We start from the raw sequence: 57671 nt of genomic DNA on the forward strand, positions 1-57671 counted from the left end.
CCTTCCGGATCGAACGTTATTTTTAACCTCTTCATTACGTTCAAACTTATCTCGTCGTAATATACTCCGAGATACTTAACCTTCTCGATCCCTATTCCGTGTTCACCTGAAGGCACACCACCGTTATTTATCACTAGCTTTTCTATTTCATCACTCGCCCTGACTGCCCTATAAAAGCTATCGGAGTCCTCCGGATTATAGGAAATTAGAGGGTGTAGATTACCGTCCCCTGCATGAAACACATTAGCAATATAGACATTATATTTCCTGGATATCTCCCTGATTTTTTCTAATGTTTCAGCCAAATTGCTTCTCAACACGTTACAGTCCAGAGTTATATATGCGGGGGATATAGTTCCCATAGCAGGAAAAGCACCTTTCCTCGCATTCCAATACTTCGACTCTTCCTTAGTGCTTATTATTTCTCCTCCGTTATTATTTATCACATATTTCACTCTGCTCTCTTCCTCGGATACTTGCGAACCGTCAAGCTCTATTAATAGCAGTGCTTCACTCTCTGGCAGTCCTGCCTTATATCTGCTCTTTTCTATAGCTATAATCGAGTATCTGTCCATCATCTCTAAAGCTGAAGGTATTACACCGCTTCTGAATATCTCCACTATCGTATTCGCCGCATCCCTTAATGAGTTAAATGAAGCTATTACACTTTTTTTCTCCTTAGGTCGCACAAATAATCTAAGTCTAGCTCTAAGTATAGCTCCGAGCGTGCCCTCTGCCCCTATAAATATACTACTAGGGTTGAGAAACGGTGAAGGCTTAAATTCCTCAATCTCACCGTTCGGCAAAATTACCTTTAATCTTATTACACTGTTGTAAGTAGGGCCGTACTTAACAACATGAATACCTCCCGAGTCATGCGATATATTACCTCCTATACTTGAAACTTGGTAACTTGCAGGGTCTGGTGCGTAAAATAAGTGAGAAGGAGCGTTTTTAGTAACTATGGCGTTAACTATACCCGGACCTACTTCTATTTCTAAGCCTTGTATACTGTATACTTTGTTAATCCTGCTTAAGCCTACAACTACTTCATCACCATTAAGCGGAACTGTAGCTCCACTAAGACTTGTACCTGAACCTCTGACTATCACTTTCTTTCTCCGTGAAGTTAACAACCTTATTACCTTAACGACCTCATCTTCACTTCCCGGTAGAATAACAAGTTCTGGTTCTCCCTTAACAGCGGATAGACCGTCAAAACCGTATAGCCTTTTTTCATCAGAAGAAATCACCCATTCCTCTCCTACGATCTGCTTTAGCTCGTCAATTAATTGCACAAGCTTAAATTGTTATTATGGTTTAAAATGTTTATACACAATCATGAAATGTAAGGAATTGTTTGAACCTACAAGTTATGAAGAGATCTTAGAAATCGTAAGAAACGCTAATAATAGCGGTAAGAAAGTTCACGTTCTGGGACTGGGAACTCACCACGTAGTCGAAAAACCATTCGAAATTTGTATATCCACTATAAGGTTAAACAAGATCTTGGAAAGCTCCACTTCTGACCTCTACGTGTCTGTTCAAAGCGGGGTTAGATTCAACGATTTTCAAGAACATCTGTCCAGTAACAACTTGTTCTTTCCCGCGTTTTACGAAGGTACTATCGGCGGTCTGATATCAACTAATTTACCCTCACCGTTCTCCCTATGGTACCCTTATCCTAGAGACTTGATATTAGGGGCGAAAATAGTCACCGGTGACGGTAAATTAATAAAGAGCGGAGGAAAGACTACCAAGTTCTCCAGCGGTTACAAGATTTGGAAAGCTCTCTCGGGAGCCTTAGGAACCTTGGGTATTTACCTAGAACTTTATATCAAAGTTTTACCTAAACCCGAGAAAATAATATCAATAAAAGTCGACAGACCGGAAGATATTATACGAGAAAACCCATGGGGAATAGTGTCCTTTCTAGACTCTTCGAAGATCTCCACCTATGCAATTTTTGCAGGATTTTCAAGTTATATTGAAAAGATCTCAAAAAACTCAGAAGTAATAGAAGGCATTTTACCAACGGGTATGAATTGCGAGAGGATCTACGGGGTAGTTACAGCCAGAGGTGAAGAATTACAACTTTTAAAAAAATTCTCCTCTGGGATAGCGTTTTACGGAAGTGGATATGTTAGAACGTGTGACGAAAAAGCTCTTTCATTACGCAGTGAGGATTACACTGTAGTGATCGAAAAGGGGTGTAGAGATGGTGAGGATTGTTTGGGTTATTCTTATACCTCTCTAAGGTTACTGAAAAATTCATTAGATCCAAATCACGTTTTATGCTCGGGTATAGCTTTTGACTGTTGAAGAGTACTTCTTAAATTATAACGGCGAGAAGATTTTTGTAGTCCTACTAGGTTTTGCATCTAACAAGTACTACTTCTATTATCCGAAAGGCGATACGCTAGTAATTATTGATAGTGAAGGAAAAGTTGAAATGAAAGAAATATTAGAAGTAGTAGGCACAGCTCCAGCAGGGTTTAAGGTCGGAGAAGTAGTTGAACCTTGGGAGAAAGTCAAGGCAAGACCGGTAGTATGGAGAGTATTAGACAAAGAAATACAAGCTGATAACATTTACGCTGTTTATTCAACCTTTCAAGACTATAAGATTCTTGAAAGCTCCGTTCCAGATAGGTTAAAGTCGTTTTTCCTTAGAGATCAAGATCCATGGGAATATAAGGACTGGTGCTGTGTCATGATCGCCTCACAGAAAGACTTAACAAACTTGCCGCCTACTTTCAAAAAAATCTATTTAAAAAACGGAAAACTTGAGATCTAATTCTCTACTTTCTTCTCTTTCAGGATCTCGTCTATAAGGGTATTTAATTTACCGTCTATATCAATTGGTTGAGAGGAGGGGTAATACTGATAGTAAGAAGGTGCAGTTTGGCTAATTCTTTCCTCAAAAGATGGGATTGTTTCATTCTTATAGAATACTCCAATGGGTATCCTATCTCCCCACTCTAGACTCTTCTCTAATGCTTTCTTTAGCTTATCCTTGACCTCGTTCTCATTCCTCGCTACTGGATCCCAGTCAGACTGTTCCTCGAGTTTATACACCCTTTTGTCGTACCATTCCTTAGTGTTTATATCATTATATGTTGGACAAGGTTGAAGTACATCTATTACTGCTAAACCCTTGTGCTTTATAGCCATCTTTATCAATTCTTTGAGGTGTTTAACGTCATAGGCGTATCCCCTAGCCACGAAGGTGTACCCAGAGGATAATGCCAGGGATAGAGGGTTAATTGCATCGTTAATATTGGGCTTAGGTAACGACTTAGTCTTTATTCCTCTCAGAAGTGTAGGAGAGGCTTGCCCTTTTGTGAGACCATAAACGCCGTTATCGTGAATTATTACCGTAATATCGATATTTCTTCTTCCTGCTGAAACAAAATGACCGACTCCTATTCCCAGTAAGTCCCCGTCTCCGCCATTCACTATTACTTCCAGCGAAGGATTAGCAAGCTTGATTCCAGTTGCAAATGCTATTGCTCTACCATGTAGAGTATGGACTCCAGAGATTGGTAACCTCATGAAGTGCGGTAGTTTACCAGAACATCCGATTCCAGATACGATTACAACCCTTTCTAAATTTAGTCCTAGCTCCATTATTGCTTGCTGTTCAGCACTAAGTATGCCAAAATTACCGCAACCTGGACACCAGTCACTCCACTCAGGTTTGAACTGTTTAAGCGCCTCCATTTAAAACCACCTTTTTAACGTCCTCTTTAATGGTTTGCCTTAACGCACTTTCTAACTCGTCCTTCAGGAACGGCCTTCCATTCCACTTCAAAATATAGTTAGTAGGCATAATTCCAGTAAACATTGTTATGAGTTTTGAGGCTTGAGCTAAGTAATTTCCTTCAACAGCAATTATTTTTTCCTTATTACTGAGCATATTTGATACAAGCTTTGTAGGGAAAGGAGAGAACATTCTGAGTTGTAATATCAGAGCGTCAATGCTACTCTCGTTGATTACGTCTTCAAGGACTGAACCCGCAAATCCCCATGTAACTATGACGTTCTTGGAATCAGTATCTCCGAATACCTTAACTCTAGACTCTTCTGGAATTTCCCGGTCTGCTGTCTCGAGTTTTTTCATCCTTTTCTCATACATGAATAATCTGTTCTCAGGGTCTTCAGATATGTGACCCATCTCGTTATGTTCGTCTCCTGTATAATACATGAGAGCTCCTCCTAAAGGCGCTCTCGTTGATATTCCGTCAGATGTCAACACAAACCTACGATATGTGGGGTCTGCTCTATATACTATCTTACCCCTATCTGCTTTTAGCTCTTCTAACTTAAGTTCCTCCCTAGGTATTGTAGAATAGGAGTTAGCTAGAGTTTTCTCTATAAGGTGTATAACGGGAGTTTGATACCTTTCTGCCAGATTTAAAGCCCATATCGCGTCCCTAAACGCTTCCGCGTGGTCTCCAGAAGCTATTATTATTTTTGGGAATTCGCCGTGTCCCGCAAACATTGGGAATAGGAGATCCGATTGACCGGTTCTTGTAGGCAATCCCGTAGAGGGACCACCTCTTATATAATAGGTGATAACAACGGGCACTTCATTCATCCCTGCCCATCCTAAACCCTCAATCATTAATGAGAATCCTGGCCCAGACGTTGCAGTTGCTGATCTTACACCTGCTAATGCAGCCCCTATTGCCATGTTAACCGCGGATATTTCGTCTTCAGCCTGGACAACTACTACAGTACCTTTAATTTTATCGCCAGTCTTTGGATCTGTCATCAGAACCTCTTGATGAGCTTCTATAAACGTGCTTTCATCCGAGGCAGGGGTAATAGGATAATATGACTGGAATCTGAGGCCACCGTATATTTTTCCTATTGCCACTGCTGTGTTCCCATCCAACCAATATCTCTCACTATTGGTCTTCAACGTTCTAAGGTTATAGACCGAGTCTGTTAGCGAAGAACCTTCCTCTATAGCTCTTGCGTTTAATTTCCTAAAAAGCTCCTGCTTAAACGTTCTATCACTCGCTTTGATTAAAATCTCTTGTTCTAATCCCAAGAGCTTGTAAGAAACAGCTATTCCTATAGTGTTTTTGACCCTCTCTACAACAGATAAGGGAAGCTTAAACTCGTCGGCGATTTTCTTAGTTATCTCTTCATAATTCACTGGTATTAACTTAACTCCTTTTTCTTGGGCTACCTTAAGAACAGAATATACTGTCACTTCTTGAGAGTCTATGCGAAGAGACCTTCTTATTCTATCCTTAGTTTCTTCCTCCATTGCCTGAATAGAATCTAACTTAACATTTTCTACGGACTTATTGTATATCAAATAAGATGTAACGTCTGTAAAGTGATGAAATATTGTTTCCGCGTCAAAGGATACAAGGATATCTACCTTTTGTGTATTGCTCTTTACTCTCTTATCTGAAATCGTTAGCGTGAAGTAACTATGCCTACCTTTTATGTTAGAATAATACTCTCTGTTTCCGAATACATAATACCCAGCTGAGGCTATGGCATTACCGAAAACAGTAGCAGATGTATCAATCCCAGTACCTTGTGCTCCTCCAATCATCCATGTTAATCTCATACCATCTTATAGTATCGATATTCCAGAATATAAATAATTTTGTAAATCAAACTAAACAATTGTTGAAAAATAAAAATTCTTTAAATAATTCTATTTATCTCGTGTGGAATAGATCGATTAAAACAATGCTTTAAATACATTAGCACATTTACTTACACATGAGACGAAACGACGTATTAGATTTGCTTACAGGAAAAGGAAATTACGTAGACGATATACCGTATAAAGGTTATTTCGGTGTTTTCGTAAGGAGTCCATATCCCCATGCCAGAATTCTCAAGATAGATACAGAGGAAGTGATAAGGAAAGGAGGGCTCGTATTTACTGCAAAAGATCTCTATTTTAGTAAAGGCGAAAAAGGAGAGAATGAAGGCTCTGCACTCTTGACTCTACCCTTGGCTTTCAACAAAGTAAGATACGAAGGAGAGCCTATAGCACTTATCATAGCCGAAGATCCCTATAAAGCACAAGACCTTGCGGACTTGGTTAACATTGACTATGAAGTTTTACAACCGGTTTCTAATGTAGAGGAAGCGTTAAAGAATGAAGTACTGGTTTTCGAGGAGCTCAAGACTAATGTGGTATACGAAAAGACTTTGGAATACGGCACTATTCCTTTTGGCGACAAGGAGTTAGATTTAGACCTTTATTGGTCTAGGTCTTCGGGAAACCCTATAGAGACCTTTGGTGCAATAGTGTACCCAGACGGAACTGTTTACTCTAATGCTCAAGCTCCAAAATTTTTGGCTGAAGAAATTAGCAAAACAAGCGGAAGAAAAGTCAAACTAGTACCTCTCAGGGCCGGAGGTAGTTTTGGCTCAAAGTTTTCATTAGCACCTTACATTTCCGTACTAGTCCAGGCTTCGGCTAAATTTAACGTACCTATAAAATGGATAGAGACCAGAACTGAGCACTTAAAGGCATCTAACAGTTCAGGACCAGAAAGGACTTTCAAAATAAAAGTATACTATGAAGAGAACGGGTTAATAACGGGGTTAGACTTTACCGTGTTTGAAGACATAGGTGCTAGCTTGTATAACGGACAAGCTTTCAAGCCTTCTGGTATTTTAGCTGGGCCTTACAAAATAAGAAACATCAGATACAGTGCTAAACTTATAGCAACTAACAAAAATCCGCCAGGAGCATTTAGAGGAGCTGGCACCCCACCCCACACTTGGGCTTTAGAAAGGATAATGGACACATTAGCGGAAGAGCTTGGAATAAGCAAGAGCGACATCAGAAAGAAGAACTTCATCGACAGTTTCCCATATGAGGCTCCTTACACCCTATATGACTCAGGAGATCCGAATAGACTGTTATCTTTAGCCCTCGAAAGAACTGACTTATGGAACTTAAGAGAGAAGGGTTACGGTATTGGGTTGGCTTGTTCTACCGATCCTAGCACTCCATCAGGAACAGAAGGTGTTAAGATGGAGGTCAGAAACGGTAAAGTAGTCGTAAAAGTCGGTTACAGTCCGGAAGGACAAGGGAACGAACATACGGCTGTAAAGCTAGTCTCACAGTTTTTAGGTATACCAGCAGAACTAGTTACCGTAGAAACGATTGACAGCGACTCCTCTCCCCCTTCATTTGGCCCCGGAGGAAGCAGGATGGCAGTCTTTATGGCTGGTGCAATAAAGGGCGCTGTTGAGGAGCTGGTAAAGGTGATTTCCCAAAGGATAAGGAAGGAGTACGGAGAGGAAGTCGAGTTCTCAAATGGTTACTTCATCACTAAAAACGGAGATAGGCTACACATTTCCAAGTTTGATGGAACAGAGGTAACGTACACATTTAACCACCAAGGGAAGTACAGATTTACAGCTTATCCGTTCGCATGTGATATAGCAGTTGTTAAAGTGGATAGGGAAACTGGGCTAATTAAACCAGTAAAATTGATAGTATATATAGACCCGGGTACCCCTATTGACGAAGAGTTAGTTAAAGAGCAAGTAATAGGAGGTTCGGCTATTGGGGTTTCGCTTGCGTTATATGAGGCATACAAGTACGGGAAACAAGGTGAATTACTCACTACTTCATTAATAGATTACGGACTTCCGTCAGCGTTAGATTTGCCAGAATTTGAGATTAATATAGTTCCAACACCATCACCTTATACTCCGTTAGGTGCAAAAGGTATAGGAGAGATCCCAGTGGGAGTAGCAGCTGCTGCAATTACGAGTGCAGTTGAAGACCTAACAAGTAAGAAAATAAGAAGTGTACCTATTGACAAGGAAATACTATATACCGGGTAATTTGTAAATGATACCGTTTATTATAGACTCTGCGTCAAGTTTTTTATCGACCTTATAATCGTAGAATAGTTCAGCCTTACTCTGAGGATCGATTGTATTCCCGTTAATCACTTCTTCCTTACTTGCCTTCCCTGATATGATCTCGTATTCTAGGTTTTCTCCATTACGTGTAATTTTCACTCTATTAATCCACGGATATACGTTGTTTGCAATTACTGCTGCGAGAAGATATGTATCTAAGGTTGGGGCTAGATTGACAATCACTTGCTCCTTAGACTGAAGAACTTCAGAAGTGTTACGAAAATCGGTAAATATGTTTCTCTTCCTTTCATAGTTAATCACTACTCCATTTTCGAATTCAACTATTGTGTCGTCCTCATTCTGAGTGTTTATTTTCTGTTCAAGTTCACTAAAGGTAGTATGGGGCATAAAGGTGAATCTAACTTTACCTCTGAGGATTATAGCTCTAGGTGGAACCCAATTATTTCTCACAATTGTGACTTCCACATTATCTATTGGAACTGCATAATAAATATATTGAATATATTTTTTGTTTATTATTTTATCTTTTACACTTGTTAGCTTTTGTTCGTCTTCAACTAGAATTTTAACTGCTTCTTGAATAAACTTTTCTCTATTGAATTTATTTTCCTGAAATAATTTACCGAGTTTATTATCTAATTTTTTGATTAAATTTCGTAACAATCTATCCTCAAGATAAAATGTAATAATTGGCTGTAAATCTAATTTATTTGAAAATTCAATAGTTTTCTCAACTAAATTTTTAATTTCATTTTTTGAGCTTAAAACACTTAATGATTTCACACCAAACTCTCATAGCGGAAAAATATATTATTTCTGTATCTGAAACACTATGAAACAGTTTTTAACCTATGACATCCTAATAAGGGTGAAACACGAAGTATGTTATGACCAAAAATGAAACCACTACTCCTCTTACTACTAATAGTGACAAGTGCCGCAGCGACTGGTGTAATGCTAGCTGGAATGCATGGCTACGGACCGCTATCATATATATCATATAACGTAATACAAACTAATAATAATAGTAATAATAATACTGAAATAATTCCTGCATACATAAATCTAGGCAATATAACAGCTGGTGAAACGGGAACAGTATCTGCAAACGCTACTCTTGTAATTTCATCTAATGGAACTTATGAAATAGAGCTATTACACACAGAAAAACTGTCTAAAGTGTTCTCCTCGTTCAATGTCACGATAAACATCGGAAACACTACATTAACTTTAACTTTACATCATGACGATCAGGAACTCAACTTAACAGCCGGTAAGTATAATGTAATAATAACGATACATTACAAAGTGGCTGATAACCCACACGGAGACTTGCGTGTAAATAACGAGCCTCTACTATTAATTCATCCTCATGGAGACCACGACCATGGACACGACCATTCACAGGATAATTCGCCATCAACTGATAATTCGCCAGACACATTCACTGAAGATAGTTGAAAATTCAATTAAATCCTAAATAGTTTTTATTTTTTAATGATTATATCTCTAGAGAATTCAAATTTCGTTTATTTCAAAATTAGAGTACTCCTTTAGTCTGTTTACTCTTAAATCCATATAATGAAGCGGGTTTATGTCAACTAACAGGAAGTTTTCAGAAGACCCCATTTCTGCAACTTTTTCAGCGTATACATATTTACCTCTTTTCACGGGAACATATACCACACTTTCGCCTGGGTATTCTGGTAACTGTAAAGCGTTAGCGTTGACAATTGCTAATCTATTTTCGAGTACTCTAACTCTAAGATAATCCCTCCAAAGTTCCAACCCATCCTGAGGAATCTTCGATGGAACTAGCACTACTTCGACGCCCTTTACGAACATCTGCCTTATTACTTCAGGAAAGTCAACGTCGTAGCATATGACTATACCTATTTTTACACCTCTATATGTAAATATAATCGTCGAAGACCCGGGAAAAAGTCTGTTTTTTTCGTCTTCATAAAGATGTATCTTTTTAGCTATTCCTTTTACTTCACCGTTAGGGTCTATGACAGGTGAAATAATTGAGACACCGTCTTCTACGGCTCCAGGTATCACATAAGACGTGTACTTTTTAGCAAGTCGTTGGAAATCCACTAAAGGTACATCGTCTAAGTGCTTAGTCCATTTCTCAGGCAACAACACTATTTCTGCTCCCGCCTTCAGTGCTTCCTCAGTAAGTTGTACTGCTGAGAAAGTACTAGTAGGCTGAACTATTGCAAATTTCAACTCTCCTCTGCCTTTGGTTTCCTTCTAGTGGTCTCCATTTTTCTTAATTCCTTCTGAACTCTTTCTTCTAACCTTTCAACTGCTTTTCTTACGGCAGTTACCGGATCCCAATCACTGTCCTTAGTTACGAAGTCGCCTACTTTTGTTACAGCTCTAGCTGTTACTTGATATAGCTTCTTACCTTCACTCTTGGACTCCTCTTTAAACGTCACTTTAAAGTTTATAATGTCCGTGAGTTTCTCTAATCTCGAAAGGTACCTCTCTAATATACCATCTATGAGAGCTTTCATATTCCCTTGTTTTAATTCACTTGTCAATCTTGCCTCAATAGGTATCTCCATCTGATACTTTTTAGCGATGATGGCTATTGCGTCAATACCACTAAACATACCTACTAAATATTCCCCTTCTAGAACCGGCATTCCAGATATCTTCTTAGACAACATTGTCTCTATAGCCTTTTCTACAATATCGTCACCTTTTGCGGTTATAACTGGGTAATTCATTATCTCCTTTACGGGTAATGCCATCAACCTCTCTTCCTCTGTGAGGATTGAGGATTTTTTCTTACCCCCACTACTGTAAAGCCTATCTACAATATCCTTAGCGGAAATGATTCCAGAAACTTTCTTTTCTTCCACTACTGGTAACTTAGTCACGTTGTTATTACTCATAAGCCATCTAGCTCTTGCTACCGAATCTTCAGCATTAACAGTTATAACTGGTGAGTTCATGTATTCTCTAACCTTTGCTTTCGCAAAGTCACCACTACCTAAGAAATATGAGAGTAATCTCTCCCTAGTGATTATACCCACTAATCTTTTCTTATCATCAACAACTGGAATAGCCCTAGCCTTAGCCGTGTAGAACTTAGCCACTACTTTCTGAATATCGTCTTTTTCGCTTACCGAAAGTAAAGGACTCATAAGGTTTATTACTTTAGACTCGGGACTGATCCTTTTTCTTAGGAGATCATTATAACTTAAAATCCCCACGACTTCTTTCTCTCTAATTACGGGTACTACCCACTGATTATTTTCCCTCATCTTACTTACTATTTCCCTTATCCTATCGTTGTAAGTTGCTACTACCTTCGGTTCCTCGATTAATTCTTTTATACTCATCATGGAAAAATCCAGTTCTACACTTATATAGTTTTTCAACGTAGATAATTGTAATGCACAAGACGGCATTCGTATGGGATGATCGTTATTTGGACTATTCTTTCCCTGGGATTCATCCTTTCAAATCACTCCGTGAATCAATGACGAAAAAAATACTTGAAGAAAGAGGTGCATTTCACTATATAGATCTCGTAAAACCGGACATTATACCCGAGGAATTGTTGTACAAAGTTCACTCAAAGGAATATGTTGAGTTTGTGAAGAAAAAGAGTGAAGAAGGAAGAGGATATTTAGATGACGGTGATACACCGGCATTTAAAGGTATATTTGAATCCGCTTTGGTTAGGGTTAGTGGTACTGTGACCGCCGTAAAATTACTTGATAGATATGATCACACGATAAATATAGGCGGAGGATTCCACCACGCGAAATACACTTCAGCTTCCGGATTTTGTGTATTTAATGATGTAGCCTTAGGGATAAAAATAGCCGAGGAAAAATTCAACAGAATAGCTCTAGTAGATATAGACGGTCATCATGGTGATGGGACACAGATACTTCTTGCAAATGATCCTAAAGTCCTTAAAATATCCCTTCACATGTACCATAAGGGCTTCTTCCCCGGTTCTGGAGACGTTGACGAAATAGGAGAAGGAGATGCAAAAGGGTTGACTATGAATATTCCTCTACCACCCGGGACTGCAGACGATATGTATTTATATGCATTCAACCAAGTTGTGGTACCTAAGCTAAATGGGTATAAACCGGATCTAATTGTAATCCTGAACGGGGGAGACTCGCACTTTACTGATCCTTTAGTTGAGTTAAAACTATCTAACAAAGGTTATTTAGACTTGATTAGAACTCTCCACAAGCTTGCTCATGATTATGATGCTAAGATTGTTATGACCGGAGGTGGAGGTTATAATTACGAGTCAACGGCAAAAATATGGGCATTATCTACAGCGGAGTTAGCAAATTTAGACTTCACGGAGTTCTTGGAACTTGAGGATTGTTGTTACTTAGCCTCATCAGAATTCGTGAAGAAAAGAGTAGAGGAGATAGTAGAAAAAATAAAGAAAATTCATGGATTATGATACTAGTATAAGTGACGAAGCCTTTCTAACTTTCTCTTTAGCCTCCTCTACATCCTTACCAGTAGCTAGGACAACGCCCATTCTCCTCTTATAGTAAGTAGAGGGTTTTCCGAAGAGTCTTATTTGAACACCAGGAATTTCTAGAGCTTTCTCCACATTAATGAATTTAGGGTCCCACTTTTCATTATTAGCCAAAATAACGTGAGCTGCTGCAGGTGTTACTAACTTGACCTCTGGAGTTGGAAGTCCTATTGCACTTCTCACGTGGATTTGAAACTCGTTAATATCTAGGCTTGCCATCGTCACTAGCCCAGTATCATGGGGTCTTGGAGATACTTCACTGAAGAGAACTCTATTACCGCTAATAAGTATCTCTACACCGAATATACCGAAACCGCCTAGCTCGTCAACAACTCTCATTGCATATTCTCTAGCTCTGGCTGCTACGTCCTCTGGAACAGTTGAGGGATGCCATGATTCAACGTAGTAATATACGTCTTTAGGTCTCTGATGTTCTATCGGAGGTAAAGTCTTCGTCTGAACTCCACCGTCAATCAATGGGTACCTATATGTAAGTACTGTAAGCTCTCTATCAATGTTTATGAACTCCTCGACTATAACTTTACTACTTTTTCCTCTGGCATGAGTTAATGCCTCCTTAAACTTTTCCTCGACTTCAGATTCACTATATATTACTTCATGACCATGCCCGCTTGAGCTCATCTCAGGTTTTATTATACATGGATAGCCTATGTCCTTACAGGCTTTTTTAACCTCCTCTGACGTCTCGGCAAAGGCATAAGCAGTAGTAGGCACTTTTACCTTCTCAGCAGCCAACATTCTAAGGTCTAGTCTGTTCATACAGATCTTCACGGCTCTAGCGTTAGGAATTACTCTAAAACCCTCTTGTTCTAGATCCAGCAATGCGTCAGTATTAATTGCCTCTATTTCAGTAATTATAGCGTCTGGATGTTCTTTTTTAATTATACTCCTTATTGCATTACCATCTAACATGTTCACTACATACTTTCTGTGAGCCACATGCATCGCAGGTGCCATATCATATCTGTCCACTACTACGGTCTCTAAACCCATCCTCTGGGCTTCTATCACCATTTCTTTACCCAGTTCTCCTCCGCCAAGCCAGAGGAGTTTTTTTGCACCTTCGAGAAGAGGCGTACCTATTTCCATACCCTCTCTTTACTTACTGAATTTAAAAATTCACCTATTAGCATAGGTAGATATTTACTTAACTAATTAAACCCCTTATATATCTCACTACCCTCTCATAGTCCTTTAAAAAGTAGTTAAAACAAACCCACCTTGAGGTCTTGCATTTGCCAGCCCAAGGGAAAACTATAACACCTTTCGAATATCTTCTCTCGTAGTCCCTAATTTGTTCTAACTCGTAAAGTCCCACCTTTGCTTCTACCACTACCTTATCTTCAACTAACATGTCCGGGGTATTATGGAATGTTAAACCCAGTTTGGGTAATGACATAATTCCCGAGTTTTTGTACCTCTTAACGTTAAAGTAAGAGGATAAGACGGAATATACATATTCCTCAAATACGTAACCGGCAAGTTGATTCAGTTTTAGTATTCTTATCTTAGGATCAGGAAAAGCTAAGGCATAATTTTCGTCAACATCGAATCCCGTAGCTTTCTCGAGTTCTTTTAATTTATTCAGGTGGGGTATTTCGTTTCCAAATAACTTGAACTTCACATCTTTTAGTTCTAAACCGCTATTACGATCGTAAACCTTGATAAGAAAGTTACTTACTATTACTATGACGTCTCCTTCTTGGGAAGGTAATAGGTAATCTCCAATCCTCTTATACAAAAAGACTTGCACAAGTAAGAATAGCTGAACTTATAATTTAATGTAACAGCTTTCATTATTGATGTTATTAACGATAAGAGACGTTGAATGGGGTATTGCATTAACAATATGGGTAGCTACTGTCACTCTTTACATATCAAAACTCATTAGCAAAATTACAACGACCTATGTTGCTAGAAAAGTAATACACATGTTAGGAGGAGGTGTTGTAGCCGTACTTGCACCTTTTGTTTTCACCTCTCCACTTGTCCCTATTATAGCATCTTACGTTCTGATGGCATACTTAATATTTCACAGAGCGAAGAAAAACTACCTTAACTGGTTTCAGGATGAAGGAAATAGAGGCGAAGTTTACTATACTCTCTCTTTCGGAACATTACTCTTGATTATGGAATTTCTCGATCACGATTACTGGTTAACTAAAGACGTATTCATTCCCTTGTTACCAATTTATTACATGTCTTTCGGAGACGGTGTAACTGGAATTATCCGCAATTACGTGTACAAGAGGAGAGTGAAGGGACTTTGGGGAAGTGTAGGAATGGCTATCGTGTGTGTTCCTCTGGGTTATTACTTTTTCGGTATATACGGTGCAATATCTGGAGTAATAGCTACGCTAGTTGAGATCGCGCCTTTTTTGGACGATAACATAGGAGTGCCTTTTATATCCTTTGCCTTCTTATACTTGGCTATAAAAGTGTTTTAACGTGGAGAAATTCTTTATATCAATCACTTTTACGTCTAATGATTTAGTGTTTATAGTTATTATACCGTTAATCTTACTCGTCTTAACGTCGTCAAGAGTTACATCAGGAGATTTACTGTATTTCCTTATTAAGAACATTACTTTCCTGATATCGTCCTCCTTCCTTTCTTCTGGAGGGATTAATAGTGGCTCTGGAATTGGGGGTATGTAAAAGGAAGGAACGGCTATATAAAACTCGTGACCAACATTGCTATACCTAGCTGTTTTCAATGCTAATCTACCCATAAGAAATTCCTCAGCTGAAATAGCGTTGGTGGGAGGTACGTAACCTGTTTCGACTTCAATTGAAATATCTATTCCCTTTATTGCATATATATCTACTATACCACCCGCTACTTCTACTTCCGCATAAACTTTAAACCCTTGATTTAAGAGGTGGGCGGCCAATATGATCTCTAAAACGGAGTGATTTATATTCAATACTCCAGTCCTATGAAGACCAATAATTTTCTTCACAATATCGTCAAGACCATAAAGAGTACCATACTTATCAATTACCTTCTTCTGAACTGAGGTAATATCCCTAACGTAATCCATTTTCATATCCAACCCTCTCTCAGTCAGGGAAGCGGTCTTCATCAGCTCTGTAAACCGTCACATCATCATTATTTAGAATCAAATTTATCACACTGGGTATATAAAGAGTTATTATGTTAAGCTGGATATTAGGCTCTCCTGCACCTCCTTGGCATTACCTAAGGGACATGTTTGAAGATTACAGAAACGTAGCCGTTTATCTAGATACCAAGGGAAAAGTAGAGTTAGTAAAAGTTAGTGATCTCGATGAGTTTCACACTCCTACTTCTGTATTAGTAAACGGGTACTATTTGTTGACGCTGAAGCCCTACTACATCAAAATGAAGAAATTTGTAGCTTTTCCTACAACGAGATTAAAAGTAGTTAAAGAACTCTTAAAAAACTACGGTTGGAGAGCTATGGAATTTTATTACGGGGAGCAGTTCTTAAACGCGTGGGTAGTATATGACTGTGAAGGCTGTGAAGAAAGACAAAGGCTCCATTTAGAAGTAAACGAAGAAGAACTAAAGGATGAGGAGTTGATAAAAAAACACCTTGACATATATAGAAGTTAGAATTCATGAGGCTCTTTACTTATCTTAAATTCTGTTACTCCGTTAAATCTGGACGCGGAATAATCCTTGTCTTCCTCCCCCTGTATAATGAAACGGAAGAGGAGCCTCGCCAGCCCTGGACCTACCTCTGCTCCGTATCCGTTAAGGCCCCCTATGTAATATATCTTATCGGTGAGTTGACCGTAAACTGGTCTCATATCTGGAGTTCCCTCACAGTAACCTTCCCCTTTATAGAACGGTACAAGGGGTCCTAACCTTTTACCCGCAGCTTCTACGGCCCTTTTGTCACCAGCTTGTGGTGTAAATGGAGAACACTCAATGGTATCGCCGTCTCCTATTATGGTAAGGAAAGAACCAATTCCTAGTACCGGTCTCGAATAAAACCCGAGTTCGTAGTCGTATATGAATACTTTATCTAACTCTCTTTTTGGAGTAAGAACAGCCCAAGCCCAACAATAGTAGCTCTTAAGAGGAAGTTTAAAACTTGTAGATACCGAGTTCCATGCACCAGAAGATAATATTATGATGTCAAATTTCCCACTAACCTCTTTCTCTTTGTTAACGAAAATCCTACCCTTAGCGTCCACATATGCATTACCATAAGAATAAGGGACAGAGTCTACGAAGTTTTTGACACCAACAAGTCTGTCAGTCTTCTTACCCTCTATGGCTGAGGTATTCAACCAGTCCACGTATAATTCTCTAACTTCAAAGCCCCTCGTTAACCAATCGTCGAATACCTCTGAAGGTATTTTCCCTATAGTATAAGAGGGATACGAAAACAAAGGTACGTTATGAGATCGATAGAAATCCAGTGAATCTAAAGCTAAATCTATGTCCTTCCCACGAAGTAATAAAGAATGAATCAGGGTAGGATAAAATTTCCTAAAGCCCGACTCTATTACGTAGACTTGGTGTCCTTTTTCCCTGAATAGATAATATAATGTGCTACCAGTTATTCCTCTTCCTATGATTAATATTTTCACAAGATTTAAAGACTGGACGAACTCCTTTAAAGCTGATGATTACTGAGGGATATTTTCTCGTTTATGACAACGTGATTTGGGCAGTTAAAGGCTGTTTTCACCCTGATGGTTATGCTGTAGCTATTCCTCGATTGTATAAGGGTAGAAAAATCAAGAAGTTAAACGAAGCGTTAGTCATCGTTAAGCAGAAATTTCAGCATCTCTTAAAATACCTAGATGAGATCGGTTTCGAAGTTCCTCTAGTTCCCTTAGAAGAAAGTGTTATCCTCGATCCCTTCGATCCAAAGAAAGAAAGACCCGAAATCATTAAAAGATTTCTTAGCTATTTCGACGGATCAGTAGGAATAACAGGTAGCTTACTCTACGCTAATAAGTACAATGATATGGATTTTCTCTCATTCAATCCGGATCATTATTACACCCTACTGGAACTAAGAAGAAGAGGAGTTACGATCCCACTAAATGCTTTAAATGAAGAGGAAGTTGAAGTGCTTAGTAAAAGGGATTTTGAAACCCTAAAAAGAGATAGAGTACTTGAGGGAATATTTAATGACACACCTTACACTTTCAAGATTGTAAAATGTGTAGACTTTGGATTGGTAATAAGACAGAGAGAATTCAGGGGAATAATAGAGATCATTAAGGCGAAAAAATCTTATACTCTCCCTGTCATTTATGAAACGACACAAGGTCTAACTCTGACCTCTTTTAGGACTAGATTCACCGAAATTAAAGAAGGCACAAGACTGTATGTAGACGGAATATTACTCGAAAGAAATAAATTCCTCGACCTTGACTTAGACTTAGCCAAGGAGGTTAGGATTATATGACTCATGCTCACGAAAAACACAGAGAACATGCCCCTAAACAGATAAACTTTTACATAATAACGGTAAGCACGTCAAGATACGAGAAACTATCTAAAAAAGAACCCGTTGTTGATGAGTCTGGTGATGTTATAAAACAATTAGTTATTGAAGCCGGCTACACAGTCGTAGGCTACTCCTTAGTCCCTGACGACAAGGTTAAGATACTTAGAGCATTTGCGGAAGCACTAGACGATCCAAGGGTGGACGTAATAATCTCCACTGGAGGGACTGGATATGCACCTTCAGACCAGACTGTAGAGACCATAAGACCTATTTTTGATAAAGAGATCGAAGGTTTTTCTGACGTATTTAGAAATATCAGTTTTGATGACCCTAAGGTGAGGGCTGCAGCGTATTTAACCAAAGCAAGCGCAGGGATAATTGGGAAAAAAGTCGTCTACTTATTACCAGGGTCTCCAGACGCTGTTAGGTTAGCAACAAAAGAATTGATTTTGCCAGAAGTAGGACATTTACTTTATTTAGTTAGAGCCTAAAATTTTGTTTACCTCTTTAATAACAACTTCTTTATCCTTCTCATCTATTTCGGCAAATTTGTCCATAAAGAAGTAAAGGAACAATAACTCTTCTTTGGTTAACCGATTGAGCTGAGTTGAGATTATCTTGTCAGCAACTTTTTTGAAAAGCTCCTCAGCTATATCCTCGTACCACTTTGAGTCATCCATTAACAAATCACCGTCCTCTACTCCTTGGTGGAGTTTTGATATTATGTTCTTTAACGCCTCTAAGTTTAGAGTGGGAAAGACTGTGTCTAGTGGGGTCTTTATATTAAGTTTCCTAGCAGTTATGGGGCATAACGTATATTTAACTGGTAACTTACTTTCAACAGTTTTACCGGATATTTCCTCTAAGAAAGCCAGACTGCATTTGTTTAATTCTTTCTTTTTTGTCTTTATTCCAAGCATACATGGGATATGAAGATTTTCCCCCTCTATATCTGTATCTGGTAATATCAATTCTTCAACGAGGATAATATCGATTATTTTAAATCTCTTTATAGGTTGTAAATAGTGGTATTCTTCTGGAGTTATAGTCAATATTTCATTTACTCCCTCTAATTTCTTAGATATATTCTCCCAATCAACCTTATCAAGCAACAAGTCTAAGACGTTAATATCCAGTTTTATTAGACCAACTTTTTTCCCCTTAGAGTGAAGATAAAGCAAAGCCCTGATTGCTCTATCTTCAAAGCCCTTACTTATAGGAGTAAGTACTATTACCGAAGTAGCAGGTAGTTCCCTCACTTCTGGTAATGAAGTGTCTATTTTATTATACCTTGCATACTTCCTTAAGTCAGAAAGTATATCAAGCTTAGAGGGACATACATCAACACACTTTCCGCACATATGACAGTTTATTAATCCTTCCGCAAATCCTAATGGTTGTAGCACGTAAAGCCCTAATGGAGTATAAATTGGAGAGCCCATCATTTCCCCGTAAGGACATACATCAACGCATCTGCCGCAAAGTACACACCCGTTTAAATTGTTCTGTGCATCCGAGTCCGAATAAGATGTTAATGGGATTGTGTCAATGAATTTTAACGGAGTATTGGAGTAAATGACAAAGTAGACTTTTGTTCCCCTGAACCGAAGTATTGTTCTCTCGCTTCGTTTCAAGTTTTCCTTTATCTGAAAAATACCGTTAAGGTCAGTAGTACCGTAATATCTATACTTATGTCTGGGAGACAAATCTTCATACACCGGATCTACTTTCTGTAAGTCAGAAACGTACTTTAACAAGAGTTGCTCTCTAGTGGACGGATAAGCGACGATTAACTTAGCTACTCCCCCTTGAATGTTAATTGTAATATCTCTAAACGCTGGAAAACCGGAGGAAAACCAACTCTTTAATTTGTATAATATTGCGTCTATGTCATCTGTAGTATAACCTTTGTTAATTAATTGTTTTAGCTCTTTCTTAATGTATACAGCGTATATTATACCTCCATTATATTTCCCTGTATATTTAATTCCGTTAAGATACCCTTCGACCTCTACACGATCTTTAATCAGTCCAAATTCATTAAATCCGAACCCAGCATCACCAAAGAATACACTACCGCCTACTGAGAAATCAAGATTACCGAATAGTTCAGGGCGATACCTAATTACATCCCTCCAAGGAGTACCAGCTAATACTCTTAGTCTATCACCTAAATCCTCAACGCCCTTCAGTCCGGTCATATCTAGTACTTCATTACCCTCTATACCTCTAGAAAACTCATATCTAGGGACACCTCTTAATTTAGATAAATCGGAATAAGGATCAACTCTAATAATCTTTGGTAAAGATGAACTTCTTCTTGTTAATGATAACTGTGAATATAGTAAAGGCTCGTCCATCAACGTATATATGTGATGAAAGTATAAATTTTTTCTTTTTAGAATTCAATTTAGAATTGAATATATCAAATCATATTCTGATATTAAGCATACAACGAGAACTTTAATCTACTAATAAAAAATCTAGATGATCGTTACAATTCTAGCTTAAACATTGTTAACTACCGCAATAACAATGAAAGATAATATATTTTTAATACTTGGAGCAACCATGTTATTGAATGTTAATGAAAATAAAGTTTTTATTAACAATACCTATTCTAAGGGTATATGGCTACAAGTACATATAAGGTTATTCATCCCGATGCTAGAGTTGCAGATTTGTTAGGTTTGCTTACTACTTTACATAATACCTTTAATGATAAAGTGGATATATACATACTTGAGAAAGAGTTAGAAGTAGATATGGACGAACTAATGCCGATCCTTTATGCTGCAAATACGATGGGCTTTATAAATTTAGCTGAAGGTGATGTAATAATTACAGATAAAGGACTGGATTTTCTTAAGGCAAATCTCAAGAAGAGAAAGGAGTTGCTGAGAGAGTCAATAGATAGGCTAGAGCCTTTTTCGACGGCTAAGGAACTTAGATCTTTCACTGTAAAAGAGTTGCTAGAAAAACTTGAGGATAAGGGGATCACAATTTATAGCAGCCCTACTGGATACAATGATTTAGAGATCATTTTAGTTGAGTGGGGTATATACTCAGGATTTCTAGCAAGAGAAGGAGATCACTACATAGTTAAGGTATAAATTACATTACGATTTTTCGTAATCCAAGAAGGGTTTAAAGATTTTTTAACAAACAAATTAAACATGGAAGAGCCGGTAATACACTATACTAACGAGGCAGACACTTTTAGGACTAGAGTTTTCGGAATCCAAGACGGGCTTATAGGTGTTGGTTCAATTGCTATAGGTGCTGCAGGTTATTCTCAAGACCCGTTACTAGTCCTTGTTACGGGGTTAATTGCATCTATAGGTCAAGCTTTTTCCATGGGTATAGGAGAATACATCTCTACGAGAGTCAGGATGCAAATCATAGAAAATGAAATTAAAAAAGAAAGCTTTGAAATAGAACATTACCCTGAAAAAGAGAAGGAGGAATTGAAGCAATTTTACATCCAAAAAGGTCTGCCAGAAGAGGAAGCTGAAGAAATCTCAAATAGATTAATGAAAAACAAGAACATAGTACTAAACGAAATGTTAATCCATGAGCTTAGACTGTTCCCAGAAGGATACGAGAGTCCAGTGAAATTAGGACTATTAATGTCTCTATATTTGGTAATAGGCTCAATAATCCCACTATTTCCTTTTATTCTGTCACTATTCTTCAAGATTCCCTTCATCTATGACGTAGTCAGTTCTGTAGTGTTAATAGCAATAACCTTGGGCATTTTCGGTTCTATGTCTTCAAAATATACTGGACTCAGTAAATATAGGGGAGCTTTTGAGCAAATAGCAACGGGTATGTTAGCTATGGCGGGAAGCTACGTAGGCGGACTAATACTAGCTCACATCTTACCTCTCACGAATCTCCCGCTGTAAGAAGCTTTGCTAGATTTCTAGGTATTTTAGCCGGTCTGTTATCTTTTTGGAAAAGCTCTTTTCTCCTAGCCTCCAAGATCATAGGCTCTATTGACAAGTACTCTGCAGCAGTGATTACCCTACATCCTACTGACTTAGCTACTTCCTTCACTGGTTTAAGTATGTTTTCGTAATTAAGATCACGTAAAACATGGTGATCAATAATAGCATATTGAAGACCGTTTTTTACTATATTTTCTAGATTCTTTATTTCAATGTCTAATTCTTCTTGGGATAATGCTCTACCTAATAAATAGCTTAATGGTCCATCTATAATTAGAAAGTTAGGCTTAACCTCGTTGATAAATCTCACATGTCCTTCCTTTGGTGCACCCTCAATGTCAGAGGTGAAGAGAACTGTTCCGTCCTTATCATTAATTGCAACCTGAACTACATAGCCAAGTCTTTCATCAGCACCATGAGGAACAGCAGGAGAAAACTTTATCATCGTAGAGCCGAACCTTATCTCTTTCCCATCCGCACTCTCAACTACCTTAGGTCTATCTTTAATAGATTTTAGAAATCTAGGAGCTCTTCTGAACTTTTGGCTAGGGTTTATGTTATTCTGAGGGTCTTTGATAAAAAGTACTTTTTTGTCGTAAATATCAATAGGAATTACGTACCCTGGATCATGATGATCATAATGGTAATGAGTAACAATGATTACATCAACGTCTTTAGAAACCTCAAAGATTTTTTTAGCTAGCTCGCCTAGTCTGTCAACTTCTAATTGATGAGGGGGTAAATTATACCTCCTCGGAGCAAGTGAGACAGCAGGATCTACCAGAATTCTTACGTCTTTAGTCTCTATAAGTGTAGCTTGAGATCTTACCCCTAAGCTTTCAAAGGCTAGCGGTTTAACTTCCATAACTTTACTCTTCTCTCAAGGATTAAAATCTCATTGTGGTTATGTCCATTATTGCTTCCCTTAAGGATCTTTTCATCTCTTGTATATCTCTGTACGCCATTCTGAGCCCGTAGTTAGTGCGTCTTTCCATTAACTTACCTATTCCGTAGATTGCAAATCCAGAGATAGTAGTTATGTGAAAAGGATCGTCAAGTCCGAAGGCGATAAATTTCCCTACAGCTTGGACTGTTCCTCCTTTTACTTCATAATCTCCTAATATCTCTTTAAACGTGTTTTTCATACTTATGATCTGTGTGGGGAAACGATTTAAAGGAGAACGCATTGTATCAAGGTATTTTAACGTAATAAGACCCATGTGTATTACCTTACAAAAGAATTTTAAACAAGATAAGACAGTGTTTAATTAATGCTAGATGATATCATTGCCATATTCAGTATCTTAGTCTCAGGCTGGAGTGTTTATAATTCACTTTTAGCGATGTATGGTTTCACATGGTCTCCTACAAAACACACGAACTATTCTGGCAAGACATTTTCTATTATTATACCCGCTAAAAACGAGGAAAAAGTGTTACCGCGACTTCTAGATAGGTTGATAAACCAAGAGTACGATAAGTCCAAATACGAAATAATAGTAGTTGAGGACGGTTCTACTGACAAAACGTATGAAGTATGTAAACAATACGAAGAAACTTACAGTAGAGATTTCATAAAATGTCTTAAGTTAGATCAGCCTAAAGTACCTAACGGGAAAAGTAGGGCATTGAATTATGCATTAAAAATAGCCAATAATGAAATTATAGGAATTTTTGATGCCGATACAGTTCCGAAATTAGATGTCTTAAACCAAGCATCTTCTTGGTTTGATAAGAATGAGGTGGTTGCTGTACAAGGGAAACTAATACCGATTAACGTAACGGAAAATATTGTGACAAGGTTTGCGAGTATTGAAGAACTCTTCCACGAATACTCTATTGCCGGTAGGGCACGCTTGGGCTTATTTGTGCCCCTTGAAGGGACTTGTACTTTCATAAGGAAAGAAACGCTGGAGAAAATAGGAGGGTGGAATGAGTTCACCTTAACCGAGGACCTCGACTTAAGTATATCCTTAATCTCTCAAGGTTTTCAAATAAAATATGACCCTATGATAATAGCCTGGCGAGAAGTACCATCCAGCCTAAGATGGTTGGTCAAACAAAGGTTAAGATGGTATAGGGGACATTTCGAAGTAACGATAAGATTGCCCCAAGGCAAAAAACTAGACCTTAAAATAATAGACGGATTCTTACTTATAGGTACGCCTTTATTAATGGTATTGAATTTAGTTAATTATTCATTAGTGTTAATCTACTCCACATCTCTGTTTGTTATAGCTGCATCCTTCGTTTCAGCAGCCTCGTTTATCTCCTTCATAGTAACCGTCACTATTTCAAGAAAACATCTTATTGAATCCTATTACTCAATATTATCACTCATTTACATGAATTTCGTTGTTCTCTTAAATTTAACAGCACTATTTATGGAAATCGTCAGAGCACCTAAGGTCTGGATAAAGACGGAGAGGAGTGGAAAAATAACATCGGAGGTCTAGAGATGATAATAGATGAGTTAGTTAATTCAAAAATCATTGACACATTATCACATAAGCGTGAGGATAAAGTATTATACGTCACAGATCTAGTTAGATGTGCTCTTAAGATAAAATACGAAGAAAAATATAAGGAACTTTCCATAGCAGAGTCGATTAAACCGTCTGCAATTCTCGGGGATTTAGTCCACGAAGGGCTGGAGAAATTCCTAGCTGAGAAATTTAATGCAAAGTTGGAAGTAGAAAGTGAGAAGCAAGTTACATTAGCTCAAGACGTGTACAAAATAAAAGGCAGAGCAGACGCGATCATTGAGGGAGAAAAGAAAATAGTTATAGAAATTAAAACAGCTAGAGCTGATAAAGGCTTACCGTTAGAACATCATAAACAGCAGTTGAGGTTATACTTGTGGCTTTTCGACGCCAATGAAGGGATCTTAGTCTACATTACCCCGGATAGAGTAACGGAATACAGTATCCGTAATAAGGCTGAGGACGACGAAGTGATAAGACTTGTAGAGGAGACAATCAAATTGCTGAAAACCCCCCGATATAACTGGGAATGCAGTTATTGCATCTTTAACGTAATATGCCCAGAGTCTAGGAAAAACAAGTGAAAACGTCTGTTATTATTTTATATTTTGATTGCCAGAGTTTTTACATAGTATGGAAACCAGAAAAAGACCTACCGTAATGACTATAGCTGGAAGCGATTCTGGTGGAGGGGCTGGGTTACAAGCAGATCTAAAAACCTTCACTTCTTTAGGAGTTTTCGGAACTACAATTATTACTGGACTGACAGCTCAAAACACTCAAGGAGTCTATAAAGTCTTAGAGGTACCTTTAGATTTCATAGAAGCACAGTTTGACGTAGTAATGAAAGATCTTTCACCTCAATTTGCCAAGACAGGTATGCTAGCTAACTCATCAATAGTTAAACTAGTAGAGAAAAAAATCTTGGAGTATTCAATAAAACTAGTTTTAGACCCAGTGATGGTAGCCAAGAGCGGAGATCAACTCGTAACTGAGGACACCGTTGAGGCTTTGAAAAGCCTTATGAAACATTCCCTTATTACGACACCTAACAAGTTTGAAGCCGAGAAGCTCACGTCCCAGAAGATAAATAGTATGGAAGATTTGATGAAAGCAGCGAAAAAAATCTATGAGGAACAAGGCGTGAACGTTGTTGTTAAAGGAGGATCTACTTTAGGGGGAATTGATGCTGCTATAATTAACGGAAACGTAATAACCCTAAGGGGAGAAGAGGTAAATACTACTAACACACATGGAAGCGGAGACGTGTTCTCAGCCGCAATTACAGCCTATCTGGCTAAAGGAGAGACCTTAGAGAACGCCGTGAGGCTAGCTAAAAATTATGTTAATGAAAGCATAAAGTTCTCCCTATCCCTAGGAAAAGGGCACGGTCCGGTAGATCCCTTCGCCCCTATAGAAAGAATAGTAGAGAGAGAACAAGCAAGAAGTACTATTGAGAAAATACTATGGAACATTGAAAAGGAACCAGAGTTAATTACTACTTTATTAGATGAGGAGGATAAGTCGAATCTTGCAGTAGCAACAAGTTACGGAGATATTGCGAGCCTTGCTGGAGGGATAATCAGATACCTTGATAAGCTAAAACTTGACGGACCGATATTAGTTAATATAAACAATAAAGTTACTGAAGTAGCTAGAAAGTATAACAAAAAGATAGTATTATCCTTAACAGTTACAGATCGACTATTGAAAAAAGCTGAAGAAGGAAAAATAATACCTACTACCAGTGGTAAGACCGGGGATGTGATAATTGAAGGTGGAAGAGCTTATCTGACAGCTTATAGTTGCGAGGAATTAATAGGCAAATTGAGGGCTTTGACAAAATGATAACTGTCGTTGGAAGTTATAACGTGGACTTCATCTTAAAGGTAGATAAATTCCCTGAAGAAGGAGAGACTGTCTTCGTCAAAGACATTTATATAAGCCACGGCGGTAAGGGATCTAACCAAGCTGTCTCGGCATCAAGATTAGGAGCTAAAGTTAAATTGATTGCGGCTGTAGGTAATGATGAGTACGGCAGAAGGGCAATAAGCTTTTGGGAAGACGAAAAGATAGACGTGGGATATGTTAAAATAAAGAATGCACCTACCGGCTCAGCATATATTATTGTAAACGAGAACGGTCAGAATATGATAGTGGTAAACAGAGGTGCGAATATCTTTCTTTTACCTGAAGACTTAAACAGTGAATTAAAAGGCGAAGTAATGCTAACGCAGTTAGAAATAAGGGAAGACACTGTGAAAAAGGCTTTGAGAGAGTTTAACGGATTGAGAATTTTAAATCCAGCTCCTGCGACTCTTAACGATATTTCAATCTTGGACTATGTAGACATCCTCACTCCCAATGAAGTGGAATTTAAAGAGTTGAGTGGTGCTGACGATCTAGATTACGGTATCGAAGTGTTGTTAAAAAAAGTAAAAAAGGCTGTAATAATAACATTAGGAGAAAAAGGTGCATTAATAGGGATGAGGAATAAGAGAATAAGAGTGGAAACAATGAAGGTTAACGCTATTGATACAACTGGTGCTGGTGATGTATTTAACGCGACGTTGGCTGTGTATTTAGAAAAAGGTTATGAAATTGAGAGGGCAGTAAGAATAGCTAACATAATTGCAGCGTATTCGACCACTAAGATTGGAGCTTTAGGTCCTAGGTTAGAGGAGGTGAAAAGTTTAATTGAGGAAGAAGCTTAGAATCAAGAAAACCGAAGAAAAAGAAGAAGGGCACAAGTGTATAGGTTTATGTTGTGATGATTTGGTAAGTATTGAAGAACGAGATGATGTGAAATGAAGATCATATTCTTAGGGACTGGTGCTGGAGCCACCTTCGGGAGCAAGAGAATGAAAGCGGGTATTTACGTAAAGGGAGAAAAAAATTCCGTAGTCTTAGACATGGGTACTGGAGCTAATTTTAAGTTAGAAGATATGGGATTACTGGACTTTTCGACATTATTCATTACACACTTACACATCGATCACTTTAACGGAATTTTCGACCATCTAGTCCAGAGAAAACTGAAGGGATTACAGACCTTGAGGATATATTCCCCTAAGGGGCTCACGGAAGTCCTTAACACGTATATAAAAAGCGGAAATAACATATACGCTGAAGTAATAGAATCTGATTTGCCTTCGGCGGAAGTAGGTGAACTTCAAGTTTACTCTATAAAAGGATGTCATAGCATATATGATGTAGCGTATGTAATTTCCGACGGTAAGAAGAAAATACTTTACACTGGAGACACAGCTGAACCTTGTGAAGACATTCTTAAAGAGTCCGAAAAAGTAGACTTAGTAATCCACGAGAGCAGTTGTATAGACGATTGTTCAAAATGGGGGCATACGTCCCTTAAACAACTCATGGAGCTTTTTCCGAGAGAGAAACTAATTCTCACTCACATTCCCGCTCAAATAGAAGATGAAATCAGAAAATTGGCTAAAGGATATAATATAGCTTTTGATGGTTTTATAATGGATGTGTAGATTACTGGCATTCGACGTAAAAGAGAAAGTCGAGCTAGAAGTGATTAAGGCCTTCGTAAATGCTGCTAAAAATGACATTTATTTTAAATATATCTCACATTCTCACGGTTGGGGAATATCGGCGATAATTGAAATAAACGGTAAACACAAGCTAGTCTATTATAAATCTCCGGAACCAATATACGAGGATGAGTTCTTTTACAATATTGTGAACTTACTAAAAGGTGATAGGGTTACCGGTATAATCCACGCTAGAAAGGCTGGGAAAGAATTCCTTATAGGGTTAAGGCATAACCACCCCTACCACATGAAAACTAAGACCCATGACCTTTACTTCGCTCATAACGGTTCAATAAACAGAAAGGCTTTTAGCCAGCCAGATCACCCTAGTACGGATAGCTATCTATTCTTTCTGGAGTTAGTAAAGGCCTTAGAGAGCTCTCAACAAGGGATAGAAATAGCTTACAAACAAGTAATAGATAATTTAAGTAAGTTCTCTTCAAGCTTAAATTCGGCTCTCCTTACTTTTAACGAAATAGAGGGACCGGTAGTCTACTTCGCTCACTACTATAATAAGGAGAGGATTAAAGAGATGGAAGAATATTATAAAGTGTACAAGTACGGAAATTACGTCTTCTCTTCTACGGTAGGATATTATCTTAATAGAGATGTCGAAAGTGTTGAATTGGGAAGAGTAATCAGATTGTTAAATGATTAAAGAATTTAAATAAACTAGATGAGAAATTTATTTTATGCCAAAAGAGGAGATAGTTGAAGCTAAAATTTTAGACTATGGTAAGCTAAAAACAATATATAGCTCAATCCAATTCGCCAGAGCTTATGCTAAAATAGTGAAAGACGGACCACCTCCTAGGGATATACCTAAGGAATTGTACTATCAAGCTCTACAGTCTAACGAAATAAGATATGGACCGCTGAAGGTGATAAACAACGGAAATTTAATCAAGATACCTGAAGTTAACGCTCTAGTTAAGTCCGATAGAGAAGGAATACCTCTCTACGCTATAGTGGATTTCACAGACGGAATCAAAGTATACCTTGCTTATGAAAAGCCAAAGACAGTCGTGGGTGTGGATATCGGTGTAAGACATTTGTTTACTATCGTGGCAATCAGGGGGACGACAGCTTGGAAAGTAAGGTACTGGGGTAATGAAGTCATAATAAACGAAATGATTAAAATTTTAGGAGATCCACAAGGTTTGCCAGAACTTAAAAACATAAGATCGAAAATAAAAGGAATCGTAGATGAGGCAGTAAAGTTTATAGATGAACTTGAGCCAAAAGTCGTGGCATTAGAAGACTTAAAACTATTTGAAGGTAAGGCAGGTCAAGCCCTAAGGGTAGTTGAGGAGATGTTGGAAGAAAGACTGTACAATGCCGGAATTAGGTATAGGAGGTTATCTCCGTTTAATACAAGCAAGATCTGCTCTAAGTGCGGATATAAGAAAGGAGAAATAATGGGGCCTTTATTTGTATGTCCTTCCTGTGGATTTAAGTCCGAAAGAGATTATAACGCAGCCTATAATCTAGCTCTTCAGTGCTACTACCAATGCTAGATCTTCCAGTACTCCCTTAAGATCCTTTTTTCTGTAGAGAGGAATTCCGCAAATTTACTTCTCGTTCTATCAGCACTTTTAGTACCCGCATAGTCCTTTTTCTCACCCTCTAACCCCTCTACAAAAGCCTTTATGCCCCTCTTCAAACCTACGCTATACCCACCCTCTAATACGGCGTAAAACTTGTTATTAAGTCCTAACAAGCCTAACGCATTATAAGTCCTCTCAGTAGCCCTAATACTAGCCAATCCGTCATCTTCGAAGGCGTCAAAACCGGCTGAAAATGCTATGAGTGTCGGTTTAAAGTCGTCTAATATTGATTGGATTATAGGGAATAAATCCTCATATAAATCATCCCCAGCCAGTGGTGGTAAAAGGAGATTAACCTTTGTACCTTTAGCTTCTCCCCCACCTATCATGTCAGGAAAACCGGTCCCAGGGTAAAGGGTATGAGGATCTTGATGAATATCTATGTGCACGACATCTGGGTTCTCCCAGAAGATTTCTTGTGTACCGTTGCCATAATGAACGTCAAAGTCTATGATAGCTACTCTTTTCAACTTCAATTTCAAGATGGGGTAAGCTATGTTGTTAAAGATACAAAAACCTAAAGTAGGTGCTCCTAAAGCTCTACCTGATTTACCCGCGTGATGACCCGGAGGGCGAACTAAAGCAAAACCGTTATTTTTATATGCTGTTAACGCTCCGCCTAACGCTAACAATGCAGAATTCCACGTGTGTTCGTTAGTATATGTATCGGCGTCTAACCATTCTCCTCTCTTGGAAGATAATTTTACTAGATTTACGTAGTTATCGTCATGAACGACTTTTGGCTCGTCCTCACCTACTTGATCTGGAGAGATAATAGGATTCTCTTTCAGGACTGACAACACAGTCTTTAATCTTTCGGGATTCTCAGCGTGACTAGAGGGATGTTGATGAAGAAGATATGTCTCGGAATAAACTAGTGGTATTTTCATTTACTTTAATACTTTCTCCCTGAGAATAAAAGTGTATGAATAGAGTGGCAAAAGTAAAGGAGTTAATGGTTAAAAACAACGTTGACTACATGTTGCTAGGTCCCGGAAGTAATATGTTCTATTTAAGTGGGTTCTCAGAAGAACAGATGGAAAGGCCTTTATTTCTTATCATTAGTCAATGGGACACTTACTTTTTAGCTCCGAAAATTTACGAGGAACAACTTGAAAAACTGAACTTTAACGTGGTTTCTTATAACGATGGAGAAAACCCCTACAAAAAGCTGAATATAGAGAGAGGTAAAAGTATAGCTATTGACGACACGCTATGGTCTGCCTTCACCATAGACATTTTAGATTCGTTTTCTCCTTCTCGCCTAATAAAGGCTAGTAATATAATGAGAGAGGTAAGAATAATTAAAGATGATGAGGAGATCGCCATTATGAAAGAGGGACTTAAGATCGCCGAAAAGTCCTTCCTTGAGACATTAGAAATAGCAAAAGAGGGAGTGACGGAGAGAGAAATCTCTACATACTTAGTACACAGGTTTATCGAAAACGGAGCTGACGGATATTCATTCGAACCTATCATAACTTCCGGGAGCAATACATCGATGCCCCACCTCCGTTCTACCAGTAAAAAAGTTAGAAACGGTGAGGTTATAATATTCGACTTTGGCGTGAAATACAAAGGATACTCAACAGATACTACGAGAGTCGCCTTTTTAGGAACTCCTACCGAGGAAGTAAAGAAGATTTATGAGGTAGTCAAGGAAGCTCAAGCGAAAGCTGAAGAATCCACAAGAGAAGGTATAAAAGCTTGCGAAGTTGACAAGATTGCTAGAGGAATAATATCTTACTACGGATATGGAGACAAATTTATTCATAGAACTGGCCACGGCATAGGAATAGACGTTCATGAAGAACCTTATATATCTCCCGACAACAAGAGAAACTTACAAAATAACATGACGTTCACTATCGAGCCTGGGATATACCTTCCTGGAAAGTTCGGCATAAGGATTGAAGATATGGTTTACATTAAAAACGGAAAGTCTGTAATCATGAATGAGCTCGAGAAAGAGATATTTAGGATCTAAGCGTATAACCATGCTTTTTTAAGTCTCTTTACACCTTCAACTATTTGTTCCTCTGTAGCTACAGATACGCTTAACCTAGCCATCGTCTCACCACCTCTTAAGAAGAAAGGCCTTGCCGGAACGAAGCTGAGCCCTAGTTTCACCGCTTCTAAAAACACTTTCCATGAGTCCTTCTTTAAGTCTAATAGTAGAAAGAACCCGCATTTTGGAGGGTTAAAGTCTTTAAAACCTTCGTTTTGAAGCGAATCTGTAAGGACACTCATCTTCTTTCTGTAATGCTCCGATAACGATTTCATCCTACTTGTCACGATACCTTTTCTTATAAGCCTAGCTACAACGTATTGATTTATCGTAGAAGTTGAGAAGTCCATTTGCTCCAGTAAAGCCAGTTTTTGTGATATATCCTCCCTAGCTATAACAAACCCTATCCTTAATCCAGGGGCTATTATTTTACTGAAAGAACTGATGTAAATAACCCTACCTTCTTTATCGAAATACTTGATAGGTTTTGGAGCACTTCCAGCTATAGGCTTATAAGGATCGTCCTCAAGGATATAAAAATCGTATTTACTTGCCAGCTCCACTAACTTTTTTCTTCTCTCCTCACATAAGTTAACTCCTGCAGGATTATGACAATTTGGTATAACATAAAGGAGCTTTATCTTCACTACCTTCAATAACATCTCGAGTTCATTGACATTAATTCCGTTTGAGTCTAAAGAAATTGGAACTACTACATTACTTCTCAGCTTAAGAGGAGTAAAGGTTTCGACAAAAGTAGGGTTTTCCACAGCTATTGTGTCGTTTTCGAGGAAGTACTTAGCTAATAACTCCATAGCATGTTGAGCTCCGCTCGTAACTACTATTTCGCTTTCTTTGGCTGATAAGTCGAGAGACGGTAATAAGATGTTTTTTATTTCCTTTATTAACTCCTCTTGACCACCAGCACCAGGGTAAAAGAGAACTTTACTTCCGTATTCATCAATTACTTCTTCATAAGCTTCCTTTATTTCCTTCAGAGGCATAACTCTTGGATCTGGCGTCCCACTAGCTAAGTTTATCTCAACCTTCTTAGCTGTTTGTGAGCCTAATTCTACTGGCGACAATTCTATTTCTTTTCCGATTCTAGAGACCATCTACCCCCCACCACTATTTCTGTACCCAAGCCTATTTTCTTAGCTTTTTCATATAATACTTTCATAACCGCTACGTCTTCCAGCCCTATCCCTAAGGATTTAAAAACTGTTATTTCGTCCTCGCTTTTCCTCTTTATTTGCCCATCTATAACGGAAGAAATCGGTACAACTTTATTCCAGTCTAGCATCTTCATTCTATCTGCTAAAATTAGGTCCCCCGCCTCTTCCTTAGCTTGTTGTAGATCTTCAACAACTATCAAAGATGCTACTTTGAGGACTTCTGGAAACAATTCCACCCTTTCTGGTAAATTAGAACCCATTGCGTTAATGTGAACACCTTTCTCTAGAAATTCAGATTTGAGAAAAGGATCCTTTGAATTCGTCACAGTGACTATCACTTCTGCATCTTTACACGCATCTTTGTAATCCTTGGCTTTTATCACGTTAAAGCCGTCCTTAAGCAACTGTTTCACTTCTAACTCTAGCTTCTCTTTGCTAAACACTTTAATAGTAACACCTTTCTTCAGTTCATGAAATGCTCTGACTTGGAATTGACCTTGTCTCCCAAGACCTATGACCGTAATGTGAGAATAACTTGGTTTTGCTAAATAGTCAGCTGCAATCACTGAAATAACTCCCGTTCTAATTCTGGTCAGAAGATCTGCCTCAGTTATTAACAATAACTCCCCGTTCTCGTCAAAGAGCATAGAAATGAAAGAACCTTTGAGAAATACCTTAAAGCCTAAATAACTGTCTATGCCACCCGCTTGATAAGTCAGTACACTACCGTGATAAGACGTTCTCACCCTTTTCGTATTAGCGGCGAGACCAGAATTCAATTGTTTAAAAGCTCTGACTAGTGAATCATAAACTTCCCTATAGTTTAACACCTTTTCAACGTCATTCTCTCGGAGCAGTAATGCCATTTAGTCCCTATTATCTTATGCCTTTCTGCTTAAAAGTAAAACTAATATAATTTTTCAATTATGGAATTAACCCCGAGGTTACAAGATATTATCTCAATTTTAAAAGAAAGGGGAACTGTAAACCTAAAAGATCTAGCCCTAGAACTTAAAATATCTCCAAAGACAGCTAAGGGTTACGCAAGGGAATTGTATCGGCTTGGTTTTGTAGAAATAGATGAAAATGATAACCTAAAGTTGAAGAACGAGAACCCTGATAGCGTAGAACATCTAAAGAAGACTGTCGAGATCCACGATAACGAAATAGCTTTACTTAAGAAAGAAATTGAACAACTAAAAGAGGAAATAACAAGACTTAAAAAGGCCCCTAAGAAGTAAGCCCTAAGGATAGTTTCATGACATAAGAAAGCCATCTTAACATTTTTCCGTTATCAAGCTTACTATTCCCTTTTTCTCTATCTCGGAATACTATCGGAACTTCAACAATCCGTAAATTATTCCTCAACACTTTGTATATAGCACAAATTTGAAACTCATAACCACCAGCGTTCTGGCAAGATGAAACGACTTCAACAGCTTTAGCACTATAGACTCTATAACCCGAAGTGTTATCCTGAACTGGAGAACGAAGAAGTATTCTAGTAATCAAATTCGCCCCCTTACTTATGATTTTTCTTTTCAAAGGCCAGTTTTCGATCTTTCCGCCTTGTATGTACCTAGAGCCTAAAACTAGATCAGCGTTCAAACTGGCGTTAAACATTGAAGGTAAGAAAGAGGGATCGTGACTGAGGTCAGCGTCCATAGTAGCGATATGTGACAGCCCCATCTCAACAGCCTTTCTTAACCCGAACCTCAAGGCACTTCCTAGACCTCTCTCGTTCGTTCTTACAAACACTACTGCACCCATCTGCTTGGCTATTTCTGCCGTATTGTCCCCACTATTATCATCAACTACAATTATTACTACATCCTTTACCCTCTCCCTGATTTCCTTTATCAGCACCTTAATGTTCTCAGCTTCATTATACGTTGGGACTACTACTCCGTACATTGCACATTTCCCATATTTTGTCGCTTACATAATGTAAATTTATTCCAAACTTTCCTTTCCTTTCAGCCATAGCTTTCTCCTTTGACATTACCACTTTTATTATGGATACGGGTAAACCGGTTTTCGTCTTTACCAAGACTATATCCCCCTCCTTACATTCACAATCGTAACTTACAATTCCAGGTGCAAACAAGTCAGCACCTTTAACCACATGCTTCACCGCTCCTTCGTCAATAGTCACAGAAGGTATATTCAACTTAAACTTCTGTATCAAACATATTGTAGGAATGAGTTCTTCTGAGAAGAAAGATAGTAAACCATCTATGAAATAATATACTTCCTTTTTTTCCTTACCTATTTCCACTTTACCGTCCAATTCCCAACCATACTTTTCTTTGACTCTAGATAAAAACTCCCTCTTATCCTTTTCAGACAAGAAATGCTTCTGCAAGACTTACTTCACCAGATCCTCAAATTTTACGGGCATTTTGTATATATACTTGCCTATACATTGCTCAATTGCATTAATAATTGCTGGAGTCGCAGCTACCGCTCCAGCCTCACCTATTCCTTTACTACCAGTTGGATGCGGAGACTTACCGAAGGTAATATAATGCCACTCAATCTCAGGGACTTCCACGGCTGTAGGTAAAGGATAATCTGCAAAGTTAGAGTTTATCAGAGCTCCATTATCGTTAAACACAACCCCTTCAAGTATAGCCTGAGAAATCCCTTGCAGTATACCACCAATAGCCTGACCCTCTGCTAGCAAGGGATTTATTACCACACCTACATCGTCAATAGCTATATACTTTGTTATCTTTACCTTACCCGTCTCGTCAACGGTAACCTTAGCTAAATGGACACCATAAGGCGTTGTAGGTGCTGTGTTAACTTTATATACAGCTGTAAAGTCGAGACTTTCACCCATTGAATACGCGTTCCGGACTATATCATTAAATTTAACCTCTCTACCGTCTTTCTTATGTCTAACTTTCCCTTCAGTGTATTCTACCTCTTCTATATCCGCGTTGAGAAGTTTAGACCCTATTTCAATTAGTTTAGCCTTCAACTTTTCACTAGCTAAAATAACTGCCGAACCGCCAATTGTCACCGTTCTGCTTCCCCAAGTACCTATTCCGTCTTCAATAATCTCTGTATCACCCCACCTTATCTCTATTTTTTCCATAGGTAACTGAAGGACATCTGCGGCAATCTGAACGAAAGCGGTAGGATCTCCTTGACCATGAGGACCGGTTCCAGTTACAAGAGTCACTTTGCCATCACTCTTGACATATATTCTTGCTACTTCCCAAGGGCCGAAAGCCGTGATTTCAACATATGTAGAAACACCTACACATCCATCGCCCTCATTCTTCAACTTTTCGTAATAACTCTTTCCAATCTCAAGAAGTTTCTTAACATCACCACTATCGTAAGTAATGCCGAAAACGTTTTTGTAAGGCAACGAGTCTATTACGTTCTTTAACCTGATTTCGTATTGGTCTATTCCGAGTTCGTTTGCAACTATATTCACTATTCTCTCTATAAAGTAAGTACCTTCGGGTCTACCTGCACCGCGGTAAGACTGAGTGGGAGTTATGTTTGTGTGAACTGCATAAGCGTCAATCTCGGCTCCGATCAGCTTATATAAACCCGGAAGCATTCTAACTGAGCTCTTTACATTACCTAGCTCATCGTCGTTTGCGTCGTAATACGGTGCACCTAGATTTCCTACTAATCTTCCCTTTATACCTAAGATTGTTCCATCCTTCTTAACGGCAACTTGGAAATCAAGGAACTTATCTCTCCCATGACCTGCAGATATCATTTCCTCAGTCCTTGTAGGGATCCACTTTAAGGGTTTTCTAGTAATGATCGCTAACTTGGCTAAAGCATACTCTTCCGGATGAGCAATGATCTTGCTTCCGAAAGCACCTCCGACGTCAGGTTGGATAACTCGGATGTTTTCCGTTCCTAAGAAGCTTACTAAATTACGTCTCAAGTAATGAGCAGATTGTGTAGAAGAGTAGAAGGTTAACTTGGTACCGTCATAATATGCTACGGCACCCCTTGTTTCTAAAGGAGAAGCGATTACCCTCTGATTGTAAAGTCTTCCAGATATTACCTTGTCAGCCTCCCTAAAGGCTTTCTCAACATCTCCACCTTTCCATGTTTCTTTATAAGCAATGTTACTCTCTAACTTAGAGTACACTTTTATATGATCCTTTAAAGCCTCTTCTGGATCCAAGACATATTGAAGAGGCTCATACTCAACTTCAATACTCTCCAACATGTCATATGCCTCATATCTGTCCTTAGCAATTACTGCCGCAATAGGCTGACCCACGTAAGTAACCTCTTGTGAAGCTATCGGAAAGTCCCTTCCAGGATTTATGTCCTCACCAGTATACATACCTTGAGTTTTCCTAACCCTTATCCTAGCATGAGGGGCTGTGCTCCTAAGAAAGGCAACAAATAACATCCCTGGAAATTCAATATCATCTACGTAGACTCCTTTACCCGTAATTAACCTTACATCTTCAACTCTCTTTATTGGTTTACCAACGTACATATCATATTTTTAAATGTCAGTAAATTAAAAACTCTAGCATTAAAGTAAGTTAACGAAAGTGCGATTAATTCAAAGAATTTTGAACATAATGAAAGTACCTACCATGTCTGGTTATTTTATTTTCCTTCATTAACTGTATTAGGGCATCGTTTACCTCTGGTGCTGGTCTGTTCACTAACTTCAGTAGCTCGTTAAAGGTTATCCACCCCTTCTCTCTCATTAGTCTCTCTACTTCATCTTTCACTGAACTCATGCTAAGGTAAAGAAGTAACAACAGTTAAAAAATATACATAAAATAGAGCTTGCGTAAATATTAAACAATTATGAAGCTCTATTTTCCTATACTGGCTTCAGACGTAACAATAATTTTAGGTACAATACTCTTGCTCAATAAAGTCCCTTTTTTAATCACCGTTGGTAGTATAATAGACATAGTTTTGCTTACCATTGCCGCTTACCTAATTTATAAGGGCATAAAATATTCGGATGTTCTGGGATTTGTCTTAAGTATAATTCAAATTCTAGGTAATTCTACTGATCCAGTTCATTTGAGAGCACTGAACGAGTTTGGCACAACATTATACTTGTCTATTTTAGACATCTTAATGGTGTTGTCATTTTACGTGTTTCCCCTAACCTACATAACTATGTTTCTTATAAAGAGAAAAAATCCCGTCACTTAACCCTCATATTCTACTGGGTCTTTTAATCCGTTAATTTCGAACGCTTTTTTCCTCATGTAACATGGGCCACATCTACCGCAATGTTTTTCGCCACCCTCATAACAACTCCACGTTAAATGTAACGGTGCACCTATCTCTACACCTAACTTAACTATTTCATGTTTTACTAAATTCCCTACGGGCATTAACACGTCAACTTTCTTGTTAGGACCAGTAGCATAAGGTGATAGTTTAGCGAAAAGTCTCACGAATTCCATCTCGTTATCAGGATAAGCTCCTGCTTCCTCGAGATTTATTCCCGAGGCTATTGCATCATATCCATGTGCCTCAGCAATAGCCAATGCTACGGAAAAGAATACTAGGTTTCTAGCGGGAACCCACTCGTGTGCGAACTCTGCTCCTTCTTCACCTCTTCTGTCCTTCACTATTTCTCCTCCACCCTTAAGAAGTGTCGAGTGTCCAACAATCTTGAAAAGATCCGTGTCTATCATCATGTAAGGGACTTGCAAAAATTCAGCGATCTTCTTCACTGCCTCTTTCTCTTTTTCCTCGGCTTTGTGGTGGTAATTGAAGTGGAGTAAAGTCACCTCATATCCATTCTTAAGTAAATAGGTAGCTGCAACAGTCGAGTCAAGCCCTCCACTAGCTATCACTAAAGCCTTCTTCCTTGGTTTCTCATCTAACAACGGGATTTCCTTTATTCCCATATTGTTTGATACTTTAACAATCGAGTAGGGATTTAGCTTCCTGACAAAGACACTGTCTAAGGGCTTAATACTAAAATATTCGTCTAAAGAGGTAAAGAATATAGCCCCTAATTCTTTATCGTACATCATATAAACAGGTTTAAAGTTTTGAGCGACGTAAATCGTGTTGGGATCTGACTTGTCACCTATTATGAAAGCAAAGCTGCCCTTTACACCTTGAAGAATCGTTTTCAAGACTTCAAGGTCTCCGTTCCATGCCTTATCCAAGATGGGAGGAATAACACTGCTATCTATCTTACTTTGCTTCCTGACTTTGTACTTCTTTTCGAGTTCTGAGTCATTAGCAATTATGCCGTTGTGAGTAACGATATACCGTTCTCCTTCAAATGGCTGAATCTCATTATAGTTCTTATCCTTTACATATTCGGTTGTGGGTTCAGCCCTATTATTTGCTATGACAACTCTGCTGTTTTCATCTAAAATCCCTTTTAACTTCTCCTCGTTTAACGAAGGTCTTCCGACCGACTTTACTACCTTAGTCTTACCGTCACTCTGAATTACTGCAACTCCGAAACTATCCCTTCCTCTATCTTCAGCTTTCTTTAAAATCTCTATAAGCTTAGCTTCGATCTCCTTGTAGTTCTCATGTTTAAGTATAAGTACTCCTGATACACTACACATTAAAGGCACTTAGCTTATAGGTAATTATAAAGTTAGTGAGAAAAATGTCACAAGACTATTTATTATCACGTGTCGAGGAAGGGCTTAGTTACTTCAATATAAAAATTGCTCACGTATATACAGAAACAGCTCTAGAGCCCGACTTGGGAAGCGAAGTAGAACAATTAACTTACTTAGACACCCAACTAATAGAAGAACTGAAGAAAAAAGGAATAAAGAAACTTTACAAATTTCAAGAGGAAGCGATAAAAAAGATCCTAGAGGGAAAGAGTATCTTAATTATTTCTGGGACTGGAACGGGTAAAACCGAATCTTTCCTTATCCCAGCGCTACAGTTTGCACTAAACGGTAAGCGAAGCGTCTTTATCTACCCTACAAAGGCGTTAGCGAGAGACCAACTAGATAGGATTATGAAGTTTTCAAAGGACTTGGGAATTAGTGTAGGGGTATTCGACGGAGACACTACCGATAAAGAGAGGGACAAGATGTATACAGACCCTCCTGATATACTAATTACAAACCCAGACATGATACACATTGGACTTTCCTTGAGTTATAGGTTTAGAAGCTTGGTAAGAGGTGCGGACTTGCTCGTATTCGACGAGGTACATGCTTACGAAGGGGTATTAGGAGCACATATAAGGATGATAAGCGATAGGTTGAGAGAGTTCGGCGATATTCAGATTGTAAGTTCTAGCGGGACTATTGACGCTTCTCCATATCTGTTTTCTGAGTTGTTTGGGATAGAAGGGGAAATAGTAAAGGGAACCCTCAGGAGAAAGGGGGTAGCGATCCACGCTTTACTTAACATAGGTTCAGCAAGCAGGTGGACGATCTCAGCATTCTTAGCTTCATTTCTAATAAAAGAAGGATTAAAGGTTTTAGTTTTTACAGATTCCCAACAAATGGCTGAGCTGGTCGCAAAGATAGCGTCTAGGTTCGGTGCTGACATAATGGTTCACAGGGCTGGAATCAGTAAGGAGGAAAGGAGAGCTGTAGAGGACGGAATCAAGAAGGGAAGAATTAAGGGAATTGTAGCTACTTCCACGTTGGAGTTAGGAATAGATATAGGAGACCTTGATGCTGTTATTATGGCACAAAATCCTCCCAGTTACACAAAATACTTGCAGAGAGCTGGTAGGGCAGGTAGAAGAAACAGAATAGGTTATATTTTTACCTTACTTGGTGATGACCCGATAGACTCCTATTACTTGAGAAGACCTAAAGAGTTCTTCGAGAGAAAATTAATACCACTCACTTTCGACCCTACAAATATCGAAGTACTGAAAGTCCACGCGGCAGCATATCTACTCGAGAAGGGTAAATTATCAGTGAGCTCCATACCGTCTAACTGGCTTAAAGCGTTCAAACTATTGGAAAGGGAGGGTGTATTGATAATTAAAGGAGAGGTTATTTTACCTACCCAAAGGCTTCTTCCCTTCGTGAGATCTTCACGTATAAGGACTACCGGACCTATCATAAGAATCTACGACGAGAGCGGAAAAGCTATCGGAGAGAGAGAATTACCGGTCGCATTATTCGACCTTTATCCAAGAGCGATCTACTTAATTTCCAAGCATAACTATGTAGTAGAGTCAATTGATTTAGATAAGCTCAAGGCTGTGGTTAAAAGAGTAAGAGATGACTTAGACTATTATACTAAGCCTATCTATTCTTCTCACCTAATGTCCATCGAGACTCTTGAGGAACGGAAAGTATACGGTTTACCCGTAAAGTACGGGAATGTAAGGATCATGGAAATAGTTGAGGGCTACGCCATCTACGACCTAATGGGAAGGAAGGATAGACCTAGAGAGGAGATCTATTATAAGGAACCTATAACTTTCACTTACGAGACTAAAGGACTACTAATAAAACACCCTATCCTACCAGAATTCAATGAAATTGACGCCATGGAAGCATTCCACGCAACAGAGCACGTTCTGATATCAGCTGCTAAAGTCGTAGCTGGAGCTGGTATGACGGACTTATCGGGAATAAGTTACCCTAGTGGTCACGTAGTCATTTACGACTCTGTAGTTGGAGGAAGTGGTGTAGCTAAGCTACTATTCGAAAGGCTAGAGGAGGCGTACTCAGTGGCTAAAGATATTACGGGTAGTTGCGATTGCGAGGACGGTTGTCCTAAATGCATTTACAGCCCGTTTTGCGGAAACAACAATAAGGTTTTATCGAGGAGGAAGTCCTTTAGGTTAATAAAGACGATAACTGAAGAAAGCTTAGAGGAGAAAAACGACGAATTATTCGGAAAACCTATTGCCTAACTAGACAAGTTAGAAACCCTTGCAAAAACGGATGGATGAGTAGAAAATGCATTAGAAGACTTATCCCCGTATCTTAGGAGAAGACTCCTCATCTCGTTAACTCCCACAACTTTACTTGCCAACTTGTCAGCTTGTAGTTCTAATTTCCTATGTACATACCTTTGTATTAATAGACTACTCATTAGGAAAATCACGAGAAGGGGAAATTGGTTTAAAATGCCTAGTATAGTCCCCCCTGTGACTGTTACTACTAACAAAACCCTATTTATTAAGTAATGCCTCAACTCCATGTGAGCGAGTTCATGGGCTAACACTGCTCTTATCTCATTTGGAGCTATTTCTAGAATTTTAGACGTTATTACTAGCTTATCTTTACCTAAGATAAACGCGTTTATCTGGTCGGAGTTTTTTACATACACCTTAATTCCGCTAACAGTAAATACGTACTTGGAACCCAGTAACGGTAATCTCTCTGACAATAATAACAGAGGGAGTAAAGCGAAAATAATCATTTTTAACCTTTGATACGCGGTATTACTATTAATATTTTTACATATATGAAAATTTCAGAATTATGTTGCAATCTAACTAAATCTAAACGATGGGTTTAATATCTTTTTCACGATAGCATCATTAATGAAGGCCGTAGTCCTCGAAAACGGAAAAGCTGTAATAAAAGAACTACCGAAACCTACGATAAAGGAGAAAGGAGACGTCATAGTAGAGATGAAAGCTTGCGGTCTCTGCGGGACAGACGTGGAAAAAATATGCGGGCAATACACCGCTTCCCAACCTATTTTAGGACATGAACCTTCGGGAATAATAGAGGAATCTTCCGTAGATTTTTTACGTAAGGGACAGAGGGTTTTTGCACATCACCACGTCCCTTGTTATGAATGTTACTATTGCAAGCACGGAAGCCCCACCATGTGCCCCTATTACAGAAAGACAAACCTCGATCCCGGTGGATTTGCGGAGTACTTCAGAGTCCCTGCATGGAACGTAGTAAGGGGGGGAATATTAGTCTTACCAGATAATGTGAGCTTTGATGAAGGGGCGTTTATAGAGCCGTTAGCTACGGTGGTAAGGGCTCAGAACAGAGTAAGGATTAACAAGGGAGATAGCGTACTGGTGATAGGAGCGGGACCCATGGGATTACTTCACGTAATGATGGCTAAGGCACAAGGGGCAGGAACAGTGATAGCTTCTGACATAAGCGATTATAGAGTCGAGTATGCAAGTAAAGTGGGGGCAGAGTATTCACTAAATTCTAGGAAAGGTGATGTGGTCTCTGAAGTTAAGAAGTTGACTGACGGAAGAGGTGCTGACATCGCTATAATAGCCTCTGGAGCACCTCAGGCCATACTTACCGGTCTCTATGCCGTAAGAAAAGGGGGATACGTACTACTCTTCGGTGTTCCTTATAAGGGGACGGTTCTGAATTACGATATAAGTGAATTGTTAAACAGTGAGATCTCGATAATATCAAGTAACGCCGCAGTAGAAGAGGATACGAAGAAAGCATTAGAGTTAATAGCCCAAAAGAAAGTTGATGTGACGAAGCTGATCACTCATAGATTACCACTTGATCAGTTCAACGAGGCCGTAAGGATAGCTAAAGAGGGCGAGGCCGTAAAGATAATAATATACGATTGAGATAATCAAAAGATAAAAAGACAAAGTCAACTTGAACAATTTAAGAGCCCTTTTTAGATCGTTCTCAGTAGGCAAGTTACCCTTTCCCACTGTATAATATCCGGGTTTCTCTAGTTTTACGCCCAGGATTATTGCGGCTGCTGTTATTGGATATTTGGCATTAATACTCTCTATTTCACTTCTTCTAATTTCCTCAAAAACTCCATTGACTTTGATCCCCATGAGATACGCCGAGATAACCATGAATAGAGACGTAAGCCTGGCAGGTATGTAGTTGAGCAATGTATCGACCTTAGCTGAGAACCAACCTTGTTTAATCAGTTCAGGCGTTTTATATCCGACCATAGAATCCATAGTATTAGAAAGTCGCTGTAACAATGCACCCGGGAATCCCAGAAAAAGAAACCAGAATAGGGGAGAAGTTATTCCATCTACAAGGCTTTCAAATAGGGACTCTATCGCGGCTGAAATAACGTGTCCGTCATCGAGCTCGTATACGTTTCTTCTTACTAACTGCTGTGTATATTTTCTGGACTCCTCGTTGACTGGAGCTGACTTTTTGACAAGTGTGTAGAGCATTTTAATCGAAAAAGTAGTCTTTAAGAAGATTATAGCCAAAATTAACTTTACACTCGGTATTGGAATTAAAAAAACCAAGGAAAGCATAACAAGTATTGGCAATACTGATACGAACCAGAGTAAAATTCCGTAAGCTTTACCTTTATAAGGAACGATTAATCTTTCAGAAATTTTTCCACTCCACACTACGGGATGAAGCCAAAGGGGCGGTTCATCTAGTGCAAGATCAAGAGCAATTGCAAGATAGAGAATTGGCAACAAAGCTTCTCCGCAACTAATAAGTAAATGGGAAAAGATAAAGTTATAACGAAACCCGCGTAATCACCGGAAGACCCTTTCAGTGTCCTCTTACACAGAACGAAGAAGAAGACTGTCAATAATAAATAAGCAAGGAGTAGAGGTAAAGAGGAAAAGAGTAAAGCCTCTAATTGAATGAGTATAAACTTCCACCATTTACCGTTTAACTTATCGTAAAAGACCTTAGCTAAAAAGCTGCCTTCAATTGGTGGTAATAACGCTAAAATGGATATAGCAGACGCTCTACTTAGGACTTCTGCTGATAAAAGGGTAAAAACAGAAAGTTTTAGGTTTAATGTGGCTACTACAAAGATTGTCACATAAACTAAAAGAAGACCTATTGCTCCGGATCCAGTTTGAACGTCATGTAACACCTTGAGTTTCTTTTGGTAGTCTTTAACCATTAGAGCATCGCCGTAATCCAAGAGCCCGTCAAGATGATGAAAACCCCTTATTATCTCTACAAAGGGTATCAGGAGAAGGAACACCGTATTTCCCAAAAAGAAATGGAAAATGTAGAGAAATATAAAGTCCAGAACACCAGTGAATACCCCTACAATTAGTGGTGCGGTAAATGAAAACCCCGCGATCTCTTCTAAGGGAGCTGAAATAGAAGGGATAATTGTGAAAAAGGAAAGTTGAGCCAGAATCGCCTTAAATACCTTCATCCTGATTATCTGATAAGTATGGCTATTATAATTGCTTCTACGATGAGTGACTCGGGAAAATCTACTATAACCGCAGGTTTAGTAAGACTGTTTTCCGCTATCCCTTTTAAAGCCCAAAATATGTCATTGAACAGTTATCCTACATTAGACTACGGGGAAATAGCATTTATTCAAGCTTACCAAGCTATAGGCTCTGGATTAAGTCCCGAACGATATATGAACCCCATCCTCCTGAAACCGGACGGGAGAGGAATAGAAATAGTTTTTATGGGCCAACCTTTGGGTAGCTTCTCCGCGTCCTATTATTACGAACATTTTCTACCTAAAGCTTGGATTCAAGTGAAGGAGATAGTTAGGGATGACATGGTAATTGAATCCGCAGGGGGCATCGAACCAAACTTTGTCGAAAAAGACATAACTGCTGTAAAACTTTCGAAAGAACTACAGATCCCAATTATATTAACCTTAGATATAGATAGAGGAGGAGCTTTTACCTCAGCATTAGGGGCTTATCTGACTTTACCTCAAGAAGTAAGAAAAAAGGTTAAGGGGTTCATTATAAACAAGTTCAGAGGAGAAGAAAAATACCTCGAACCTGCAATAAAGTGGTTGGAAGAAAAAACTGGAATGAGGTATTTGGGCTACCTCCCGTTATTTGATGAGCCCCTTATAATGCCTGAGGATTCTATGAACGTCCGAAACTTAGGTGAAGGAGAACTCGATGTTGTGATAGTATCTTATCCCTATATGAGTAATTTCAACGAATTCTACGCGTTTAAGGACTCAAACGCGACAGTTAGGTTCATTAAAAGACCATCTGAAATTGCCAAAAGTGATTTGGTAATTTTACCTGGGAGTAAAAACACGTTAGAAAGCTTAAAGTATCTAGTGGATAAAGGCTTCGTCGAAGTCCTTAAGAAAAAACAAGTCCTTGGAATTTGCGGTGGATTTCAGATCATGGGAAGGAAGCTGAAAGACCCATATAACGTGGAGATTAACGAAGGAGAGGTAAATGGGCTCGGATTACTTGATGTGGAAACGATTTATGAGAGGGATAAGATCGTATCTTTATCAGAAACCGACTTGTCGGTAAACGGTTACGAAATAAGAAGGGGCAGAATCAAGTATTTGGACTATGGAAAACCCTTGTTTATTATAACTAAAAGGGGTTTGAAGGAGGTAAATATACCGGACGGAGCTGAAAAAGATAATTACTTAGGTTACAGCATACACGGGTCGATGTTCTCAGAGGGGGGTAAAAAGCTCCTTAGGGAAAAATTCGGCGTAAAAATTAACACGAAAAGTTTCGAAGACGCAGTAAAAGACGAGGTCGAAAAATTGACTATTGTCATGAAAAAATACTTACATTTTGACGAAATAAGGGATATTTACTTAGGCAAGTAAATAAATAGTAGGTTTTAATAGGAAGTATTTTACTCATTTATATAAATGCTGTTTGATCCTGTCAAGTTCATTGAGGAAGTAAAACCACAATTAGAACAAATAGTAGATGGAAAAACTATAGCTGCTGTAAGTGGCGGAGTCGACAGTACCACTGCAGCTGCATTGGCCTATAGAATTCTTGGCGATAAGGTTATTCCCGTAATGATAGATACCGGATTCCTAAGAGAGAGAGAAGCGGAAAAGGTAAAGTTGATGGTGGGAAACCTTATGCCTTTACAGGTAGTTGACGTGAGCGAAAACTTCATATCTGAGCTAGAAGGAATGTCAGACGCTGAGGAGAAGAGGAAAAAATTTAGACAACTTTTCTATAATACCTTATCAGAACTTGTTAAGAAGTACAATGCTAAATACTTAATCCAAGGTACCATTGCAGCCGACTGGGTGGAAACCCAAGGAGGAATAAAAACGCAACACAACGTCCTAGTTCAATTGGGTATAGACACTGAAAGAATGTGGGGATTTAAAATAGTTGAACCTTTAGCCGACTTGTATAAAAATGAAGTGAGAGACCTAGCTAGGTATTTAGGATTACCTAAGGAAATTTATAACAGACAACCGTTCCCAGGTCCAGGTTTGTTAGTGAGAGTAGTAGGGAAAGTTACGAGAGAAAAGCTAGAATTAGTGAGGAAAGCAACAAAGGTAGTAGAGAAGTACTTAGATAGCATGGATTACTCTCAATATTTTGCAGTTATTTTTGAATCGACTTCGAGTTACGAACCTGAAATGTCTAAAGGAGTTGGTTGCGACGTATATACATACACCAGTAAAGCTACCGGAGTAAAGGGAGATGTAAGGGCTTATGGTAGAATAGCCAAAGTTGAGTGTAATAATAAGGATTATGAAAAATTGAGAAGGGTTATGGAAAAAATTACCTCATACGATATAACTCACGTTACAGTAAAAGTAGGTGAGGGCTATCCTGAGGGGAAGTACACTATAGGCATAAGGGCGGTTTTAACACAAGATTTTATGACTGCAGAATTTGCAAAAATTGACTGGGAGCTCCTCGAGAAGATAGCATCTGAAATCTCTTCTCTTAGCAAGAATATAAAAGAAGTGGTTTATGACATAACTACTAAGCCTCCTGCTACAATAGAATTTGAATAATAATACCTTTTTGATAAAAAACTTTTATTTTAGCTTATGAATTTGTCCAGCATTTTAATTCTTTTTGCAGGATGAGGATGGTCACTGAATATATCACTAAGTCTACTTACTTTCTGCATCTTCCATAGCTGTACTAGTTCCTCTACGTCTGGTGAGCTTATCTCAGGCCTTTCCAAAGAGGAGAAGAATAGCATCTTACCTACACTGCCTCCTGCTGTTTTCTTAGCCTTTTCTAATACTCTTGGGTCAGTATATAATACGATTTTAGCCAATGCCGTTTGAAGGTTCCTAGCTCCTTGAGGAATTGTTAAAGCTGCGTTCACATCCGCATAAGATTCTCTCATCCTATTCAGGAAAAGGACTAGAAAATTGAAAAGGTAACTTAGAGCGATCATTACAATACCTATTAGGAATAGAGAACCTCCATTATTATTCCTCCCATTTCCTCCTCCTAAAATTCCGCTCCACCACAGAGAGTAACCGAGCCAGTAAAGTAGCGTTGGTATCAGACCTACGGCAAGTAAGAGCTCAGTGTCCCTATGCTTAAGATGACCAAGTTCATGCCCCACTACAGCCTTAATTTCTTCAGGAGTTAATATTCTAAGTAACGGCAAAGTCACCGCAACGTTCTTACCGTAAAGCGGACTGCTGAACGCAAATGCATTCGGAAAAGGGACATCTGCAATGTAAACTTTAGGAATGGATATCCTATTGTAGATAGAAACCTCTTGCACTATATTATACAGCCAATTATAATTAGGGTCTGATGGAGTAACCTCGTGTAATTTGTAGAGTGATTTTATGAGAAGGGGGCTAAAAAGCCACTGTAATAATGTGATGGCTGTAAGAACTGATAGTGCTCCAGTTATTATGTAAGGAAATTCTCCAAATCCTAAGAAATAGCCTAAAATCCCAAGAAGTAGTAGAAAACCTAATACTACTGTACCAATTACTGCAGTTATCATCCCTAATCTAAACTTTGTTAACTCTTTTATCATACGTTTATTATCCGTCTAATCTTTTAAAAACCTTATGCAAAAATGAGATCCCTTACGGATATTATGAAAATAAAGTGCAAAAATTTTCTACAGAATATCATAGTTCTCATCTATACTTATAATCATTTAAATTTATCATTAAAGACATTTAACTGAGAGTTAAGCTGAGAAGCTTTATTAATCTCTAGAGAGATAGTGATTATTATGGCAGAGGAAATTGTAAGAGAATATATGAAAAGTTCAGTTATCACAGTTGATAAGAATACTATCCTTTATGAAATCGCAAAGATAATGACTGAAAAGAATATAGGATCTGTCATCGTGGTCGAAAACGGTAAACCAGTAGGCATTATTACTGAACGTGATATTGTAAGGGCAATAGGTAAAGGAAAAAAGCTAGACACAAAAGCTGAGGAGTTCATGACCGCTTCCCTGATAACAATTAAGGAAGATTCACCAGTTACTGGAGCATTAGCATTAATGAGACAATTTAACATAAGACATTTACCGGTAGTGAACGACAAGGGCGAGCTTACCGGTATAATTTCCATACGTGATATAGCTAGAGCTGTAGATGATATGTTTGAAAATCTTGAATAATTTTTCTCTTATATTTAACATTTTATCGAAAATCTAATAATGAAAATGTCTTGACGTTTTAATTAACAGTGCAAGGTTTTTTAAACTAAATGTGAAATTTTTACCTATGATACCCGCTTTTACATTTCCGACATTAGCTTATATAGGCTCGGGCTTGGCAGCTACTACAATAATACTGGGCGGAATAGTAGAGGGATATGGTTACGGTCTGTCCTTAGGTACTAATTGGCCTTACACCAGAGATATTATGTCAGTAGCAATAAAAGGAGATCCTGAAGCTATACACAGGATTTCAGCAACATTAGTAGGTTTAATCTCCCTCACTTTATTGGTCCTAGATTTTAACATGATAACTCTAATAGGCTTCGTCAGCGTTATATTTACAGCACTTTTAGGCATGGCAACCTTGTATGTGCTCGCTGGAAAATTACCGTCTATATTTCAAGGACTCCATGACATAGCAGCTTACACGACGTTTGTAAGTTATCTCTTATTAGCTACCCAATTTCCAGCTTCACAATTCATAAGCTTCCTAGAAGATGCTATAATACCACCTCACTTTCTATATTTCGTCATATTCATGGGAGGAGTAGTCACCGGCACTAGAAGAATGAGATTGAGTATCGGAGATGTCAGAAGGCCTAAGAATAAACTTCAGTGGGCTTGGGCTATACACGGTATTGCCGCATTAATATTCTTCGTAGCCCTGATTTACCTTCAGATGTGGATAGCTTTAGCATTTGGAGTTGCTGAAGCCGTTATAGGAATATTAACCTATAAGGCTATAAATAAGAACCCTGAAAAACCTGGAATTTTAATAGGGCTTCACCAGCTATTCTCACTGGCTGTAGTAGTTGCATTACTTTTCACATGAACTTTTACATAACGAGATATATAGTTTTCCTATTCTTGTTGTTTTTAAGCAAGAATTAAAAAAATTAAATACAAGATCTATCAGTCGAGGTGCACTTCTTCATCGATTCCGAGTTGTGAAATTCATCATTAACTTATATCTTTAAGTTCGACCCCAGTTTTAACATCAGCTGTTATCCCGTAGTACTTGTAAAGAAGTTGAGCTACTATTTCATATAACATTTCATTAACATGCGTTCTGTTAGACCTTAGAGACGCTGATGTAAACCTCCACGGTCTCCCTTGTAGGACCTTGGCAATTAATAACATTTCTTCTTCCGGAGTTAAGCTCCAATTCCTTCTGGCATCCCAAAAATACTTGAGAGTTAACATGTGAATTCCGTCAGCAGAAGACTCGTAAGGGCTAACCCCTTGTATGAAGGCCACAGCTTTGTCTATATAGATCTTGTTTATATCTACGTCTTTATGAGCCCTTGTCCCGTAGATTACTAGTCTAGCTACTTCTGGATCCATTCCGAAATATACGTCATGGATAGTATTGAGCAATTTATCCTTCAAAATGTAGGACGCAATTTCAACCACTTTCTCAGCTACTTCGGTTAAAGGATACATAACAACTACTGGGAAATCGCCAAGTTTTTCATTTCTCTTAGGCGATACATGCACTATTCTAAAGCCGTTCTTGATCCAGAAATTTATTACTTTTACATCACCCATGAAAGCTGAGCCTATCCAGTCCAATCCATGAGATTGCCCGCTTTCTATTACCATCTTTAGCATTTCACTACCGAAACCTTTACCCTGAAGTTCCTGCATTATAGCTATTCTAACTATTCTCCAACCTTTCATCCTTCCAAATTCTTTCAACCTAGCGTGTTTAATGAGCCTATCAGGGATGAGGTCACCATCGAATGTAACCCCCTTTAGGGCTGACTCTATCATTTCCTCTGAGAGCCCTCCTTCCTCAGCAATTTGGACTACTCCTATGGGTATTCCATCGGAAGTATTCAACGATACTAATCTATGGTGTAGTCCATCTCCCATTATCATCAGGTCGTTAGGGTTATTTCTATAATGAGCAGTAACTAGAATACCGTATACTTGTCTTAACTTCTCGTCATCAGCAAATAACTCTTCTTGGTTTAACGTTTCGAACTGAAGCACAGTAAGCTTATCTTTTTCCGGTTCTTTAGGCTCAGCATCTAACAAGAGAGCATCGTATAACCACTTCTCTATGGGATCTCCCTCACTGTATCTTAGTGGTCTTCTCATTTCCTGCCAGTAAACGGTAGACTTCCTTTGCTTTAGGACTCTAGTTAAATATCTGAGAAATGCCTTTCCAGATCCTTCATAACCGTGAACAGTAGTGACTAAAACCACTTTCCTCCATATCTTAAGTGCTGAATCTATAATCCCTACGCCAACCGCAGCAGCTTCATCGACTACCAATATGTCTCCTTCTGTCTCAAGTATCGCCTCGGGTGCTTCAAAGAAAACTCTAAAGAATTCTCCCTCTATCGAGTTAAGAAAACCCAAGTTAGACCTTTTCTCTCTATGCTTTATACCTAGTACTTCCAAACCTTTCTTTAAAAATTCCATAGTCTGAGAAGTACTCGAAATCGAGGGAGCGGTTATAACTATTTTAAGCTTTTTCCCTCTTTCTCTCTCTGCGATTCTATAAAGGTAGCCAGCTAAACCTAAACCTGTCACTGCACTTTTTCCCCTCCCTCTGGATGCTGTAATTACTAAAACTCTTCTGTTGGATCCTCTAAGGTTTACAAATGAGTCTAAGACCTTATTTTGATCAGGGCTCAAGCACAAGCTATGAAGAGCCTCGGGCATTATTGGATTAGGCGGTATGAGTGGTCTAGGCTTATCTCCGATTTTACCCTTAAACGGTTTCGCATTATAAACCGAGTTAACGATTGTAAATATACCTTCATGTTCCTCTAATTTTCTCTTGAATCTTTTCTCGTAAACATCTCTGACTTTTCCGTTCTTAATAAGTGAATTTCTGAAAAGTTTCCCTTCTGTCAAGGAATTAGTATAAAGAATTATTATACCTCCTCCTCTAACTAAATCCACCAACCTTCCTATATAATTTGGTTCGAAGTTGTCCACTAGATCTAGAATCACAACATCAAATGTCGCTCCCAAATACCTCTCTGAAGCTGAGTAATCAATATCTACAAAATTTTTACATAGCGATCTCATCTCTTTCATTCTGTCTTTAGCTCCCTTAACCCAAGGGTGAAATGCATAAGCAACTTGAGCTTCAGGATTTATCGACAAGTAAAGCAATAGAACTTCTTTAACCAAATCGAGGTATTTCTCAGCGTCTTCAATATAAACAAGGTTTCTGTAATACCTCTCCCTACTGTCCTCTATAGACTCCTTAAGGAGTTGAAAGAACTGCTCTTTTTCCACGGCGGTTAAATGTTATATTTCTTCCTTAAAGCTTCTTCTACATCTACACCTAGAAGATTTGCTACAGAAACTGTCCAAGCAATAACGTCAGCAATTTCTTCCTCTATTGCATCTCTATTTCCGCTTAATAATGCCTCAGCCAACTCTCCTACCTCCTCATCTAACCATGTAAAAGTACCATAAGTGCCTCTCAGCTTGTCTTTCTCAAAGTACATTTCCTTCATTTTTTCTTGAACGTACTTAATTTCCAAGACCTATTTCCCTCCTAATGAGTTTTAGATCTTCTTTGTCTATCTTTATTTTAAAATTCATCTCCTCCCTAAACTGCTCATCTACAAAATACACAACTACTTCACCATTCTTTTGAGTTACAGCCTCAACAAACTTCTTATCAATAGAATACTCTAATATAAGGGGATTTTCGGGATCGTCTTTAATTATATGCCTTAAAACCACACTTCCGCTCTCCCTATCCACTTCAAGGTCTATCTCTACATCCAAACGTCTAGGTACATCTTTACTCATACATATGACTACGTTTTCATAACACACTATACAAACTCCTTCGTTAAGTTGTTTCTTTATTTCCTCAGGCAAATCCATTTCAATATTAACCTATTGTCTTATTTTCCTCATTTAAAAAAATTAAATATAACATGAAAACAGCTCTCGGAGAAAAAATTGTTTCAACTCAAAATTATATAGCAACACATGTAGGGGTTAAGATTCTAGAGCAAGGTGGTAACGCCTTTGATGCAGCTATCGGCATTAGTGCTGTCTTATCGGTCGTTATGCCCCATACCAGCGGATTAGGAGGTGACGGTTTCCTCTTAGCTAAAACCCCTGAAGGGATAATAGCTTATAACGCGTCAGGTTGGTCTCCTAAAAGACTTAACGTCGAAAAGATAGCCTCAGTTAGGGATCCTTCTACAGTAGTAATACCAGGGTTAGTTGACCTATGGGATTTTGTATACAGACAATATATGACGATGGACTTATCAGAGGTCTTACGACCCGCAATATCTTTAGCTGCTAATGGGTTTTACGTGGGAAGAGAGTTAGCTAAAGTTATATCAAAATCAAATAATATGCCGAGAAGTTGGAGCGAAATTTTTGAAGGAAAAAGAATGGGAGATATTTTAAAACTCAACGAACTTAGTGGAGTGTTAAAGATAATATCAAAAGACCCAAGAGATTTCTACGAGAGTAAACTCACAGACGAGATAGTGGAGGGTTTAAACTCTCAGGGTGTAAATGTTGAACTGTCTGACTTCGTTGACTTTAGAGGGAAAGTTGTAAAGCCCTTAAAGTCCTCATATAGAGGTTACACTCTTTACGAATTACCTCCTAATAGCCAAGGGATTACTACACTTGAGTCATTAAAAATGGCTGAAATTCAAGAAACGTGGAAGTTAAGATTTGATGACCCTAAAAGAGTTAAAGAACTCGTTAATATCTTCATATTAGCTTATGAAGATAGAAACAAGTTCGTTACGGATCCGAGGTTCTACTATCCTGAAGAAGACTTATTATCTGAAGAAAGATTGAAAAGAAGACTTTCCAGTTACTCGTTATCAGGAATGGAAATGAACACAAAAGACACCACTTTCTTTGCAGTTTCGGATGGTGAAAATGAAGTCGGGTTCATACAGAGCTTGTTCTTTCCATTTGGCTCTGGAATAACAGTCAAAAATATTGTGTTCAACAACAGAGGTTATGGATTCACTGAAGGGCACAACAAACCTGAGCCTAGAAAGAGGCCCCTTCACACACTCTCTATTCTTAGGGCTGAGAAAGACGATGAAAGTTTAATAATAGGTTGTGCTGGGGGAGACTTAAGACCGCAAATCCACACACAGGTATTGCAATATTATGTAGACTACGGATTGGAAATTGATGATGCTGTGTATTATCCGCGGTTCGCATTCTTAGGAGACAGAATAGTCCATGAAAAGAGAATTAACCTGCCATTTCAAGAGCTTGACTTCTTTACTAACGAAGTAGGGGTAGTGCAAGCCCTGAAGAGAAAAAAAGACATATATATAGGTGTAGCTGACCCCAGAAGCGAGGGAATAGCCTTACCTGCTAACTAACTTGGAAGGATTTAAGCCGAGTTCTTTAAATGCTAATATTACAGCGCCTAGTTCTGGGGATCTAGTTCCTATATCCCCAGAAATATTGTATAGAGAAAGATAGCTTTTGAAAACTGACAAATAGATTGGCGACTTAAACATTCCACCCTTTAGATAAACCTTGTCTACCCTCAGTTTCTTAGCAAGAGTCACTGCCTGATGAGCTAGGATTTCTGCACCTTGTTTTAGGATAGATATCGCTACATGATCTCCTTCCTTAGCTGCTTTATCTACTGCCTCCGCAACCGATGACACTATGTCTATATGGCAGCTACTCGTGTATGCCCAAAGAACCAAATCGTCAAGATCTCTTACCCCGATTTTCGATGTCACGTAGTCAAAAAGAGGGGTTTTGTCTTCTAATCCGTCCATCATACGCATTATCTTTCTTAATGCTTCTCTTGATACCCAATACGCAGACCCATCATCTGATAAGAACCAACCTCTTCCACCCAGTCTGTAAAAATCCTTTCCATCATATCCTTCTACTACACTTCCAGTCCCTGCAATTACTACAACGCCTGGTTGTCCTAGGGTTTCAGCAAATAATGCTATAACACCATCGTGCTTTATAATTACTTTCTTAGCTATGTTCATAGCTAAGGGTGAAAAGTTCTCCCAGTCATACCTAGAGTCAAGACCGGCTACGCCCATTGTAACAACGTCCGGCTCTTTACCCTGGGTGGATTGGTAGATTGATTCTTTAATGTGGGCAATAGCCTTGGATAAACCTACGTTGTGATAATTTCCTGAGCCAGAATTTCCTTCACCTATTAGATTACCTTCCTCGTCATAAGCTACTGCCTTAGTCTTAGTACCTCCAGCATCGACTCCTACTATTATCATTAGAAATAATCTTATTATACGTTATTCATAAAGATTATGTAAATGAAGGTTCTAATACTAGGAATAGATGGATATCTGGGTTGGCCATTAGCCTTACGATTAGCTAGAAGGGGTCATGAAGTCATAGGTATAGATAATCTTTTCACAAGAAAGTTCTCACAAGAGGTAGGGGCAGATTCCGCTTTTCCGTTGCCCGAGCCTGAAGAAAGAGTTAAAGAAGCGAAGAAACATCTTGGCATCGATATAACATTTTATAAAGGAGACGTCACGGACTATCCTTTCCTTAAGGAAATAGTTAGTAAACATAAGCCTGACGCTATTGTTCATTTCGCCGAGCAGAGGTCGGCCCCATACTCGATGATAGATATGGATCACTCAGTTTTTACCGTAATTAACAATGAGATCGGAACCCTTAGGGTTATTCAGGCGATTTTCGAAGTAGACCCTACTATACATCTCCTTAAAATGGGAACAATGGGCGAGTACGGTACGCCTTCATTTAACATACCAGAAAGTATATACGTGGACGCCATAGTGAACGGAATGAAAGACAGAATAATAGTTCCTAGAAAAGGAGGTTCAATATATCACATTACTAAGATACACGATACTGACTTTATCCTTTACTTTAACGAGATCAGTGGAGAACTTACCGTAACAGATATAATGCAGGGACCAGTATACGGTACAAGGACTGAAGAGATAATAGAAGAGACATTAAGGACACGTTTTGACTTCGATGAAGTTTGGGGGACTGTTGTAAACAGATTTTGTGTAGAAGCCATAATAGGGCAACCACTAACAGTTTACGGGAAAGGAGGTCAAACCAGAGGTTTCCTGTCTCTTGAAGATAGTATGCAAGCTTTAACACTACTTCTGGAACATCCTCCTAAACAAGGAGAATATAGGCTCGTTAACCAGTTTGCTGAGGTTTACTCTGTTAGTCAGATTGCTCAGATTGTGAAAAAAGCAGGAGAGGAACTTGGCTTAAATGTTCAGATAGGCAACTATCCTAATCCCAGAGTAGAGGCTGAAGAGCATTACTATAACCCAGAGATCAAAATCCTTCCGTCACTAGGTTTCTATCCTAAGAAGAGGTTACCTGAAGAAGTTAAAATTATGATAAAAGACTTACTACCTTACAAAGAAAGGTTAGAGAGATATAGACACGTAATTCCTCCTAAAACTAAGTGGAAGAAGTAAAAGTCCTACTCAACGCCTCATAATAACTTGTTGGATCTCCTACGTTAAGCCACTTCTCATCTTTTAGTAGTATTCCGTAAACTTCTCCACCATCATTAATAACTCCCTGAATTCCGTAGGTTAATTCCAGTTCTTTTCCCTCTTCAACGGTAATAGACTTCAACGCCCTGAACACTTTAGGAGTTAAAATATATACAGCTGATATAGCTATATTAGACTTAGGGTTTTCTGGCTTTTCTTCTGCTTCTAATACTTTGAATAACTTGTGATTCATGTATATACCTTTATCTTGTACAGTAACAACTCCATATCTCTTAGGATTCTTAACCTCTCTCAGTAAGAGAACAACTTCAGGTCTAATCTCACTGAAAAGTGAAGTAGCCTCCTTATACCCTCCAGTTAATACACCGTCATCTGCGTGAACGAAAAAGGGATCAGGACCAGCAAAATCTTCGGCCTTTAAAACTGCATCCCCGAAACCCTTAGGCTCCTTTTGAAATACAAAAGTCACCTCCCTCTCGAATAAGTAATCCATCAGTAGTTTACCATGTTTACCAACTACTATACAGAATTTCTCTACACTAGCAGCGTGAAGAGAATCCATTATTAAGTCTATTATAGGTCTCATAACTATTTTTCCATCCTCGGCTTTAAATAAAGGTAATAATGCTTTGGGTAAAACCGAGGTTATATATTTCATTCTACTACCTTTACCTGCTGCTGTAATTACAGCTTTCTTAACTGACATTAGAAGGACTCCCAGGATTGTCTTGTTTTACAAAATTATTAACTTTCTCCGACCTCCTCGTAGAGATCCATCTATAGAATTTAAAAATTGAGACTGGGACATAAACATTTATTATTGCGGCGAAGTCAGTAACATAAAAACTAAACAACGTATGATTACCTAGAATATATACAACACAAAACGATAGCCATATTGCCCATGCAGATATCGTAAGTATAATACTTTTCAGGTCTCGTATTATGAACGCGAGGGGTGTAGTAACCACCCACGCCCACATTATAAATGGATTAGTACTCGCGTAGAAGTAATAGCCAGCGTAAAAGGGATGTATATCCAAAAACCAATCCCAGGGAGTCGATATCTGGTCTATAGCTGTAAGAGATATATGCCCGTTTGTAGCATCCCAGCCTAGCATATATAAAAAGGAATTATGAATCCACCCCGATATACCATCGAAATAAATCATTATGGGAATTGATAGTATTGCAAATACAGTAGCTGGAATTCCCATGCTGTATACGGCCCTCTGTATAGGACTTTTCTTAAATTC

The 57671-nt window shown here is 38.6% G+C and carries 60 protein-coding genes (2 of these 60 cut by a window edge); 29 read left to right on the plus strand and 31 right to left on the minus strand.

The genetic code is table 11. The features are described 5' to 3' along the window. Positions 1–1298 carry the 5' portion of an FAD-binding oxidoreductase gene (locus WIW72_RS07630; RefSeq protein ID WP_337700241.1) on the minus strand. 79 nt of this gene lie to the left of the window's left edge, so 1298 of the gene's 1377 nt are visible here — the first part of the coding sequence; the start codon lies at positions 1296–1298; its stop codon lies off the left edge, out of view. Between the two features lie 43 nt (positions 1299–1341). Here WIW72_RS07630 and WIW72_RS07635 point away from each other — a divergent pair, with 43 nt between their 5' ends. After that, a complete protein-coding gene (locus WIW72_RS07635; protein ID WP_337700240.1) occupies positions 1342–2322 on the plus strand; it encodes an FAD-binding oxidoreductase in 981 nt (326 codons plus the stop codon). Next, a complete protein-coding gene (locus WIW72_RS07640) occupies positions 2312–2794 on the plus strand; it encodes a hypothetical protein (RefSeq protein ID WP_337700237.1) in 483 nt (160 codons plus the stop codon). Before WIW72_RS07635 ends, WIW72_RS07640 begins: the two co-directional genes overlap by 11 nt. Here WIW72_RS07640 and WIW72_RS07645 read toward each other — a convergent pair. After that, entirely contained in the window at positions 2791–3720 is a 930-nt protein-coding gene (locus tag WIW72_RS07645; RefSeq protein WP_337700235.1) for a 2-oxoacid:ferredoxin oxidoreductase subunit beta, read from the minus strand. The genes WIW72_RS07640 and WIW72_RS07645 overlap by 4 nt on opposite strands. Then, the gene (locus WIW72_RS07650) at positions 3707–5590 is read right to left on the minus strand and encodes a 2-oxoacid:ferredoxin oxidoreductase subunit alpha (protein ID WP_337700233.1); all 1884 of its coding nucleotides are present in this window, start codon (positions 5588–5590) and stop codon (positions 3707–3709) included. Before WIW72_RS07650 ends, WIW72_RS07645 begins: the two co-directional genes overlap by 14 nt. A gap of 158 nt (positions 5591–5748) precedes the next feature. Here WIW72_RS07650 and WIW72_RS07655 point away from each other — a divergent pair, with 158 nt between their 5' ends. Next, positions 5749–7842, plus strand: coding sequence for a xanthine dehydrogenase family protein molybdopterin-binding subunit (locus WIW72_RS07655; RefSeq protein ID WP_337700232.1), 2094 nt, complete (start codon positions 5749–5751; stop codon positions 7840–7842). Here the strand turns inward: WIW72_RS07655 and WIW72_RS07660 are convergent. After that, a complete protein-coding gene (locus WIW72_RS07660; protein ID WP_337700231.1) occupies positions 7828–8667 on the minus strand; it encodes a hypothetical protein in 840 nt (279 codons plus the stop codon). The genes WIW72_RS07655 and WIW72_RS07660 overlap by 15 nt on opposite strands. Before the next feature lie 114 nt (positions 8668–8781). Here WIW72_RS07660 and WIW72_RS07665 point away from each other — a divergent pair, with 114 nt between their 5' ends. After that, a complete protein-coding gene (locus WIW72_RS07665) occupies positions 8782–9345 on the plus strand; it encodes a hypothetical protein (RefSeq protein ID WP_337700230.1) in 564 nt (187 codons plus the stop codon). Positions 9346–9402: 57 nt separating this feature from the next. Here WIW72_RS07665 and WIW72_RS07670 read toward each other — a convergent pair whose 3' ends face one another. Next, positions 9403–10116: a carbon-nitrogen hydrolase family protein gene (locus WIW72_RS07670; RefSeq protein ID WP_337700228.1), complete on the minus strand. Its 714-nt coding sequence runs from the start codon at positions 10114–10116 to the stop codon at positions 9403–9405. Further along, positions 10113–11243 (minus strand): CBS domain-containing protein, encoded by a 1131-nt coding sequence (locus WIW72_RS07675; protein ID WP_337700528.1) that lies wholly within the window; start codon positions 11241–11243, stop codon positions 10113–10115. Before WIW72_RS07675 ends, WIW72_RS07670 begins: the two co-directional genes overlap by 4 nt. 50 nt (positions 11244–11293) lie before the next feature. On the opposite strand from WIW72_RS07675, the gene WIW72_RS07680 reads away from it, so the two are divergent. Next, positions 11294–12337: an acetoin utilization protein AcuC gene (locus tag WIW72_RS07680; protein ID WP_337700227.1), complete on the plus strand. Its 1044-nt coding sequence runs from the start codon at positions 11294–11296 to the stop codon at positions 12335–12337. Here WIW72_RS07680 and purT read toward each other — a convergent pair. Together purT and WIW72_RS07690 are read right to left on the minus strand one after the other, a co-directional pair. Further along, a complete protein-coding gene (gene purT / locus WIW72_RS07685; protein ID WP_337700226.1) occupies positions 12332–13528 on the minus strand; it encodes a formate-dependent phosphoribosylglycinamide formyltransferase in 1197 nt (398 codons plus the stop codon). The genes WIW72_RS07680 and purT overlap by 6 nt on opposite strands. Positions 13529–13586: 58 nt before the next feature. Then, on the minus strand, positions 13587–14192 hold the full coding sequence (locus tag WIW72_RS07690) for a hypothetical protein (RefSeq protein ID WP_337700225.1): 606 nt from the start codon (positions 14190–14192) through the stop codon (positions 13587–13589). A gap of 49 nt (positions 14193–14241) precedes the next feature. Here WIW72_RS07690 and WIW72_RS07695 point away from each other — a divergent pair, with 49 nt between their 5' ends. Beyond that, positions 14242–14886, plus strand: coding sequence for a phosphatidate cytidylyltransferase (locus WIW72_RS07695; RefSeq protein WP_337700223.1), 645 nt, complete (start codon positions 14242–14244; stop codon positions 14884–14886). On the opposite strand, the gene WIW72_RS07700 is transcribed toward WIW72_RS07695, so the two are convergent. Next, positions 14860–15525 (minus strand): hypothetical protein, encoded by a 666-nt coding sequence (locus tag WIW72_RS07700; protein ID WP_337700221.1) that lies wholly within the window; start codon positions 15523–15525, stop codon positions 14860–14862. The genes WIW72_RS07695 and WIW72_RS07700 overlap by 27 nt on opposite strands. 71 nt (positions 15526–15596) lie before the next feature. On the opposite strand from WIW72_RS07700, the gene WIW72_RS07705 reads away from it, so the two are divergent. Next, positions 15597–16037: a hypothetical protein gene (locus WIW72_RS07705; protein WP_337700220.1), complete on the plus strand. Its 441-nt coding sequence runs from the start codon at positions 15597–15599 to the stop codon at positions 16035–16037. Here WIW72_RS07705 and WIW72_RS07710 read toward each other — a convergent pair. Then, on the minus strand, positions 16034–17023 hold the full coding sequence (locus WIW72_RS07710; protein WP_337700219.1) for an FAD-dependent oxidoreductase: 990 nt from the start codon (positions 17021–17023) through the stop codon (positions 16034–16036). The genes WIW72_RS07705 and WIW72_RS07710 overlap by 4 nt on opposite strands. A gap of 35 nt (positions 17024–17058) precedes the next feature. Between WIW72_RS07710 and WIW72_RS07715 the strand changes: the two genes are divergently transcribed. Then, positions 17059–17853 carry a hypothetical protein gene (locus WIW72_RS07715; protein ID WP_337700217.1) on the plus strand — a complete coding sequence of 265 codons (795 nt, stop codon included), beginning with the start codon at positions 17059–17061 and terminating at the stop codon, positions 17851–17853. Then, the gene (locus tag WIW72_RS07720; RefSeq protein ID WP_337700215.1) at positions 17850–18386 is read left to right on the plus strand and encodes a MogA/MoaB family molybdenum cofactor biosynthesis protein; all 537 of its coding nucleotides are present in this window, start codon (positions 17850–17852) and stop codon (positions 18384–18386) included. The genes WIW72_RS07715 and WIW72_RS07720 overlap by 4 nt, the downstream gene beginning before the upstream one ends. Here the strand turns inward: WIW72_RS07720 and WIW72_RS07725 are convergent. Beyond that, the gene (locus tag WIW72_RS07725) at positions 18372–20255 is read right to left on the minus strand and encodes a 4Fe-4S dicluster domain-containing protein (RefSeq protein WP_337700212.1); all 1884 of its coding nucleotides are present in this window, start codon (positions 20253–20255) and stop codon (positions 18372–18374) included. The two genes, WIW72_RS07720 and WIW72_RS07725, sit on opposite strands and share 15 nt — an antisense overlap. A gap of 270 nt (positions 20256–20525) precedes the next feature. Between WIW72_RS07725 and WIW72_RS07730 the strand changes: the two genes are divergently transcribed. Then, positions 20526–21008: an AAA-associated domain-containing protein gene (locus WIW72_RS07730; protein ID WP_337700210.1), complete on the plus strand. Its 483-nt coding sequence runs from the start codon at positions 20526–20528 to the stop codon at positions 21006–21008. A 63-nt stretch (positions 21009–21071) separates the two neighbouring features. Further along, entirely contained in the window at positions 21072–21803 is a 732-nt protein-coding gene (locus WIW72_RS07735) for a VIT1/CCC1 transporter family protein (protein ID WP_337700208.1), read from the plus strand. Here WIW72_RS07735 and WIW72_RS07740 read toward each other — a convergent pair. After that, positions 21784–22710: an MBL fold metallo-hydrolase gene (locus WIW72_RS07740; protein WP_337700206.1), complete on the minus strand. Its 927-nt coding sequence runs from the start codon at positions 22708–22710 to the stop codon at positions 21784–21786. The two genes, WIW72_RS07735 and WIW72_RS07740, sit on opposite strands and share 20 nt — an antisense overlap. Before the next feature lie 22 nt (positions 22711–22732). Continuing rightward, positions 22733–22990, minus strand: a complete 258-nt coding sequence (locus tag WIW72_RS07745; RefSeq protein WP_337700204.1) for a hypothetical protein — start codon at positions 22988–22990, stop codon at positions 22733–22735. A gap of 126 nt (positions 22991–23116) precedes the next feature. Between WIW72_RS07745 and WIW72_RS07750 the strand changes: the two genes are divergently transcribed. The 7 genes from WIW72_RS07750 to WIW72_RS07780 all read left to right on the plus strand — a co-directional run bounded on the left by WIW72_RS07750 (position 23117) and on the right by WIW72_RS07780 (position 29408). Beyond that, positions 23117–24301 (plus strand): glycosyltransferase, encoded by a 1185-nt coding sequence (locus tag WIW72_RS07750; RefSeq protein ID WP_337700202.1) that lies wholly within the window; start codon positions 23117–23119, stop codon positions 24299–24301. 2 nt (positions 24302–24303) lie between these two features. Beyond that, positions 24304–24912 (plus strand): CRISPR-associated protein Cas4, encoded by a 609-nt coding sequence (gene cas4, locus WIW72_RS07755; protein WP_337700200.1) that lies wholly within the window; start codon positions 24304–24306, stop codon positions 24910–24912. Positions 24913–24961: 49 nt separating this feature from the next. Then, entirely contained in the window at positions 24962–26176 is a 1215-nt protein-coding gene (gene thiD, locus WIW72_RS07760; RefSeq protein WP_337700198.1) for a bifunctional hydroxymethylpyrimidine kinase/phosphomethylpyrimidine kinase, read from the plus strand. Next, positions 26173–27042 (plus strand): ribokinase, encoded by an 870-nt coding sequence (locus WIW72_RS07765; protein WP_337700196.1) that lies wholly within the window; start codon positions 26173–26175, stop codon positions 27040–27042. The genes thiD and WIW72_RS07765 overlap by 4 nt, the downstream gene beginning before the upstream one ends. A gap of 93 nt (positions 27043–27135) precedes the next feature. Next, the gene (locus tag WIW72_RS07770) at positions 27136–27831 is read left to right on the plus strand and encodes an MBL fold metallo-hydrolase (RefSeq protein ID WP_337700194.1); all 696 of its coding nucleotides are present in this window, start codon (positions 27136–27138) and stop codon (positions 27829–27831) included. Then, complete coding sequence (locus WIW72_RS07775; protein ID WP_337700192.1) at positions 27824–28549, plus strand: class II glutamine amidotransferase; 726 nt, start codon at positions 27824–27826, stop codon at positions 28547–28549. The genes WIW72_RS07770 and WIW72_RS07775 overlap by 8 nt, the downstream gene beginning before the upstream one ends. Positions 28550–28583: 34 nt before the next feature. Next, positions 28584–29408, plus strand: coding sequence for a zinc ribbon domain-containing protein (locus WIW72_RS07780; RefSeq protein WP_337700190.1), 825 nt, complete (start codon positions 28584–28586; stop codon positions 29406–29408). Here the strand turns inward: WIW72_RS07780 and WIW72_RS07785 are convergent. Beyond that, positions 29405–30388, minus strand: a complete 984-nt coding sequence (locus WIW72_RS07785; protein ID WP_337700188.1) for a histone deacetylase family protein — start codon at positions 30386–30388, stop codon at positions 29405–29407. The genes WIW72_RS07780 and WIW72_RS07785 overlap by 4 nt on opposite strands. Positions 30389–30423: 35 nt before the next feature. Here WIW72_RS07785 and WIW72_RS07790 point away from each other — a divergent pair, with 35 nt between their 5' ends. After that, positions 30424–31485, plus strand: a complete 1062-nt coding sequence (locus tag WIW72_RS07790) for a M24 family metallopeptidase (RefSeq protein ID WP_337700186.1) — start codon at positions 30424–30426, stop codon at positions 31483–31485. Here WIW72_RS07790 and WIW72_RS07795 read toward each other — a convergent pair. Further along, positions 31482–32621, minus strand: coding sequence for an aminotransferase-like domain-containing protein (locus tag WIW72_RS07795; protein WP_337700184.1), 1140 nt, complete (start codon positions 32619–32621; stop codon positions 31482–31484). The genes WIW72_RS07790 and WIW72_RS07795 overlap by 4 nt on opposite strands. Next, positions 32594–33547, minus strand: a complete 954-nt coding sequence (locus WIW72_RS07800) for an ornithine cyclodeaminase family protein (RefSeq protein ID WP_337700182.1) — start codon at positions 33545–33547, stop codon at positions 32594–32596. Before WIW72_RS07800 ends, WIW72_RS07795 begins: the two co-directional genes overlap by 28 nt. A gap of 60 nt (positions 33548–33607) precedes the next feature. On the opposite strand from WIW72_RS07800, the gene WIW72_RS07805 reads away from it, so the two are divergent. Beyond that, positions 33608–33922: a winged helix-turn-helix transcriptional regulator gene (locus WIW72_RS07805; protein WP_337700180.1), complete on the plus strand. Its 315-nt coding sequence runs from the start codon at positions 33608–33610 to the stop codon at positions 33920–33922. Here WIW72_RS07805 and WIW72_RS07810 read toward each other — a convergent pair. From WIW72_RS07810 to sul7s, 4 genes are all read right to left on the minus strand, one after another. Continuing rightward, the gene (locus WIW72_RS07810; RefSeq protein WP_337700178.1) at positions 33912–34595 is read right to left on the minus strand and encodes a polyprenol monophosphomannose synthase; all 684 of its coding nucleotides are present in this window, start codon (positions 34593–34595) and stop codon (positions 33912–33914) included. The genes WIW72_RS07805 and WIW72_RS07810 overlap by 11 nt on opposite strands. Further along, complete coding sequence (locus WIW72_RS07815; RefSeq protein WP_337700176.1) at positions 34567–35046, minus strand: RNA-binding protein; 480 nt, start codon at positions 35044–35046, stop codon at positions 34567–34569. Before WIW72_RS07815 ends, WIW72_RS07810 begins: the two co-directional genes overlap by 29 nt. 3 nt (positions 35047–35049) lie before the next feature. Beyond that, complete coding sequence (locus WIW72_RS07820; RefSeq protein ID WP_337700174.1) at positions 35050–37170, minus strand: xanthine dehydrogenase family protein molybdopterin-binding subunit; 2121 nt, start codon at positions 37168–37170, stop codon at positions 35050–35052. A gap of 64 nt (positions 37171–37234) precedes the next feature. Then, positions 37235–37423 carry a winged-helix single-stranded DNA-binding protein Sul7s gene (gene sul7s, locus WIW72_RS07825; RefSeq protein WP_337721339.1) on the minus strand — a complete coding sequence of 63 codons (189 nt, stop codon included), beginning with the start codon at positions 37421–37423 and terminating at the stop codon, positions 37235–37237. 70 nt (positions 37424–37493) lie between these two features. On the opposite strand from sul7s, the gene WIW72_RS07830 reads away from it, so the two are divergent. Then, the gene (locus WIW72_RS07830) at positions 37494–37853 is read left to right on the plus strand and encodes a hypothetical protein (protein WP_337700170.1); all 360 of its coding nucleotides are present in this window, start codon (positions 37494–37496) and stop codon (positions 37851–37853) included. On the opposite strand, the gene queC is transcribed toward WIW72_RS07830, so the two are convergent. Next, entirely contained in the window at positions 37850–39241 is a 1392-nt protein-coding gene (queC, locus tag WIW72_RS07835) for a 7-cyano-7-deazaguanine synthase QueC (RefSeq protein ID WP_337700168.1), read from the minus strand. The two genes, WIW72_RS07830 and queC, sit on opposite strands and share 4 nt — an antisense overlap. Before the next feature lie 44 nt (positions 39242–39285). On the opposite strand from queC, the gene WIW72_RS07840 reads away from it, so the two are divergent. Further along, the gene (locus tag WIW72_RS07840) at positions 39286–41523 is read left to right on the plus strand and encodes a DEAD/DEAH box helicase (protein ID WP_337700166.1); all 2238 of its coding nucleotides are present in this window, start codon (positions 39286–39288) and stop codon (positions 41521–41523) included. Here the strand turns inward: WIW72_RS07840 and WIW72_RS07845 are convergent. Further along, entirely contained in the window at positions 41520–42002 is a 483-nt protein-coding gene (locus WIW72_RS07845; protein ID WP_337700164.1) for a M48 family metallopeptidase, read from the minus strand. The genes WIW72_RS07840 and WIW72_RS07845 overlap by 4 nt on opposite strands. 157 nt (positions 42003–42159) lie before the next feature. Here WIW72_RS07845 and WIW72_RS07850 point away from each other — a divergent pair, with 157 nt between their 5' ends. Continuing rightward, positions 42160–43179, plus strand: a complete 1020-nt coding sequence (locus WIW72_RS07850) for a zinc-dependent dehydrogenase (protein WP_337700163.1) — start codon at positions 42160–42162, stop codon at positions 43177–43179. On the opposite strand, the gene WIW72_RS07855 is transcribed toward WIW72_RS07850, so the two are convergent. Beyond that, positions 43102–44019, minus strand: coding sequence for a cobalamin biosynthesis protein (locus WIW72_RS07855; RefSeq protein ID WP_337700161.1), 918 nt, complete (start codon positions 44017–44019; stop codon positions 43102–43104). The two genes, WIW72_RS07850 and WIW72_RS07855, sit on opposite strands and share 78 nt — an antisense overlap. Then, positions 43974–44723 carry an adenosylcobinamide-GDP ribazoletransferase gene (locus WIW72_RS07860; protein WP_337700159.1) on the minus strand — a complete coding sequence of 250 codons (750 nt, stop codon included), beginning with the start codon at positions 44721–44723 and terminating at the stop codon, positions 43974–43976. Before WIW72_RS07860 ends, WIW72_RS07855 begins: the two co-directional genes overlap by 46 nt. Before the next feature lie 18 nt (positions 44724–44741). On the opposite strand from WIW72_RS07860, the gene WIW72_RS07865 reads away from it, so the two are divergent. Beyond that, positions 44742–46127, plus strand: coding sequence for a cobyric acid synthase (locus WIW72_RS07865; protein WP_337700157.1), 1386 nt, complete (start codon positions 44742–44744; stop codon positions 46125–46127). A gap of 48 nt (positions 46128–46175) precedes the next feature. Next, complete coding sequence (locus WIW72_RS07870; protein WP_337700526.1) at positions 46176–47294, plus strand: GMP synthase (glutamine-hydrolyzing); 1119 nt, start codon at positions 46176–46178, stop codon at positions 47292–47294. 29 nt (positions 47295–47323) lie between these two features. On the opposite strand, the gene htpX is transcribed toward WIW72_RS07870, so the two are convergent. Next, positions 47324–48292, minus strand: a complete 969-nt coding sequence (htpX, locus tag WIW72_RS07875; protein ID WP_337700155.1) for a zinc metalloprotease HtpX — start codon at positions 48290–48292, stop codon at positions 47324–47326. Positions 48293–48496: 204 nt separating this feature from the next. Between htpX and WIW72_RS07880 the strand changes: the two genes are divergently transcribed. After that, positions 48497–48892 (plus strand): CBS domain-containing protein, encoded by a 396-nt coding sequence (locus WIW72_RS07880; RefSeq protein ID WP_337700154.1) that lies wholly within the window; start codon positions 48497–48499, stop codon positions 48890–48892. Positions 48893–48998: 106 nt separating this feature from the next. Further along, positions 48999–49766, plus strand: a complete 768-nt coding sequence (locus WIW72_RS07885; protein WP_337700152.1) for a cytochrome C oxidase assembly protein — start codon at positions 48999–49001, stop codon at positions 49764–49766. 128 nt (positions 49767–49894) lie between these two features. Here WIW72_RS07885 and WIW72_RS07890 read toward each other — a convergent pair whose 3' ends face one another. From WIW72_RS07890 to WIW72_RS07900, 3 genes are read right to left on the minus strand one after another with little or no spacing between them, the layout of a single operon-like run. Next, complete coding sequence (locus WIW72_RS07890) at positions 49895–52192, minus strand: tRNA(Met) cytidine acetyltransferase TmcA (RefSeq protein WP_337700150.1); 2298 nt, start codon at positions 52190–52192, stop codon at positions 49895–49897. Between the two features lie 5 nt (positions 52193–52197). Beyond that, positions 52198–52443 (minus strand): MazG nucleotide pyrophosphohydrolase domain-containing protein, encoded by a 246-nt coding sequence (locus WIW72_RS07895; RefSeq protein WP_337700148.1) that lies wholly within the window; start codon positions 52441–52443, stop codon positions 52198–52200. Then, the gene (locus tag WIW72_RS07900) at positions 52433–52795 is read right to left on the minus strand and encodes a hypothetical protein (protein WP_337700146.1); all 363 of its coding nucleotides are present in this window, start codon (positions 52793–52795) and stop codon (positions 52433–52435) included. Before WIW72_RS07900 ends, WIW72_RS07895 begins: the two co-directional genes overlap by 11 nt. Positions 52796–52848: 53 nt before the next feature. On the opposite strand from WIW72_RS07900, the gene WIW72_RS07905 reads away from it, so the two are divergent. Further along, entirely contained in the window at positions 52849–54285 is a 1437-nt protein-coding gene (locus WIW72_RS07905; RefSeq protein ID WP_337700144.1) for a gamma-glutamyltransferase family protein, read from the plus strand. Here WIW72_RS07905 and WIW72_RS07910 read toward each other — a convergent pair. Beyond that, complete coding sequence (locus WIW72_RS07910) at positions 54271–55170, minus strand: BadF/BadG/BcrA/BcrD ATPase family protein (RefSeq protein WP_337700142.1); 900 nt, start codon at positions 55168–55170, stop codon at positions 54271–54273. The genes WIW72_RS07905 and WIW72_RS07910 overlap by 15 nt on opposite strands. 42 nt (positions 55171–55212) lie before the next feature. Here WIW72_RS07910 and agl3 point away from each other — a divergent pair, with 42 nt between their 5' ends. Next, positions 55213–56373 carry a UDP-sulfoquinovose synthase gene (gene agl3, locus WIW72_RS07915; RefSeq protein WP_337700141.1) on the plus strand — a complete coding sequence of 387 codons (1161 nt, stop codon included), beginning with the start codon at positions 55213–55215 and terminating at the stop codon, positions 56371–56373. Here agl3 and WIW72_RS07920 read toward each other — a convergent pair. Both WIW72_RS07920 and WIW72_RS07925 read right to left on the minus strand, forming a co-directional pair. After that, on the minus strand, positions 56357–57121 hold the full coding sequence (locus WIW72_RS07920) for a nucleotidyltransferase family protein (protein WP_337700139.1): 765 nt from the start codon (positions 57119–57121) through the stop codon (positions 56357–56359). The genes agl3 and WIW72_RS07920 overlap by 17 nt on opposite strands. Then, positions 57111–57671, minus strand: partial view of a glycosyltransferase family 39 protein gene (locus WIW72_RS07925; protein WP_337700137.1) — the end only. 621 nt of this gene lie beyond the right edge of the window; only the last 561 of its 1182 coding nucleotides appear in the window; its start codon lies beyond the right edge, outside the window; the stop codon is at positions 57111–57113. Before WIW72_RS07925 ends, WIW72_RS07920 begins: the two co-directional genes overlap by 11 nt.

This window comes from Stygiolobus sp. CP859M, assembly GCF_037389975.1.
GTDB lineage: Archaea > Thermoproteota > Thermoprotei_A > Sulfolobales > Sulfolobaceae > Stygiolobus.

Coding starts and splice junctions, on each gene's coding strand:
- WIW72_RS07735 (WP_337700208.1), top strand. CDS start 21,072: ATGGAAGAGCCGGTAATACACTATACTAACGAGGCAGACACTTTTAGG.
- sul7s (WP_337721339.1), bottom strand. CDS start 37,423: ATGAGTTCAGTGAAAGATGAAGTAGAGAGACTAATGAGAGAGAAGGGG.
- queC (WP_337700168.1), bottom strand. CDS start 39,241: ATGTGTAGTGTATCAGGAGTACTTATACTTAAACATGAGAACTACAAG.
- WIW72_RS07665 (WP_337700230.1), top strand. CDS start 8,782: ATGAAACCACTACTCCTCTTACTACTAATAGTGACAAGTGCCGCAGCG.
- WIW72_RS07645 (WP_337700235.1), bottom strand. CDS start 3,720: ATGGAGGCGCTTAAACAGTTCAAACCTGAGTGGAGTGACTGGTGTCCA.
- WIW72_RS07820 (WP_337700174.1), bottom strand. CDS start 37,170: ATGTACGTTGGTAAACCAATAAAGAGAGTTGAAGATGTAAGGTTAATT.
- WIW72_RS07860 (WP_337700159.1), bottom strand. CDS start 44,723: ATGAAGGTATTTAAGGCGATTCTGGCTCAACTTTCCTTTTTCACAATT.
- purT (WP_337700226.1), bottom strand. CDS start 13,528: ATGGAAATAGGTACGCCTCTTCTCGAAGGTGCAAAAAAACTCCTCTGG.
- WIW72_RS07785 (WP_337700188.1), bottom strand. CDS start 30,388: ATGAAAATACCACTAGTTTATTCCGAGACATATCTTCTTCATCAACAT.
- WIW72_RS07750 (WP_337700202.1), top strand. CDS start 23,117: ATGCTAGATGATATCATTGCCATATTCAGTATCTTAGTCTCAGGCTGG.
- WIW72_RS07780 (WP_337700190.1), top strand. CDS start 28,584: ATGCCAAAAGAGGAGATAGTTGAAGCTAAAATTTTAGACTATGGTAAG.
- thiD (WP_337700198.1), top strand. CDS start 24,962: ATGGAAACCAGAAAAAGACCTACCGTAATGACTATAGCTGGAAGCGAT.
- WIW72_RS07850 (WP_337700163.1), top strand. CDS start 42,160: ATGAAGGCCGTAGTCCTCGAAAACGGAAAAGCTGTAATAAAAGAACTA.
- WIW72_RS07700 (WP_337700221.1), bottom strand. CDS start 15,525: ATGAAGACCGCTTCCCTGACTGAGAGAGGGTTGGATATGAAAATGGAT.
- WIW72_RS07880 (WP_337700154.1), top strand. CDS start 48,497: ATGGCAGAGGAAATTGTAAGAGAATATATGAAAAGTTCAGTTATCACA.
- WIW72_RS07680 (WP_337700227.1), top strand. CDS start 11,294: ATGCACAAGACGGCATTCGTATGGGATGATCGTTATTTGGACTATTCT.
- WIW72_RS07650 (WP_337700233.1), bottom strand. CDS start 5,590: ATGAGATTAACATGGATGATTGGAGGAGCACAAGGTACTGGGATTGAT.
- WIW72_RS07635 (WP_337700240.1), top strand. CDS start 1,342: ATGAAATGTAAGGAATTGTTTGAACCTACAAGTTATGAAGAGATCTTA.
- WIW72_RS07770 (WP_337700194.1), top strand. CDS start 27,136: ATGAAGATCATATTCTTAGGGACTGGTGCTGGAGCCACCTTCGGGAGC.
- WIW72_RS07790 (WP_337700186.1), top strand. CDS start 30,424: ATGAATAGAGTGGCAAAAGTAAAGGAGTTAATGGTTAAAAACAACGTT.
- WIW72_RS07795 (WP_337700184.1), bottom strand. CDS start 32,621: ATGGTCTCTAGAATCGGAAAAGAAATAGAATTGTCGCCAGTAGAATTA.
- agl3 (WP_337700141.1), top strand. CDS start 55,213: ATGAAGGTTCTAATACTAGGAATAGATGGATATCTGGGTTGGCCATTA.
- WIW72_RS07805 (WP_337700180.1), top strand. CDS start 33,608: ATGGAATTAACCCCGAGGTTACAAGATATTATCTCAATTTTAAAAGAA.
- htpX (WP_337700155.1), bottom strand. CDS start 48,292: ATGATAAAAGAGTTAACAAAGTTTAGATTAGGGATGATAACTGCAGTA.
- WIW72_RS07920 (WP_337700139.1), bottom strand. CDS start 57,121: ATGTCAGTTAAGAAAGCTGTAATTACAGCAGCAGGTAAAGGTAGTAGA.
- WIW72_RS07840 (WP_337700166.1), top strand. CDS start 39,286: ATGTCACAAGACTATTTATTATCACGTGTCGAGGAAGGGCTTAGTTAC.
- WIW72_RS07905 (WP_337700144.1), top strand. CDS start 52,849: ATGAAAACAGCTCTCGGAGAAAAAATTGTTTCAACTCAAAATTATATA.
- WIW72_RS07705 (WP_337700220.1), top strand. CDS start 15,597: ATGTTAAGCTGGATATTAGGCTCTCCTGCACCTCCTTGGCATTACCTA.
- WIW72_RS07740 (WP_337700206.1), bottom strand. CDS start 22,710: ATGGAAGTTAAACCGCTAGCCTTTGAAAGCTTAGGGGTAAGATCTCAA.
- WIW72_RS07800 (WP_337700182.1), bottom strand. CDS start 33,547: ATGGCATTACTGCTCCGAGAGAATGACGTTGAAAAGGTGTTAAACTAT.
- WIW72_RS07720 (WP_337700215.1), top strand. CDS start 17,850: ATGACTCATGCTCACGAAAAACACAGAGAACATGCCCCTAAACAGATA.
- WIW72_RS07830 (WP_337700170.1), top strand. CDS start 37,494: ATGAAGCTCTATTTTCCTATACTGGCTTCAGACGTAACAATAATTTTA.
- WIW72_RS07695 (WP_337700223.1), top strand. CDS start 14,242: ATGTTATTAACGATAAGAGACGTTGAATGGGGTATTGCATTAACAATA.
- WIW72_RS07865 (WP_337700157.1), top strand. CDS start 44,742: ATGGCTATTATAATTGCTTCTACGATGAGTGACTCGGGAAAATCTACT.
- WIW72_RS07725 (WP_337700212.1), bottom strand. CDS start 20,255: ATGGACGAGCCTTTACTATATTCACAGTTATCATTAACAAGAAGAAGT.
- WIW72_RS07885 (WP_337700152.1), top strand. CDS start 48,999: ATGATACCCGCTTTTACATTTCCGACATTAGCTTATATAGGCTCGGGC.
- WIW72_RS07910 (WP_337700142.1), bottom strand. CDS start 55,170: ATGATAATAGTAGGAGTCGATGCTGGAGGTACTAAGACTAAGGCAGTA.
- cas4 (WP_337700200.1), top strand. CDS start 24,304: ATGATAATAGATGAGTTAGTTAATTCAAAAATCATTGACACATTATCA.
- WIW72_RS07900 (WP_337700146.1), bottom strand. CDS start 52,795: ATGGATTTGCCTGAGGAAATAAAGAAACAACTTAACGAAGGAGTTTGT.
- WIW72_RS07715 (WP_337700217.1), top strand. CDS start 17,059: ATGATTACTGAGGGATATTTTCTCGTTTATGACAACGTGATTTGGGCA.
- WIW72_RS07745 (WP_337700204.1), bottom strand. CDS start 22,990: ATGAAAAACACGTTTAAAGAGATATTAGGAGATTATGAAGTAAAAGGA.
- WIW72_RS07775 (WP_337700192.1), top strand. CDS start 27,824: ATGTGTAGATTACTGGCATTCGACGTAAAAGAGAAAGTCGAGCTAGAA.
- WIW72_RS07730 (WP_337700210.1), top strand. CDS start 20,526: ATGGCTACAAGTACATATAAGGTTATTCATCCCGATGCTAGAGTTGCA.
- WIW72_RS07765 (WP_337700196.1), top strand. CDS start 26,173: ATGATAACTGTCGTTGGAAGTTATAACGTGGACTTCATCTTAAAGGTA.
- WIW72_RS07675 (WP_337700528.1), bottom strand. CDS start 11,243: ATGATGAGTATAAAAGAATTAATCGAGGAACCGAAGGTAGTAGCAACT.
- WIW72_RS07655 (WP_337700232.1), top strand. CDS start 5,749: ATGAGACGAAACGACGTATTAGATTTGCTTACAGGAAAAGGAAATTAC.
- WIW72_RS07810 (WP_337700178.1), bottom strand. CDS start 34,595: ATGTACGGAGTAGTAGTCCCAACGTATAATGAAGCTGAGAACATTAAG.